The organism is Acinetobacter sp. B51(2017), assembly GCF_003711395.1.
Taxonomy (GTDB): Bacteria; Pseudomonadota; Gammaproteobacteria; order Pseudomonadales; family Moraxellaceae; genus Acinetobacter.
This window is the reverse complement of sequence record NZ_PJRJ01000001.1, coordinates 1-56,030: the sequence shown is the minus strand read 5'-3', so window position 1 is coordinate 56,030 and position 56,030 is coordinate 1. Positions and strand designations below refer to the sequence as shown.

The 56,030-nt window shown below is 40.8% G+C and carries 65 protein-coding genes (1 of these 65 running past the window's edge); 56 read left to right on the top strand and 9 right to left on the bottom strand.

Going from position 1 to position 56,030, the window contains the following annotated elements; all coding sequences use genetic code 11:
* The 37 genes from CYK47_RS00315 to lysC form a co-directional block, all read left to right on the top strand.
* Positions 1-207: the final stretch of a hypothetical protein gene (locus tag CYK47_RS00315; RefSeq protein ID WP_122897783.1), read on the top strand. Its footprint begins 288 nt before the window's first position; 207 of the gene's 495 nt are visible here — the last part of the coding sequence; its start codon lies off the left edge, out of view; its stop codon occupies positions 205-207.
* A gap of 183 nt (positions 208-390) precedes the next feature.
* A complete protein-coding gene (locus tag CYK47_RS00310) occupies positions 391-1,143 on the top strand; it encodes a hypothetical protein (RefSeq protein ID WP_122897781.1) in 753 nt (250 codons plus the stop codon).
* Between the two features lie 192 nt (positions 1,144-1,335).
* Positions 1,336-1,938 carry a hypothetical protein gene (locus CYK47_RS00305; RefSeq protein ID WP_122897779.1) on the top strand — a complete coding sequence of 201 codons (603 nt, stop codon included), beginning with the start codon at positions 1,336-1,338 and terminating at the stop codon, positions 1,936-1,938.
* A gap of 80 nt (positions 1,939-2,018) precedes the next feature.
* Complete coding sequence (locus tag CYK47_RS00300; protein WP_122897777.1) at positions 2,019-2,666, top strand: putative metallopeptidase; 648 nt, start codon at positions 2,019-2,021, stop codon at positions 2,664-2,666.
* 48 nt (positions 2,667-2,714) lie between these two features.
* The gene (locus CYK47_RS00295) at positions 2,715-3,167 is read left to right on the top strand and encodes a DUF2280 domain-containing protein (protein WP_122898134.1); all 453 of its coding nucleotides are present in this window, start codon (positions 2,715-2,717) and stop codon (positions 3,165-3,167) included.
* Positions 3,133-4,491, top strand: coding sequence for a PBSX family phage terminase large subunit (locus CYK47_RS00290; RefSeq protein ID WP_122897775.1), 1,359 nt, complete (start codon positions 3,133-3,135; stop codon positions 4,489-4,491). Before CYK47_RS00295 ends, CYK47_RS00290 begins: the two co-directional genes overlap by 35 nt.
* 10 nt (positions 4,492-4,501) lie before the next feature.
* Positions 4,502-5,773 carry a DUF1073 domain-containing protein gene (locus CYK47_RS00285; protein WP_252150234.1) on the top strand — a complete coding sequence of 424 codons (1,272 nt, stop codon included), beginning with the start codon at positions 4,502-4,504 and terminating at the stop codon, positions 5,771-5,773.
* Complete coding sequence (locus tag CYK47_RS00280; protein ID WP_122897771.1) at positions 5,754-6,638, top strand: phage head morphogenesis protein; 885 nt, start codon at positions 5,754-5,756, stop codon at positions 6,636-6,638. Before CYK47_RS00285 ends, CYK47_RS00280 begins: the two co-directional genes overlap by 20 nt.
* Positions 6,639-6,778: 140 nt before the next feature.
* Positions 6,779-7,951 (top strand): DUF2213 domain-containing protein, encoded by a 1,173-nt coding sequence (locus CYK47_RS00275; RefSeq protein WP_122897769.1) that lies wholly within the window; start codon positions 6,779-6,781, stop codon positions 7,949-7,951.
* A gap of 11 nt (positions 7,952-7,962) precedes the next feature.
* Positions 7,963-8,433: a structural cement protein Gp24 gene (locus CYK47_RS00270; protein ID WP_122897767.1), complete on the top strand. Its 471-nt coding sequence runs from the start codon at positions 7,963-7,965 to the stop codon at positions 8,431-8,433.
* Positions 8,434-8,439: 6 nt separating this feature from the next.
* Positions 8,440-9,402 (top strand): DUF2184 domain-containing protein, encoded by a 963-nt coding sequence (locus CYK47_RS00265; protein ID WP_122897765.1) that lies wholly within the window; start codon positions 8,440-8,442, stop codon positions 9,400-9,402.
* 11 nt (positions 9,403-9,413) lie between these two features.
* The gene (locus tag CYK47_RS00260; RefSeq protein WP_122897763.1) at positions 9,414-9,776 is read left to right on the top strand and encodes a hypothetical protein; all 363 of its coding nucleotides are present in this window, start codon (positions 9,414-9,416) and stop codon (positions 9,774-9,776) included.
* Between the two features lie 15 nt (positions 9,777-9,791).
* Positions 9,792-10,274, top strand: coding sequence for a hypothetical protein (locus tag CYK47_RS00255; protein ID WP_122897761.1), 483 nt, complete (start codon positions 9,792-9,794; stop codon positions 10,272-10,274).
* 2 nt (positions 10,275-10,276) lie between these two features.
* Positions 10,277-10,675: a gp436 family protein gene (locus CYK47_RS00250; protein WP_122897759.1), complete on the top strand. Its 399-nt coding sequence runs from the start codon at positions 10,277-10,279 to the stop codon at positions 10,673-10,675.
* Entirely contained in the window at positions 10,672-11,121 is a 450-nt protein-coding gene (locus tag CYK47_RS00245; protein ID WP_122897757.1) for a phage tail terminator protein, read from the top strand. Before CYK47_RS00250 ends, CYK47_RS00245 begins: the two co-directional genes overlap by 4 nt.
* Positions 11,121-11,288: a hypothetical protein gene (locus CYK47_RS15400; RefSeq protein WP_164709119.1), complete on the top strand. Its 168-nt coding sequence runs from the start codon at positions 11,121-11,123 to the stop codon at positions 11,286-11,288. The genes CYK47_RS00245 and CYK47_RS15400 overlap by 1 nt, the downstream gene beginning before the upstream one ends.
* Entirely contained in the window at positions 11,281-12,021 is a 741-nt protein-coding gene (locus CYK47_RS00240; RefSeq protein WP_122897755.1) for a phage tail tube protein, read from the top strand. The genes CYK47_RS15400 and CYK47_RS00240 overlap by 8 nt, the downstream gene beginning before the upstream one ends.
* A 229-nt stretch (positions 12,022-12,250) precedes the next feature.
* Positions 12,251-12,796: a Rha family transcriptional regulator gene (locus CYK47_RS00235; RefSeq protein WP_122897753.1), complete on the top strand. Its 546-nt coding sequence runs from the start codon at positions 12,251-12,253 to the stop codon at positions 12,794-12,796.
* Between the two features lie 80 nt (positions 12,797-12,876).
* A complete protein-coding gene (locus CYK47_RS00230; protein ID WP_122897751.1) occupies positions 12,877-13,701 on the top strand; it encodes a hypothetical protein in 825 nt (274 codons plus the stop codon).
* 80 nt (positions 13,702-13,781) lie between these two features.
* Positions 13,782-14,363, top strand: coding sequence for a hypothetical protein (locus tag CYK47_RS00225; RefSeq protein WP_122897749.1), 582 nt, complete (start codon positions 13,782-13,784; stop codon positions 14,361-14,363).
* Between the two features lie 594 nt (positions 14,364-14,957).
* Positions 14,958-15,245, top strand: coding sequence for a hypothetical protein (locus CYK47_RS00220; RefSeq protein ID WP_122897747.1), 288 nt, complete (start codon positions 14,958-14,960; stop codon positions 15,243-15,245).
* A gap of 2 nt (positions 15,246-15,247) precedes the next feature.
* Entirely contained in the window at positions 15,248-15,739 is a 492-nt protein-coding gene (locus CYK47_RS00215) for a hypothetical protein (RefSeq protein WP_122897745.1), read from the top strand.
* A 120-nt stretch (positions 15,740-15,859) separates the two neighbouring features.
* Positions 15,860-16,408: a Rha family transcriptional regulator gene (locus tag CYK47_RS00210; protein WP_122897743.1), complete on the top strand. Its 549-nt coding sequence runs from the start codon at positions 15,860-15,862 to the stop codon at positions 16,406-16,408.
* A gap of 117 nt (positions 16,409-16,525) precedes the next feature.
* Entirely contained in the window at positions 16,526-16,912 is a 387-nt protein-coding gene (locus CYK47_RS00205) for a DUF4124 domain-containing protein (RefSeq protein ID WP_122897741.1), read from the top strand.
* Positions 16,913-16,971: 59 nt separating this feature from the next.
* Positions 16,972-19,965 (top strand): tape measure protein, encoded by a 2,994-nt coding sequence (locus tag CYK47_RS00200; protein ID WP_122897739.1) that lies wholly within the window; start codon positions 16,972-16,974, stop codon positions 19,963-19,965.
* Entirely contained in the window at positions 19,962-20,375 is a 414-nt protein-coding gene (locus CYK47_RS00195; protein ID WP_122897737.1) for a hypothetical protein, read from the top strand. The genes CYK47_RS00200 and CYK47_RS00195 overlap by 4 nt, the downstream gene beginning before the upstream one ends.
* Positions 20,365-22,332, top strand: a complete 1,968-nt coding sequence (locus tag CYK47_RS00190; protein WP_122897735.1) for a hypothetical protein — start codon at positions 20,365-20,367, stop codon at positions 22,330-22,332. The genes CYK47_RS00195 and CYK47_RS00190 overlap by 11 nt, the downstream gene beginning before the upstream one ends.
* Before the next feature lie 11 nt (positions 22,333-22,343).
* Complete coding sequence (locus CYK47_RS00185) at positions 22,344-23,960, top strand: hypothetical protein (protein WP_122897733.1); 1,617 nt, start codon at positions 22,344-22,346, stop codon at positions 23,958-23,960.
* Between the two features lie 43 nt (positions 23,961-24,003).
* Positions 24,004-25,293 (top strand): hypothetical protein, encoded by a 1,290-nt coding sequence (locus CYK47_RS00180; RefSeq protein ID WP_122897731.1) that lies wholly within the window; start codon positions 24,004-24,006, stop codon positions 25,291-25,293.
* Positions 25,290-25,586 carry a hypothetical protein gene (locus tag CYK47_RS00175; protein ID WP_122897729.1) on the top strand — a complete coding sequence of 99 codons (297 nt, stop codon included), beginning with the start codon at positions 25,290-25,292 and terminating at the stop codon, positions 25,584-25,586. The genes CYK47_RS00180 and CYK47_RS00175 overlap by 4 nt, the downstream gene beginning before the upstream one ends.
* On the top strand, positions 25,583-25,984 hold the full coding sequence (locus CYK47_RS00170) for a hypothetical protein (protein WP_122897727.1): 402 nt from the start codon (positions 25,583-25,585) through the stop codon (positions 25,982-25,984). Before CYK47_RS00175 ends, CYK47_RS00170 begins: the two co-directional genes overlap by 4 nt.
* A 15-nt stretch (positions 25,985-25,999) precedes the next feature.
* Positions 26,000-27,979, top strand: coding sequence for a hypothetical protein (locus tag CYK47_RS00165; protein WP_122897725.1), 1,980 nt, complete (start codon positions 26,000-26,002; stop codon positions 27,977-27,979).
* Positions 27,972-28,208, top strand: coding sequence for a hypothetical protein (locus CYK47_RS00160; RefSeq protein WP_122897723.1), 237 nt, complete (start codon positions 27,972-27,974; stop codon positions 28,206-28,208). Before CYK47_RS00165 ends, CYK47_RS00160 begins: the two co-directional genes overlap by 8 nt.
* 87 nt (positions 28,209-28,295) lie before the next feature.
* A complete protein-coding gene (locus CYK47_RS00155) occupies positions 28,296-28,688 on the top strand; it encodes a hypothetical protein (RefSeq protein WP_122897721.1) in 393 nt (130 codons plus the stop codon).
* Positions 28,685-29,272: an N-acetylmuramidase family protein gene (locus tag CYK47_RS00150; RefSeq protein WP_122897719.1), complete on the top strand. Its 588-nt coding sequence runs from the start codon at positions 28,685-28,687 to the stop codon at positions 29,270-29,272. The genes CYK47_RS00155 and CYK47_RS00150 overlap by 4 nt, the downstream gene beginning before the upstream one ends.
* A complete protein-coding gene (locus CYK47_RS00145) occupies positions 29,272-29,643 on the top strand; it encodes a hypothetical protein (RefSeq protein ID WP_122898132.1) in 372 nt (123 codons plus the stop codon). Before CYK47_RS00150 ends, CYK47_RS00145 begins: the two co-directional genes overlap by 1 nt.
* Positions 29,588-29,791 (top strand): Rz1-like lysis system protein LysC, encoded by a 204-nt coding sequence (lysC, locus tag CYK47_RS15880; protein WP_502697041.1) that lies wholly within the window; start codon positions 29,588-29,590, stop codon positions 29,789-29,791. Before CYK47_RS00145 ends, lysC begins: the two co-directional genes overlap by 56 nt.
* Here lysC and CYK47_RS00140 read toward each other — a convergent pair.
* Positions 29,784-30,437 carry a hypothetical protein gene (locus CYK47_RS00140; protein WP_164709118.1) on the bottom strand — a complete coding sequence of 218 codons (654 nt, stop codon included), beginning with the start codon at positions 30,435-30,437 and terminating at the stop codon, positions 29,784-29,786. The two genes, lysC and CYK47_RS00140, sit on opposite strands and share 8 nt — an antisense overlap.
* Before the next feature lie 270 nt (positions 30,438-30,707).
* Here CYK47_RS00140 and CYK47_RS00135 point away from each other — a divergent pair, with 270 nt between their 5' ends.
* Positions 30,708-31,715 carry an NAD-dependent epimerase/dehydratase family protein gene (locus tag CYK47_RS00135; RefSeq protein ID WP_122897716.1) on the top strand — a complete coding sequence of 336 codons (1,008 nt, stop codon included), beginning with the start codon at positions 30,708-30,710 and terminating at the stop codon, positions 31,713-31,715.
* Between the two features lie 109 nt (positions 31,716-31,824).
* The gene (fumC, locus tag CYK47_RS00130) at positions 31,825-33,219 is read left to right on the top strand and encodes a class II fumarate hydratase (protein ID WP_122897714.1); all 1,395 of its coding nucleotides are present in this window, start codon (positions 31,825-31,827) and stop codon (positions 33,217-33,219) included.
* Between the two features lie 73 nt (positions 33,220-33,292).
* Here the strand turns inward: fumC and CYK47_RS00125 are convergent, their stop codons facing one another.
* A complete protein-coding gene (locus tag CYK47_RS00125) occupies positions 33,293-33,985 on the bottom strand; it encodes a hypothetical protein (protein WP_122897712.1) in 693 nt (230 codons plus the stop codon).
* Positions 33,986-34,217: 232 nt separating this feature from the next.
* Here CYK47_RS00125 and CYK47_RS00120 point away from each other — a divergent pair, with 232 nt between their 5' ends.
* Positions 34,218-34,709, top strand: a complete 492-nt coding sequence (locus CYK47_RS00120; RefSeq protein ID WP_122897710.1) for a hypothetical protein — start codon at positions 34,218-34,220, stop codon at positions 34,707-34,709.
* A gap of 150 nt (positions 34,710-34,859) precedes the next feature.
* Positions 34,860-35,465: a nitroreductase family protein gene (locus CYK47_RS00115; RefSeq protein ID WP_122897708.1), complete on the top strand. Its 606-nt coding sequence runs from the start codon at positions 34,860-34,862 to the stop codon at positions 35,463-35,465.
* 33 nt (positions 35,466-35,498) lie between these two features.
* On the opposite strand, the gene CYK47_RS00110 is transcribed toward CYK47_RS00115, so the two are convergent.
* On the bottom strand, positions 35,499-37,283 hold the full coding sequence (locus CYK47_RS00110) for an acyl-CoA dehydrogenase family protein (protein WP_122897706.1): 1,785 nt from the start codon (positions 37,281-37,283) through the stop codon (positions 35,499-35,501).
* Between the two features lie 99 nt (positions 37,284-37,382).
* Here CYK47_RS00110 and CYK47_RS00105 point away from each other — a divergent pair, with 99 nt between their 5' ends.
* Positions 37,383-38,375 carry a GlxA family transcriptional regulator gene (locus tag CYK47_RS00105; RefSeq protein ID WP_252150233.1) on the top strand — a complete coding sequence of 331 codons (993 nt, stop codon included), beginning with the start codon at positions 37,383-37,385 and terminating at the stop codon, positions 38,373-38,375.
* Here CYK47_RS00105 and CYK47_RS00100 read toward each other — a convergent pair.
* Entirely contained in the window at positions 38,359-39,546 is a 1,188-nt protein-coding gene (locus CYK47_RS00100; protein WP_122897704.1) for an MFS transporter, read from the bottom strand. The genes CYK47_RS00105 and CYK47_RS00100 overlap by 17 nt on opposite strands.
* Positions 39,539-39,982, bottom strand: a complete 444-nt coding sequence (locus CYK47_RS00095; protein WP_122897702.1) for a MarR family winged helix-turn-helix transcriptional regulator — start codon at positions 39,980-39,982, stop codon at positions 39,539-39,541. Before CYK47_RS00095 ends, CYK47_RS00100 begins: the two co-directional genes overlap by 8 nt.
* A gap of 194 nt (positions 39,983-40,176) precedes the next feature.
* Here CYK47_RS00095 and CYK47_RS00090 point away from each other — a divergent pair, with 194 nt between their 5' ends.
* From CYK47_RS00090 to CYK47_RS00070, 5 genes are all read left to right on the top strand, one after another.
* The gene (locus CYK47_RS00090) at positions 40,177-40,626 is read left to right on the top strand and encodes a DUF2946 domain-containing protein (protein ID WP_122897700.1); all 450 of its coding nucleotides are present in this window, start codon (positions 40,177-40,179) and stop codon (positions 40,624-40,626) included.
* Between the two features lie 113 nt (positions 40,627-40,739).
* Complete coding sequence (locus CYK47_RS00085; RefSeq protein ID WP_122897698.1) at positions 40,740-42,161, top strand: cytochrome ubiquinol oxidase subunit I; 1,422 nt, start codon at positions 40,740-40,742, stop codon at positions 42,159-42,161.
* The gene (gene cydB / locus CYK47_RS00080) at positions 42,158-43,165 is read left to right on the top strand and encodes a cytochrome d ubiquinol oxidase subunit II (RefSeq protein WP_122897696.1); all 1,008 of its coding nucleotides are present in this window, start codon (positions 42,158-42,160) and stop codon (positions 43,163-43,165) included. Before CYK47_RS00085 ends, cydB begins: the two co-directional genes overlap by 4 nt.
* A gap of 9 nt (positions 43,166-43,174) precedes the next feature.
* Positions 43,175-43,282, top strand: a complete 108-nt coding sequence (locus tag CYK47_RS00075) for a DUF2474 domain-containing protein (protein WP_122897694.1) — start codon at positions 43,175-43,177, stop codon at positions 43,280-43,282.
* Between the two features lie 118 nt (positions 43,283-43,400).
* On the top strand, positions 43,401-44,201 hold the full coding sequence (locus CYK47_RS00070; RefSeq protein WP_122897692.1) for a TenA family protein: 801 nt from the start codon (positions 43,401-43,403) through the stop codon (positions 44,199-44,201).
* A 35-nt stretch (positions 44,202-44,236) separates the two neighbouring features.
* Here the strand turns inward: CYK47_RS00070 and CYK47_RS00065 are convergent, their stop codons facing one another.
* A complete protein-coding gene (locus CYK47_RS00065) occupies positions 44,237-45,139 on the bottom strand; it encodes a LysR family transcriptional regulator (protein WP_122897690.1) in 903 nt (300 codons plus the stop codon).
* A gap of 82 nt (positions 45,140-45,221) precedes the next feature.
* On the opposite strand from CYK47_RS00065, the gene CYK47_RS00060 reads away from it, so the two are divergent.
* From CYK47_RS00060 to CYK47_RS00025, 8 genes are all read left to right on the top strand, one after another.
* Positions 45,222-46,454 carry an acyl-CoA dehydrogenase family protein gene (locus CYK47_RS00060; protein ID WP_122897689.1) on the top strand — a complete coding sequence of 411 codons (1,233 nt, stop codon included), beginning with the start codon at positions 45,222-45,224 and terminating at the stop codon, positions 46,452-46,454.
* A 44-nt stretch (positions 46,455-46,498) separates the two neighbouring features.
* Complete coding sequence (locus CYK47_RS00055) at positions 46,499-47,620, top strand: phosphotransferase family protein (RefSeq protein ID WP_122897687.1); 1,122 nt, start codon at positions 46,499-46,501, stop codon at positions 47,618-47,620.
* Positions 47,617-48,315, top strand: a complete 699-nt coding sequence (locus CYK47_RS00050; RefSeq protein ID WP_122897685.1) for a histidine phosphatase family protein — start codon at positions 47,617-47,619, stop codon at positions 48,313-48,315. The genes CYK47_RS00055 and CYK47_RS00050 overlap by 4 nt, the downstream gene beginning before the upstream one ends.
* 4 nt (positions 48,316-48,319) lie before the next feature.
* Positions 48,320-49,066 (top strand): SDR family oxidoreductase, encoded by a 747-nt coding sequence (locus CYK47_RS00045; protein WP_122897683.1) that lies wholly within the window; start codon positions 48,320-48,322, stop codon positions 49,064-49,066.
* Between the two features lie 297 nt (positions 49,067-49,363).
* Positions 49,364-50,416 (top strand): fatty acid desaturase, encoded by a 1,053-nt coding sequence (locus CYK47_RS00040; protein WP_122897681.1) that lies wholly within the window; start codon positions 49,364-49,366, stop codon positions 50,414-50,416.
* A gap of 110 nt (positions 50,417-50,526) precedes the next feature.
* Complete coding sequence (locus tag CYK47_RS00035; protein WP_122897679.1) at positions 50,527-51,237, top strand: SGNH/GDSL hydrolase family protein; 711 nt, start codon at positions 50,527-50,529, stop codon at positions 51,235-51,237.
* 53 nt (positions 51,238-51,290) lie between these two features.
* Positions 51,291-51,740, top strand: coding sequence for a hypothetical protein (locus CYK47_RS00030; protein ID WP_122897678.1), 450 nt, complete (start codon positions 51,291-51,293; stop codon positions 51,738-51,740).
* Position 51,741: 1 nt separating this feature from the next.
* Complete coding sequence (locus CYK47_RS00025; protein WP_122897676.1) at positions 51,742-52,326, top strand: uracil-DNA glycosylase family protein; 585 nt, start codon at positions 51,742-51,744, stop codon at positions 52,324-52,326.
* A gap of 17 nt (positions 52,327-52,343) precedes the next feature.
* On the opposite strand, the gene CYK47_RS00020 is transcribed toward CYK47_RS00025, so the two are convergent.
* Together CYK47_RS00020 and CYK47_RS00015 are read right to left on the bottom strand one after the other, a co-directional pair.
* On the bottom strand, positions 52,344-52,781 hold the full coding sequence (locus tag CYK47_RS00020; protein ID WP_122897674.1) for a hypothetical protein: 438 nt from the start codon (positions 52,779-52,781) through the stop codon (positions 52,344-52,346).
* 134 nt (positions 52,782-52,915) lie between these two features.
* Complete coding sequence (locus tag CYK47_RS00015; RefSeq protein ID WP_502697040.1) at positions 52,916-54,469, bottom strand: phospholipase D family protein; 1,554 nt, start codon at positions 54,467-54,469, stop codon at positions 52,916-52,918.
* A 125-nt stretch (positions 54,470-54,594) separates the two neighbouring features.
* Between CYK47_RS00015 and CYK47_RS00010 the strand changes: the two genes are divergently transcribed.
* Positions 54,595-55,704, top strand: coding sequence for an S-(hydroxymethyl)glutathione dehydrogenase/class III alcohol dehydrogenase (locus CYK47_RS00010; protein ID WP_122897670.1), 1,110 nt, complete (start codon positions 54,595-54,597; stop codon positions 55,702-55,704).
* 132 nt (positions 55,705-55,836) lie between these two features.
* On the opposite strand, the gene CYK47_RS00005 is transcribed toward CYK47_RS00010, so the two are convergent.
* Positions 55,837-56,030, bottom strand: a 194-nt coding sequence (locus CYK47_RS00005) for a transposase domain-containing protein (protein WP_164709117.1), incomplete at its 5' end; no start/stop codon positions are given.

The following is a 56,030-nucleotide window of genomic DNA, read 5'->3' as shown; positions in this document are numbered from 1 at the left end:
GCTCGCGCCGTGCAGAAGCTCATTTTAGATGTACAGGGCCAATCGGAAATTTTGGACGATTGGATGGATGCGGTGATTAGTCGATATTTTTATGGCAATTCATGGTCTCAGATGGTGACTGAGAATCGCAGCCAAAATGATGCACGTTCAGATGTGAAGTGTGGTTTGGCTGCATTGCATAGTCGATATGGGTTTATTAGTTTTTGAACTTTGGCACCTTAGGGTGCTTTCTTTCTATATGCGTTAAGGTAAATAATCGCATTATTTAAAGATTACGAATTGCTATAATTATTTAAATGCACTAATTTTAAATTGTATAAAAAATATACTCATTGTATTGATACTTTTAAGAATTCAAACGTATAACAATTTTGCATAAATGGAATCATTATGAATAAATTATTTATCGTAATAAGTGCTGTCGTTTTTATATTAACTGGGTGTGCAACATCAAGTGTAGGCATTCCCAGTTCTAGTGGATCGTATCCAGGCATCAATAAAAATGACGTGTTTACTCGTCAATTTACCTATGATGAAGCAGACTTGATACCTATAGTGGGGAGTACAAGGCCTTCTGCCGTAATTCTGCTTAATAAAGGAGTGAACGCAGCCAAGTCTAACCAAGCTCTGTGTAGAGGTTTTACTAGTTTAGCCACGGCAGAAGACCTTGAAGCATCTGGTACTGCCGTAACGCAACAGGTTGTAACAAAGCTACCAGTCAAGCTGCCGATTAGCCAAAACACAAATGATTGTAACCTGATCTTGAGTAGTTATGATTATGATCTTGCAAAGAAAAAATTGGTTGAGCTTAACCCTTCACTGGCTTCGTCTTCGGGCCCTTTTGTCGCTGTGATTAATCCAAATTCATCAAAAATTGATCAGTTAATTGATCTTCGAGGGGTGAGTGAGGAAAAGTTAGAGGCTTTTGGTAAGGATTGGTATTCTATTTTTACCCAGGTAGCTGTAACAGCCAAAGCAGAAGAGCAAAAAACTGGTAAACGTACTACTTTAGATTTTATGCTGTCTCTAAAAAAATTCTTCCAATCAACTGTGTGTGTTACAGATCCAAACTTAATTTACATATTTAATGAAAATGCAGGAAAGATTGCAGATGCTATTGTATGTAAAAGTCAAAAGACTTAATTGACCTTGTACAAGGGATATGGCATATTTCAGCTATAGTGCACGAAGTATGTAAGTTGCACAGTAAGAAGCTCACCAAACGGTGGGCTTTTTTGATAGAGTGTAAAATTTTTGGAAACACTCAATTTATTTAGAAAATAAAAAAGACTATATGTTAGATTTCCTTTTCTTTAAAAAAATAAGGAAATTGAAATGTTTCAGAAATTGAAATCTATTCTCAGTAAGCATAATGAAAGTGATTATTTGATAGCATTCAATAAAGCTATAAATACAACAAAGATGAATAAACTGGGTAGTTTTCATAAGCTTAAAGTGACAGATGCACGTCTTATAAATAATGAAACTGTAGAAAAATTTTATCAAAATCCTGTAGTTTCTCAGATTGATCCAAGAGAACTTTTTTCAATGTGTTTCCATACACATATTCAATTGCAGGGAATTGTTAATAAAATTTTTAAAACGGAAAGTATTTTAACTTTAGGGTATGTAGAGTTTGATAATGGGAAAAGATTTCATTATCAAAGCTTGAATGATGTTTTGGATAGAATTAATGAAAGAAAAGTTTTAAAAGAAGTAAATATGCATTGTTGGTTGACTTTACCAACATCTGAAATTATTGACCTTACGCTTCCAACAACTCAAGCTATAATTGAAGGTAACAATCAGAAAGTGGGTTCAATAATAATGAAATATGCTGACGAATTAAAAGGGATGAAATACGTACCTCAAATTTTGGGGGATAAATATCTACATTTGGCAGGTATTTATGATAAAAACATCCCTAGGGCTATGTAAAATTTAATATCACTATTTATTAATAACACTTAATCTAGCCACCCTCGGGTGGTTTTTTTACGTCCACTCATAGGTTACAGATGAACAATGCACTTGGTTTCGTTGTATCTCGACGCCCATATCCACCACAAGAAATGTTTGAATTGGATGGACCTGATTTTGTGCCTTGTCCTGAATTATGGGATTGGATTAAACAGACCTTTCTAGATTCTGATAGCCCGCTATTTAACGAAGATCATAAACATTTAATGGATTATCAATATCCAAAAATCGCCGTGATGTGGGCTGCAGGTGGCTTTGAACAAAAAGGCCGTATGGTGATTGGGCAGGCTGAAAAAGTCATGATCAATGTCGGTGGATGGAAGAAGCGCAGACAGGAAGTTCAATACCAGCAGTGGTTTGGCACTCAGCCTGAATATCTCATCACCTTGGATGCCTATTACTGCTCACAAGCCAATGATGCTGATTTCTGTGCGTTGATTGAGCATGAGCTGTACCACATCGCTCAAGAGAAAGATGAATGGGGTACACCAAAGTTCAGTCAATCTACAGGCTTACCCAAACTCAAAATTCATGGGCATGATGTGGAAGAATTTATTGGTGTTGTCCGTCGTTATGGTGCGAGTGAGGATGTGAAAAAGATGGTTGAAGCTGCAAATCAACGTCCTGAAGTAGCCAAGTCTGATATCTATCATGCTTGCGGAACTTGTTATTTAAGAGTGGTTTAAATATTTTTTTGCCATTCTTCCTTGTTGTACCTTGTGGGAATGGTAGAAATGGCACGTATTAATAAAAAGGTGAAAATCTTCATCGTCAAAATGCTTGCTGAGTTTGAAACCACAACCGACACGGCGAAAGCAGTCAAAGATATTTTTAATGTGGATGTGAGTCAGCAGCAATGTGAATGTTATGACCCGACTAAGAAGATGGGCCATGATTTAAGCCAAGAACTTAAAGACCTATTTTATAAATACCGCCGTGCTGCCAATGATGAAATCGAAGCGATCCCAATCGCCAATAAACGCTATCGACTGCAGAAGCTACAAAGCTTAGTTGATAAATTTGGTGATAACCCAGTCTTTACACCTAAATTTCTTGAGCAGGCGGCTAAGGAGGTTGGGAATCAATATACGAATAAAATTGAAAGCTCAATTAAAAATGAGGTCTCATATCCATCTGGTCTAGGGCATTTCTATGGGCGATCTAGCAACACTGAATCCAATTCTTGAAGATTTTTGGCTTGAGCCAGCACGCAATAAAGTCCTGTATGGTGGGCGATTTAGCTCTAAGTCTTGGGATGCGGCAGGATTCTCCATTTTCCTTGCTGACAATTATAAACTTCGTATTTTATGTGCCCGTCAATTTCAAAATAAGATCGAAGAATCTGTCTACTCATTGCTGAAAGTGCAGATTGAAAGGTTTGGCTTAAAAGACCGCTTTCGTATCTTAAATAATAAGATTGAAAACATTCACACAGGCTCAGAGTTCTTGTTTTATGGTCTGTGGCGAAATATTGATGAGATTAAATCTTTAGAGGGTGTTGATATTTGTTGGCTTGAGGAAGCACACAACGTCACTAAAGAACAATGGGAAATCTTAGAGCCAACGATCCGAAAGGAGTTCTCTCAGTTTTGGATTATTTTCAACCCAAAATTAACTACTGATTTTGTCTATCGACGCTTCGTGACCAACCCACCACCCAATACCGTGGTGCGTAAGATTAACTATCCTGATAATCCTTTTCTATCCAACACGGCGCTTGCAGTTGCGGCAGCAGCTAAGGAAGAGGATGAGGAAAACTACAATCATATTTATCTTGGGCAGCCACGCGAAGATGACGATGATGTCATTATCAAGCGTTCGTGGGTGATGGCTGCGATTGATGCACATAAACGATTGGGTTTTGAGCCTCAAGGTGAAAGAAAGGTGGGGTTTGATGTTGCTGACGATGGTAATGATAAGTGTGCCAATGTCGAAGCGTATGGGTCGGTTATCTTAGATGCAGAGGAATGGAAAGCAGGTGAGGATGAGATCCTACTGAGCTGCACCAAGACTTATGACCGTGCTATGCAAAGCCAAGCTCATATCGTTTACGACTCGATTGGTGTGGGGGCCACGGCAGGCGCAAAGTTTGCTGAGTTGAACGAGGTTCGAAACTTGTTTTTGAGATATACAAAATTCAATGCAGCACACGCCGTGTGGCAACCCAAGTCTATGTACAACCGTACACAAGTCACCAACCAAGATATGTTTGCCAACCTCAAAGCACAGTGTTGGTGGTTATTGGCAGACCGCTTTAGAAACACGTACAACGCCATCAAACGTAATCAAAAATTTGAAGTTAGCGAGTTGATTAGTTTGTCATCTGATTGCCCTCATTTAGAGAAAATTATTGATGAGCTTGTAGCACCCAAACAGCAAAGAACCCCCGATGGTAAGTTCAAGGTGGAAAGTAAGGATGATATGCGAAAGCGTGGTGTGCCTAGTCCTAACTTGGCAGATGCTCTCGTTATGAGCCAAGCCCCATCTGTAGGTTATTCACTTTTAGATTAGGAGACTCAAATTGACAGAGCAAACTCAGGTTGATGTGAACGATGGCGCTTATGTCAATTTTGTATCAAATTTAAATACGGATCGTGACAAAGCAAGCCATGGTACTTTTCAAAAAATCACAGTAGATGATCAACAGATCGATGCAGTGTATCAGGATTGGTTAGCGAAGAAGATTATTAATCGACCTGTGCAAGATATGCTGCGTGCCGGGTGGTATTTCAATGGCATTGATGAAGATAAAAGTTTACAGCTGCAAGCCGAAATAGAGCGTCTTAAGTTGGTTGAGCGCCTGTATCAGGCTTTGATCTTGATGCGTAAATATGGCAAGTCTTATTTGCTGCTTGGTGTGGCCGATGGTCAATCATTGGATCAACCACTAGATCGCAATGCTTTGCGCCGTGGTCAACTGCAATTCATTACAGTGCTTAAGCATAACCAAATCAAACCATTAACCCAAGAATACTTACCGCTTGAGATGACAGCAGGTGAACCTTTTCAAGCCGTTTACTTTGAATATAAACAGGGGAATTACACACGCATTAAAGTACATGCCTCTCGCTTAATTAAGTTGGCCAATGGTGACGAAGAAGAATCAGCACTACTGCCGATCTACTACACGCTACGCAACTTTGCATCTACCAATGCAGGTGCAGCAAGCTTAGTGCATGAAGCCAAGATTGATGTGATTAAATTCCCTGGTCTGATGGATGCGATTAAAACTCGGGCTAAAGATGTGCTTGATCGCTTTGGTGCTGCAGCACTGATGAAAAGCATTAACGGTATGTTGGTCATTGATGCGCAAGAAGACTATCAATCAAAGTCGTATAGCTTTGGCGGGTTGCCCGATCTGATGCGTGAATTTGCACAGCAGACTGCAGGTGCGGCAGATATGCCTTATACGATTTTATTTGGGCAAACCACATCAGGCCTAAACAACTCAGGTGAGTTTGATTTACGTGCTTACTATGATCGTGTGAATACAGAGCAGCATTGGTTACTTAAGCCACTTTTAAACACTTTAATGACGTTGTTATATCGCAATCTTTATGGTGAATCACCGAAGAACATAGGGATTTTATTTAACTCCTTGTGGCAGATGGATGTGAAAACACGTTCTGAGGTGGAAAAGAACAATACTGAGCGTGATATCAAATATCTTGAGCTTGGTATAGTGACCGAGGCACAAGTCGCTAAACAGCTTCGTGAAGATCGGGTTTATGACTTTATTGATGATGATCATATTGAAGCTTTGGGATTAATTAATGAAAATCCACCTAATTAGTCCATTGCTACAAAGGGCTGCACAGAAAAAGAAAGGTCGTAAAGCTAAACCTAAGCCAATTAATCAGTCTAAAAAGATTGAGATTGATTACTTAGGGCAACTTTTACAGATCATTAGGCAATGCCAAGATGGTATTAGTAGTGACTTGATCCCAATTATTAAACAGCAGCGAGTTGGTGATAGTGTGAATATCCAAGTGTCAGACGGCATTTTGGATATTTTTTTAACTGCGATGACGGCATTGCGCTCAAAAATGGATGGTGTGGTTGATGCTGTAGCTTTAAATTTGGCACGGCGTATTGTTGAGCAAAATAAAACAGCAACTGATAAGCAATTGGCGTTAATTATCTTTAATGCTACTGGTATTGATCTATCGAGTCTCATGTCTAATGAGGATTTGATTGATGTGGTAAACGAGGCAATTGCTGCAAATGTAGCGTTGATTAAGTCACTGCCTAAGCAACACTTGGAGCAAGTTGAGCAGATTGTCTTAAATGGTATTCAGGCAGGGCAACGTGCAGAAAGTATGGTTCAGGATATTCAGGCACTTGGTACCAAGAATAAACGCCGTGCAGCTTTAATTGCACGTGATCAAGTGGGAAAGATGACAAGTCGTCTTACCCAAGTGCGTCAAGAGAAGATGGGTATTACGCATTATTATTGGTCCACAAGCCAAGATGAGCGTGTACGTGTTGAGCATATACGCCGTAATGGGAAATTATTTGCTTGGAATCAACCACCAAGTGATGGTCATCCAGGTATTCCGATTCGCTGTCGATGTGTAGCAATTCCATACACGGCGCACTTGTTTAATCCTGATGCGCCCACACCTGAAGAAATTATGGCAACACAGGAGGCTGTTTAATGTGTTGTAAAAAAATGCTGTTGTTGCTCATGTGGTAAGGGTTCAGGTTATCAACCGGAAGCTGAGCCTAAATATATTGCACCACCACCACCGATAAAAATTGGTCCACTAAAGAAACCTTAGTTAATTGGCATGATTTTATGAATCGAAAATTATTACACACCAAAATCGGTGACTTTGCGCCCTCCCAATCTTCACGAACCCTCACTCCTGAGGGTTTTTTATTGTGTGTTGGGGCAAAGCTCGCTAAAGCACCACAGGTACGCCAATACTACCCTGAAGAATTTGGCGGCATTGAGGGCTTTAAAAATGGCGCATCGTTTGGTGTTTATACATCAGCAGATGAGTTGTTTAGTAAGGCCACACTTAAAAGTGCTGAGGGTAAGGATGCAACCAATAATCATCCACCGGGTAACCAAGTCAATGCTGCAACATGGCGTGGCTACAGCATTGGTGAGCTGTCTAATGTGCGTGAAGAAGATGGTTACTTGGTGGGTGACTTACTCATTAAAGATAAAGAAGCAATCGAGCTAATTCAAACCAATGAAAAAATTGAATTATCGCTTGGTTATGCTGCTGATTTGGTACTTGAAACAGGTGTTGCACCTGATGGCACACCTTATCACGCCTTATTTAAAAACATTCAAGTCAACCATGTTGCGCTTGTTCACTATGGTCGATGCGGTGGTGATTGCCGTGTTGGCGATCAACATCCAAACCCGGAGAAAACAATGAAAATCATCGTAGATGGTATTCCTTTTGATGTGGCTGATGAGGCCTTGGCTGCTGCAATTAAAAAACAACAGGATCAGCTTGAGAATCTGCAGGCTGCCAAACTCAAAATTGGCGATCAAGAATTTTCAATTGCTTCTGAATTGACCACAGTTCAGGCGGTGGCTGACAAGCTTGTGGTTGATCATAAAGAACTTGCTGAAAAAGTACCTGAACTTGAAAAAAATCAGGTCACACCTGAAAAGCTTGAAGCGTTAGCAGCAGATCGTGCCGCCGTGATTCAGGATGCGAAAAAGATCGATGCCAACATCAAAACGGATGGTTGTTCATGTGAGCAAATCAAACGTGATGTTGTGCAAGCTAAAGCAGGTGATGCCTTGGTGTCTGCTGTACTTGGTGGTGTTGCCATTGGTGATGCTGCACCACAAGCGATTGATTCGGCATTCCGTGCCTTGGTTGCCACGGCGGGTGCATATAACCCTGCAAATAATATGTTTCAACCTAAAAGCACCACAGTAGGTGATAAGGATCCAAACGAAAAGAAAGCACCGTCTAAACAAGACGCTTACAAGACACTTTAAGGGGAACATATATGGTTCAACAAATCACAGCTCGACCAGGGCAAAAAGGCGACCTTATTGGTCCTGAGGATATTCTTCAGTTACACGCCACAGGTGCATCACTATTTAATGATGGGGATGTTGTGGTGCGCACCACAGATGGAAAAGGTTTTGCTGCCGTAGCAGGAGCAACACCTACTAAGTTTGGCGTGATTGTGCGCTACAACTTAGGAAAATCAGGTGTAAATCCAAATGGATCAGAAGCCTATAAGGCAGGTGATATTGCACCTATCATGATGATTGGCAAGATTTGGGTTAAGCCATCATCACCTGTAACCGACATTACTGCAAAGGTGTATGTCAAAACAGCAAATGGTACGACTGCTGCACCGCTTGGCTCATTGTCTAGCAGTGCCACAGATGGTACAGAGTTACCAAATGCATCATGGGAAACTGTGACCAATGCAGAAGGTTTAGCAATTCTTCGTCTTCGTGGGGCATAAGACATTATGAATAAATTACAAGCACGCTTAACACCAATTGCAGCATTCGTTCAGGCCAAAGTAGGTGATGCATTCAATTTAGGTAACTTGGTGCAGCTCTTCAGTAAAGCTGAAGAAATTAACGAAATGACACCACAGCTTGCAGAAGCATCAGACTACGCCAAATACATTCCCGTAGCTCCAACCAACAGCGTGATTGGTGGGGGTGAAATCCTATCTCGTAAACGTGGTATTGGTGAAGGTAAAGATCATTCGGGCACAGGCGGTGATATTCCCCTTGCTGAAGTTGAATATGACACCGTGAATTTAAAAGTGGTGGGTGCAACCATTGGTTATACCTATTCAATTTTTGAAATTGAAACTGCTTTAGCTGCAGGTATTTCACTTGATGGCGACAAAGTTCAAGCTGCTCGTTTAGCTGCGGAAAAACATCTGTCTCGCATTGCATGGGAGGGTAATGCAGCCAAAAACTTAAAAGGCTTTTACAACCAAACAGGCGTTGATATTGTGACTGCTCAAGCAGATTGGGCTACAGGTACAATTGAAGAGGTTTTGGGTGACTTTAATACGGCGCTTAATGGTGCATTAACCGACTCTGAATTTGATGCAAGCATTACACCGGATACTTTCTTGTTACCATCAAATAAATACACCACCTTAGCAACACGTGTGGTGCCTGATTCAGGTGGTAAAACATTCCTTAAATACATTGAAGAAAACAACATCTTAGCTTCTCAAGGTAAAACTTTAACCATTCGTGGCTTGGGTCGTGGTAACGGAAAAGGTGCAGGTGGTACGGATCGTGCGGTTATTTATCGCCGTGACCCATCATGCATTCAGTTTAAATGTGATGAAGTTGAATTTTTGGCAGCACAACCTGTGGGCGTGGATATCAAAATCCCTGGTCACTACAAATACCAAGGTGTTTGGTTGAAGCGTGTGGATTCATTCCGCTATATGGATATTTAAGGGAGTTCATCATGCCTAAGTACACATTAAGCGGCGAACAAGCCGCTATTATTTTGCCTGTAAACGGTGCAAATGGTATGCGTAAGCGTTTGGTGAATGGTGAAACCATTGAAGTGTCTGATGCTGAGCATGCAAAGCTGTCTGCACATCGTGTAGTGAAAGCATTTATTGATTCAGGTGTAATTACGGTTGATGGAGCTAAATCTCTTAAACCCGATAAAACTCCTGAAGAGTTAAAGGCAGAAGTTGAAGCAAAAGAGCAGGCTAAAAAAATTAAAACACTACAGACCGCACTTACCAAAAAAGGGATTGAGTTTGATAAGGATGCCACCTTAGAACAACTCGAAGCCTTGGTGGCGCAATCAGAAGCATAACCTTAGGCCACAAACATGATTAAAACCTCATTAACAACCACACTTACAGGTGATGATGATCAGCTAGATCGCTTTATTCGTAATGCGGAGAAGGTGGGTGGTCATGTTGAGGTGGGTTGGCTTGGAAGTAAAACTCATATTGGCGGTGGTGGTGGTAAGCGAAGCATCACCATGGCTGATTTGGCGGCTATTCATGTCTATGGTACTGAGCACATTCCGAAGCGTGACCCAATTACACCGGTAATTGAAGAAAACCAAAGTAAGTATCGTGGCTATATTGCCAATAGTGTTGTCTCAATTCTTGAGGGAAGCATGGAAATTGAATCCATGTGGCAATTGATTGGGATGGAAGCGCAAGCAGACATTCAGCAGTACATGGTGAATGGTAAGTTCGCACCACTCAATCCAAAAACCATTAAGCGAAAAGGCAGCAGTAAACCACTGATAGATACGGGTCAATTACGCCAAGGTGTGACCTATGTTGTTGTAAAGGATTAACGATGAGTTATATCACGCGAGAGGATCTGATTGAGTCATTTGGTCAGATTGAAATTGATCGTCTTGAATTCAATATCACAAAAAGTGAAAGTGCTGAAGACAAGGCTAAAGCATCACAAACGGCTGCACAGTCTGCATCGAATAAGGTGGATAGCTATTTGGGTGTGCGCTATGACTTACCACTACCAAGCACACCTGACGTTTTAAAGACCTGTGTATGCGATGTGGCACGTTATCTGATGTACAAAGATAAGCCCACCGAAGAAGTTGAAAATCGCTATAAGGAAGCCTTGAGTTACTTAAAAGACTTGGGTGCAGGTCGAGCAAAATTAGTGTTTCCAAGTGTGCCTGTAGCTGATCAAGGACAGCCATATTTGGGGTCGGGGATATTTGTCATATGAGTATGATTCAGCAGTATTTTGGGCTTGAGCCTATTCTTGTGGATGTCCTCAAAGCCAAGTTTGGTGAGCTACCCATCTATACGCCATTTAGCATTGAAGAAATGCTAGAGAATAGTAATGATGAAGTTTCTTTAAACGTGATCTATTTCGATGATCGTATCGGTGATGATGCAGTACAAGGGCGTAATTCGGTTGTTCATCAGCAATGGTTGATTGTTTTGTGCATACGTGATGCCTCATCACAACTACAACAAACCAATGCAATTAGAACAAAAGCACAGCCTTACATTGAAACCTTATTGAGCACGATGCAAGGTTTTGATCCTAAGTTGGTCGGAGCACGGCGCTTTAAGCGTGTAAATAGTCCTGTACGTGCAGGTGGAAAGAGCAGTTTTTGTTATCTGCCATTTATGTTTGAAATTCCATTATTCATTGGGAAAAAATAATGAATCAACAATACAAAGCATTAAAAGACGTTGGGCGTTGGAAAAAAGGCCAAATGATTGGCACCTTACCAGCTGCTCAAATTAATCAATTGCTCACCGATGGGGTGATTGAAGCGGTTGAGCAAACCAAACCAAAGACAACCAAAGAGGTAAAAATTGATGTCTAAACCTGATTTAATCTCACTGCAAGGTGAATGGTTTGCAGCAAAAATCGTAGGCGGTGTGGCAGGTGCACTTTTACCCATGGGGGATACGCCTGAAACAGCATTATCGATCACTTCTGAAACCACAGATCACTACACATCTAAAGATGGTACGCGTGCCAAAGATTTTGTGTTACGCAAAGCTGTAGGTGTAAGTGGCAATATGACAGTAGAAGAACTGCTGAAGCAAAACCGTGACATTGTGTTTAGCGGTGTCACTTCAATTGTTGAAGCGGGTACTGTCGCTGATATTTCGCTTGGTACGGTCACAACCGGTGCAATTGTGGATTTAGGCCATCGCAATTTAAGTGACGTGGTCTTTAAGAGTGGTGATACGCCGATTGATAAATCTACCTATCAGCTTGATCCAATCTTTGGTACCGTGATTTTTAATACAGCGCCAAGCGGTGCAGTGACTTGGTCAGCAACCACAGGTCAAGTGGAACGCACATCGATTGCCACGCAGCTTGGTAATGAATATGCCTTAAAGTTTAAAGGTATTGATACGGTATCAGGTGATCATATCTCGGTGGACTTATGGCGTGTACAGTTCTCGCCTGAGACTGAATTTGCATTAATCAATGAAGATTTCGGTAGCTTTAACCTAGAGTTTGAATGCTTGGCTGATGCGCTCAAAGGTCAAGACCCAACATTAGGCCCATTTGGTATCGTAGAACGCTTCAAAGCAACACGTTAAACAATATAGGCACAAAGAATCACGGCGCATTGCGTCTTTTTTTGTGCCTGTTTTTAGATGGTTTCGAATTGTATTAACTAGTTTTTACAACTCAAAGTCATTTACCAATCTATTGACAGAAATCTATATTTTTAAAGCGAAGCCGGCCTAACAAGTCGGCTTTTTTAATGCCTGTTTGTTTGTATTTGCATTCTGCATCCAGGCTCAAACCACTCAAAAGGAGTTATTTATGAATGCTAAATTTAATCCAGTAATTAAATTGGTTGAGGTTCAAAAAGGTGAGCCAACCACTACCACTTTGCAAATAGCACTAGGTCTAGGTATTCAGCATGCCAGTGTGATCAAGATTGTCCGAACATACCTGCAAGACATTCAAGAATTTGGGCGAGTAAAATTTGAAAGTTCTTATGATTATGGTGGCTTGGTGAATTCTGGATTTGAAATCCGAAATTCAAACCAGGGTCGTCACACTCGATATGCGGTATTAAGTGAGCAGCAATCATATTTTTTAATGACGTTAATGCGCAACAGTCCTAAGGTTATTAACTTCAAAAAAGCCCTGGTTAAAGCCTTCTTTGAAGCTCGAACGTTACTACAAACAGATTATTTTTCCCTGATCCAGCAGCGTGAAGCACTTAACGCAAAATTAGAATGCGAGAAAGATATTGCTAGCGCATGCGGTAAAGGACTGTCTGATTGGAAGAAACAGCGAGACACTTTGCAAACAGCAATAGCCAATGTGGATCGGCAGATTCAGCCTTGCTTATTTGATTGAATAACAGTGCCACTTTCGGGTGGCTTTTTGATGCTATTGACGATATATATTAAAGGTCATTAAAAACACCAAGGTTAAGAATGAGTGGTATATCTGCATTTATTCAATCAAATTCAACGTTAATCACTAGCTTGCTGGGTATATTGGGAGCTTTGAGTGGTGTAGTTATCACGAACTATTACAATTCAAAGAATAGTGACAAAAAAATCAATTTTGATTTACTTGATAAGGATCGTGAGAGAAAATTCAATCTTAGAAAAGAAATCTATTTAGATGCTGTTGATTCTATAGTTGAATTTGAAGCAATGTTGGGAGCTATTGCAACAGCACCCTCGCTTGATGAGTTTAATGAGTTTCACCGTGAACAAACAAAAAAGTTAAAAAAATTAGAGCTAATAAGTGATATGGATATATCAATTAAAGTCGCTGATTTAAGTGCTCATTTTAGGTATTTAATTAATTTTATTTTAACTGAAAAAACTCCAATCCTTAATAAGGAAAGGGAGTTAAATGAACTTGTTCAAAGAATCAAAGCTATTGATCAAAAAGTAGAGTGGTTTGAAAAGGGAGGGGCTAAATACTATAATGATAAAGCTGAAGCGGAAGCTAAATTAGAATATTTGAAAAATACAGAATCAAGAGAAATACTTAGCAGAGATGCAGCAGAAAAGTTAAAACAATTATTTCTCGATCAAGAAAAATTAGCAGTTAATCTCTTGGACTATTTTGACAGTATTTCAGAATTGATTGGAATAATTTACAAAGGTTTTAGATCGGATTTTGGTTTAGATCTATTCGATGCAGATCGTCATGATCTAAGCGATCAAATTAAATTAAGACAAAGAATTAATAAAAACTATGAAGATGCATTAGGGGAGATGAGAAAAAAAGTTTCCTCATTATAAAAGCGCTATTAGCAGGATTTAATAAAAAAAGCACCTCCGGGTGCTTTTTTAATGCCTAAAATTTACATCGAGACCCCACCATGAATGATTTTTTCCTTGCCCTTAGTTGTTCAATCTATGTTGATTTATTTGGCATAAAAGCCTTAGAAATTCGACAAATTACAGTCGAAAAATTAGAAGATTGGCTGATTGTGGCACAACCGATTAAAGAATTCTTAAAAGATAAAGATTATTCAGATGCGGTTTTAGAGCAGTTATTTTTAGAGCATGGGCCTTATGTAATTGCGATGTGTGCCTTGGTGACGCATTTAAATCAAGATGAACTCATTAAGCTTGCCAAAGATCAGCCTGAGTTTATTCGCTTAATGCGCCATCTTTTAACTGTTAATCAGGCCTACTTTAAAGAAAAGACATCCAAGAAAAAGAATGCAGATCCACAAGACACCACTTGGTTTGATTCATTTCAAGCTTTGATTCGTCGTGGCCATACACATTCAGAGATTTTAAAGCTGTCGTACGGTGCATTTTTAGCGTACCTAAAAGCAGCAAATAAAGCCTACCGTAGTGAGTTGGTAAGCTGTTTAAATGTGTCGAGATTGGCACACCATGGTGATGCTAAAGCTATAAAAACCTTTGTAAATGATTTAAGAGCACATAATTAAAGAGCACCCTAGGGTGCTTTTTTAACACCTAAAGAAAAACCCCAAGACGGCAATCTTGGGGTTTTTTGTTTCCAAACCTAACAAAAGGATCAGAAAAATATTCATGTCCGATAAAGATAGCAAATTTTCATTCAAGTTTCTAGGAGCAATTATGGAAGCAAGAAACCTAAAACCTGACAATTTTGTAAAGATTTTTTGGCACTTAGCGTTTATTTCAGTATTTATTATGCTGGTAACTCTTTTTATTCAAGTGGTGAAATTTAAACTAGGGATGCAGTGATGGAAAAATATGGTTTATGGCAGACGACCTTTGCATTCCTAATATTGTTCGCCGTGCCAATTCTGTTTTGGAAATTACCAGAGTAATTATTGCAATCAAAACTTAAACAGGTTGTTGAAAATGACAGTAGATATTTGGCTATGAGATAAATATTTAATGGAGTTACAAAAAATGCAAGCATGGCGATTTATAGCAATTTTACTAACCATCATTATTTGTACCTATATCTGGAAAATGTAAACCAATCATCAGAAGTCAGGTTTTTTATTTTCTATCTCACTGTTAATATGGTTAAAAATTAACAGGGGGTCATCATGAAATACTCAATTTTACTAGCTTTGGCTTTACTTATAAGCACACCAGTTATAGCAGCAACCGAAACCACATCGGTTCGAACGTCTACGGATGTGATTTCAATTGGTGATTCGCAAAGTTCGATGATTTCTAAACTTGGGCGCCCAAGCTCAAGTTATGAATATAAGGCTCGAAATAATAAAGGTTATTTATTCTTTGCTACGGACTACAGTTATTCAATCAACAATCTGAAATATACGATTAGTGTGGCCAATGGTCATATTTTTAGAATTTCTTGGGAGCGTTGAGGGTGAAGTATTTAATTATTATTGCTGTACTACTCATTGGTGGTGCTTTTTATTGGATGAACCAAAGCAATAAGCAAGATGCTGAGTATTTAAAGCAGCAGGAGATTGCGCATCAGCAAAAGTTGGAGCAAGAGAAAGCGGAAGCTATTCAAGCCAAAAAAGATGCTGCTGAGCAAAAAGCTCAAAATGAACTTGCTCGAATAAAGGAAAATCAAGCCAAACAAGAGGCCACACAAGCCAAACAAAAAGCGCAAATTGAAGTTGCTGCACAAAAAGTTAAAGAGGGGTTGATTGATCCTGATTCAGCAAAATTTAGAAATCAACAAGGTAATTGTGGTGAGGTAAACGCAAAAAATAGAATGGGGGGATACACTGGTTTCTCTCGTTACGTTTACTTCCCTGAGGATAAAACAGTGATTATTGAGTCCGATGCTAAGGATGCGATTTTCACACCACAAATCATGGATGGCCTATGGTCATCTAAATGTGGTTAATTATGTGTAATTAAACTTATTTGATACAAGCAAAGCACCCATTTGGGTGCTTTTTTATTGCCTGCTTATTATTCCAACTGCATTCGATAAGCAGATTTATCACAACTCAAGGAGTTAATCATGAATGCAAAAGCTGAAATTTTAAAAATCGTCAATGTTGAGCAAGGTGTACCAAAAACAACAACACTGCCAATTGCTTTAGGTTTGGGGGTGCAACATAAGTCGGTGATCCAATTAGTTAGAAGTTACAAATCGGACTTTGCTGAGTTTGGCTTGGTCACATTTGAAATGGCAAATTCCGCATTTGAAATGGCGAATTCACAACATCGCCAATCTTCACGTGGTCGACATACTGAATATGCAGCACTTAATGAGCAGCAAGCTACATTACTTCTTACTTATATGCGAAATAGCCCAAAGGTACGAGAGTTTAAGAAAGCCTTGGTGAAAGCATTCTTTGAGGCACGCACCTTACTGCAAACTGATTATTTTAGTTTGATTCAAAAGCGTGAAGCACTGAGTGCTAAGTTTGACTGTGAAAAACAGATGGCGAGTGTATGTGGTAAAGGTTTAGCGGTTTGGAAAAAGCAGCGAGATACTTTGCAGACAGCGATTGCTGACGTAGATCGTCAGATTCAGCCATGTCTTTTTGATGAATCATTGTCATAAGGTTTATTTAAATTAAATCTAGTGCCACCAATTGGTGGCTTTTTTATTAAATGAATAAATTTCTTATTGAATTTCCATTTGTTAATATGATTGAAAATTAATAGAGGGTTATGAATAATGAAATCCCTAATTTTAGCTATGTTGTTGGTGGGTGGGTCGGCACAGGCAGCCATCTATGAATGTAATATCAATGGTTCAAAAACTTTTCAATCCAAGCCATGCCCAGGTAGCAAAGAATTAAGGCAACAGGTTGAGCAATCAAAAGCACAACAAGTACGCAGTGAACAAGCCAAAGCCAACTACGAGACACAAGAGGCAAAGCGCTTAAAACCAAAGATTGGTATGACGATGCGCGAGGTTGAGCAATCAACATGGGGTTATCCAACTAAAACCAACAAAACCACTACCACAAATAATGTGTTTGAGCAGTGGGTATACCGAGATAGTCGCAGTACACGCTATCTGCACTTTACAAACGGCAAACTAACAAGCATTAGTGAATAATTCTTAAGACATTCAATGCAACCCACCAATTTGGTGGGTTTTTTATTAGGAAAAAGAATATGGCGGGCAAAGATTTAAAGTTCAAATTGGTGCTAGAAGCTGACAGCAAGACCTTTATCGCCAATATTAAACAGTCTGAAAGTGCAGCAAAGCAAGCTTTAAGCTCAATTAAAGCTGGCACGGTTTCTTTTTCCACTGAATCTAATAAAGCAGCAAAATCATCATCTGAATTTGGCAACCAAGCCAAGGTTACGGCCAATCATGTTAGTGTGCTTGAGCAAAGCGTTAGCGAAACCAATAATGAGCTAAAAGAAACACGTAGTGCAGCAGATCAGGCGCTTGGCGGTATTAATGGCTTAAAAACAGGCTACACGGCGCTTGCAGGTGTATTGGCTTCAATCGGTGTGGGTTTGGGTGTGGGTGAGCTTGTTAAAGCTGCCGACTCATATACTAATTTAAGCGCTCAGATTGTAATTGCCACACAAAAAGGTGGTGACTTTGAATCTGCCATGGCAGGTGTGCATCGTGTAGCACTGGCAACAAATAGCACCTTAGATGCCACAGCAGCACTATTTACACGTATGAACGCCGTGGGTAAAGAAGTTGGTTACTCACAAGAGCAAGCCTTAAAACTCACTCAAACCATCACACAGGCCATTCAAGTGGGTGGTGGTTCTGCTGAAGCTGCCGATGCAGCTGTTACGCAGTTCATCCAAGCCATGCAAGGCGGTGTACTGCGTGGTGAAGAATTTAACTCAATCATGGAGGGCGGTATTGGTCTTGCTGATGCTTTAGCGCGTGGTTTAGGTGTCACCACTGGCGAACTGCGTAAGATGGCTGAAAATGGTGAGTTATCGTCTGAGCGTGTCGTTAAAGCTTTAAGTAGCCAAGCTGAATCAGTCCAAGAACTTTATAATAAATTCCCGACCACCATCGACAATGCTCTACAACGGATCGTAACACAGTGGCAAATACTCATTGGTGAGATGGACCAAGCTAATGGTGCATCAGCAACGGTGGCACAGTGGCTCGTCACACTTGCTGACAATATGCATGTGGTGGAAACACTGCTCAAAGATATTGGCGAGGGCTTTGTCTGGGTTGGGGATCAGCTTAAAAAGGTTGATGTTGCAACGATTGAAGCACTTAAAACCGCTTTATCTACTGCCTATGGTGCGCTTAAGAACTTAGGCTCAATTGTAGGTGCAACATTTAGCGCAACTGTGGATGTGCTGAATACAGCATTGAGTAGTGTTCTGTTTTTTGGCAATGGTGTGGATGAAGCAAGCGCGAAAAGCAATGGCTTCACTAAATTTATTGAAACACTCAATATTGCACTTGGTTTTTTAAGTGATGGATTTTCAGCAATTGAAATTGGTGTAAATCTACTTGTTGGAGCATTTTATTCTGCATCATCAGCCTTTGTGAATCTTGCATCTACCTTTACATGGGGTGATGTAAAAGACGCAGCTTTGGCAAACATGGCACAAATGCAAGCCAAGGCCGAGGAATACTACAATAGAGCCCAGAAAGGCGCGCTTGAGTTTGAATCGCGTGGTGTTGCTGCGTACCAAAATATAGCTAAAACCCAAGAACAAAAACAAGCTGAAAGTCTGGAAAGCGCAAAAGCTAATTACGAAGCATTAATTCAAGAAAAAGCCACTGAAGCTGCAGCGGTTAAAAAACTTGAACAAGACAAACTTGCCGCCGTGCAAGCGTATGCCGAGGCTGCCATTGCTGCCAATAAAGGTGTGATGGATGGTGTGGTGCAAGCGGATCTGCTGACCAAAGGGTATATCGTCACACTAGACAGTGCAGGCAAAGTTGCTGTAGAGGTTTGGGAAAGTGCTGCGGATGCACTTGCTGATGTGAACAACCAGGCCACACAAGCACGTAAAGCTGCCACGGCGCTTGAGTTGGATTTATATGAACTCACCAATGGTATCACTGAAAAGTTTGCCCAAAGCACAAAGCAACTTGATACCTTTGTAAATGGCCTAAATGCTCTGGGCATCAAGGGGCAGCGTGTTGGTGAGGTTGTATATGAAGCTTGGTCGAAGTGGTTAGAAACTGCTGACACTGAAGAAAAGCTCAATGTTGCGATTGATAAGCTGCAAGAATTTGGACAAACAGGCAAGCTTTCAGCTGAAATGGTTGAAGCAGGCATGCAGTCGGTTAGAAGCATTATTCAACAATTGCCCGCTGACCTTGATCCTGTTGAACAAGCGTTTGAACGCCTTGGCATTAAAACTAAAGAACAGCTTCGACTTGCTGCACAAATTGCCTTAGTAGACTTTGAAACTGTACGTGCCAGTGGTCAAGCCACCCAAGAACAATTGCAACAAGCGTACGAAAAAACGATTCAACTCGCTTATGCATCTGGTGATGCACAAAGTATAGCTGCTGCAAACTCTAGAGCCGCCTCACTTGGTCTTAAGGTTCAAGTAGATGAAACAGGCAAAACCTCAGTCACATCCATGAATGAGGTTGAAAAGGCGGTAAATCGTGTTGGTCGTTCGTTTGGTGGTTTACAGGGTCATGCGCGTGATGCTGGCAAAGTGATGCGTGAAGAAGCTAAATCATCTACACAAGCATGGAGTGATATGTTGAATGCGATGTCAGGCGCTATGCATGCTACACCAACGGGTTCACGTTCAAAAATGGCTTACGATGAGTCAGCAATTGTTGAGCAACTTAAAGCTCAAAACTATGACGAAAAGCGTGCCAAGCAGCTTGCCAAAGAGATTTATCAAAGCTCTATCTCTGCCAACGGTTCACGTTATAAAAACGTCAGTGGCTCTAATAGTTGGGCGTTTAGTGGGGGCGGTGGCGGCATGTCTAACGTCGATTATGTAGATCAACAGATTGCACGTTATGCGCAGTATGCTGGTAATCAAACTGTATCAACAGGTGCAATAGGAAATACCGAGCCTAAAACCACCATTCGTATTGAAGCCAATGGTCGTTCTGTGGATGTGCAAGCCAATGCAGGTGATCGCGATGTATTAACCGAGCTTTTGGGCACATTAGGCAAACTGAGTAAAACAACATGAAGTTAATTCGCAAATCAACACAAGAAACCGTCTCATTAGAAGACGGTTTCTTGTGGTCTGATGAATTTGATTGGCAGTCTAAACAGCAGACCGTGAAGTATGCCATTGATGGCACGCCACATATTCAAGAGGGTAAAAAATTGGGCGCTCGTCCAATCACTTTAGTGCCTGCTGATACAGGTATGGGGTGGGCAAAACTCAGCGCCGTGCGTGTGCTATGTGAATGGGCCACATTAGCTGAAGAATTTGAGCTGCAATTTGATCTACCACACGATAAACGCACATTTACTGTCGTGTTTAACCACACATCAGCACCGATTGAAACATCGTACATCAAAGGCATTCCACCTGTATCACTCGATGATTTTTTAAATTTAACGCTGCGTTTTTGGAGCAAACATGCCAATTGAAACAAAAGATTTGGTTATTTACCACGCTGAACGTGACACTGATAACGCGGATGGTGGCGGTAAGTATAATGGTCAAGTGGTGCGGGATGGATTGTCGAATAATCTATTTAATGATGTGTCTGAGCTTGATCGCACAACAGGCGATGTATCCATGCGCAAAGTCTATTCTGCGGTTGCTACCGAAGACACAGACACGCTGATGGGTGCCACGGTTTTTGTCTCTCAATTACCCAAAGACCCCAATGTTTCTGCGCTCTTATTTAGCACCGAAAGCTTTACTGATGAACGCCAAGCTGCGCAAAACCGAGTTGAAAACTATTTAGCCAAAGGTGGGCAGATTGCAGGTACACCACTTGATACGCATTGGCAAGGCATGTCTTTGCTACAAGTCGCCATGTTTCAGAATGAGGTGGAGTCTAGTGTAGGGGACACCATTGTATTGATCTCAAATGAGGGTCGGGCTTTAGAGTTTGAGCAATATCTTCGTATCACCAAGGTTGAAACACGTATTGCAATCATGATAGTGGATGGTAAAGAAGTGCAATATAAGATTGCAACTTATACGCTTAATGATGCATTAGAGCGTGATTTTGTGGGGTTGTCTGCAAAGCAATGGTATGGTGGTGAAAAATCAACAACAATCATTCGTGATACCTTAGTTGCGGATACAGGACAATATTATTCATCTGTGCCTTTGGCATCAGCCGCACAAGTGGGCGAACACACTGTAAATGTTGATGATATCTTTGCGCAGCTAATTCCATCAACTCAGGCTGAAACTCCTATTCTTGATGTCAATGCAGCAGGTGAAAATACAGTCTTGGTGGCAGGGCATGAGGATGCCATTACACTGAATTACAGCGACATCAATGTTAGTGTGAATCAAAACCTCTACCTTGGCATCGCCGTGATGCCATCTAGCGTATCGTTTACCTTGCAAAGCCAACAGATCATTGACCAGGCAGGCGTTTTGAAAAACAGTCAAGGTATGCAAATTGGCACGATTGACTATCAACGTGGCCTGATTCAGTGGTTATCAAGCGCACCTACAGGTACAGCCACGCTTAATATCACGCTCAAACCTGCCGCAACGCAAAATCAATACAGCCAAACTGATGCGATTTTGGTGACGCAGAACAACCAAGCATCTAATTGGACAGGCATGTTGGTGCCAATTCCTGCACCAGGTACGCTGTCGATCTCATACATGAGCCAAGGTAAATTTTATGAGTTAAAAGATGATGGATCGGGGCAGATCAAAGGTTTAAGCCCATCGTTTGGTTCAGGCACGATCAATTATGAAACAGGCTCATGGTTGCTGACCACAGGTGCACTCGCTGATATAGATAGCTCAATTTTATTGGCTTGGGGTACACCAATTATCACCTTTGTGCGCTCCAACTTAAATGTGAAGCAAGCCGCTTTTGAGTTTGATTTAGGGCGAGAGGGAATTTTACCCAGTGTAACCATTCAATGGTTGCTTGAGGGAGTCTCCAAAACTGCCACATCCAATGCACAGGGGAAATTTACAGGTGATGCCACAGGTGAAATTAACTATGCATCAGGCGTGGGTAAGATCACTCCCAATAAATTGCCACAAAAAGGTACAGTATTTTCTGTGGTTTACAACTACGGAGAATCATTGCACCAAAGCAAGCCTGCTGTGACACCTGATAGTAGCCAAAAAATCACTTTTACCATCGGCACAGGGGCAAGCATTCAGCCCAATAGTATGGCTTTAGATATTCCTGTCGTGAGTGCGGATGGATTACTCAATGGCGTGGTCACACTCAAAGATGTACCTGTAAGTTCTACGCTCGGTCATCTTGTAAATGAGTATGAGCAGGTGCAAGGCACAATTAATTACAGCACAGGCTTGGTTGAAGTCACACCAATCGGCACAGGCTACCGGTTGAAACCTACCTTTACGATTAGCAGTGCAATGGTTGCAGCATAAGAGGAAAATCTATGTCGTTTTATTCTCCACAGTATTCGAGTGTTTTGAATGAACGTGTTGAACTTAAAGCATTTCGTGCAGCTGATATTGCAGTAACCTATCGAGATACATCAGGCGCTAATTCAGCCACACATACGGTTGTTGCTAATCAACTCAAAGTAGACCTATCATCAGGCTATGATGAACAGATTATTGCGGGCTCAGCACGCTTTAAAGTTGGGGATGACACGTATTTGGATCGCTCAGGCACACTCTATCGTGATGTTAATCCAACAAATAACAGCGGCATTCAGTCAGGCATTATCCAATACGGCACAGGCGTAGTTGAATTAGACAGTTGGACACCGGGTGCAGACAACAGCATTATTCTTGAATCACTCACCACGACCACTGACTTACTACCGATCAACAAAGTCAGTTTTAGAACGCCAATTATCCCGATTCGCCCACAGTCTTTAACAGTCAGTGTGGCAACATTAGACCATGGGCAACTTACACTGAGCGCCAATGAAAATGGGGTGATTGAAACAAGCCATGCGCATGGTCAGGTGAATTGGGATAATGGCTTGGTCACAATTTACTTTTACTTGAAAACCCAAGTGACACCAGATAACCAGACTGAGTTAGAAGCGAATGATTGGTACGATCCATTGCTGAAGTATCAAGAAAATGGATTGACTTATATCAATGTGCCTGTGTGGGTAGATGCATCGACCGTGCGCTATAACGCCGTTGCTTATACTTATTTACCGATTGATTCTGATTTACTAGGCTTATCTGCGACGCGTTTACCAATCGATGGTCGAGTGCCGATTTTCCGAATCGGCAGTATTGGTATTGTGAGCGCTTCTAAATCTAAAACCTTAGAGAGTGCGATTGCAGGGACTACACATTCGCTTGATGACCAACGGATTGCATGGTGTGAGCTTGAAGATGCCAATGGTATGAAAGTCGATTATGACTTGTATAGCGTGGATTATGACTATGGCCGAGTGACTCTTGGTGGTGACTTTGTGTTGGCTAACTTAGCGGAGCCTTTGGTGGTCAAGTATCGCTATCAAGATATGGGTTTGATTCGTGACGTACAGATTAATGGCCAAGTCACTTTTACCAAGCCTTTGACGCATAATTATGATGCAGAAAATACCATTGTTGGTTCAGCACTGGTCATCAATGATATGCAAGCACGCTATACACGCAAATTTACACAGCAGTCTTGGACAAATCAGTGGGAAGATGCACCAACAGGCGCGTTGATTAGTGCTAACTATAACGATGCTTTATATCCTTTTGAAGTCACTAATAAAGGTTCAATCCAAGAACGTTGGTATTTGCAGTTTACAGGTGCGCAGACATTTAAATGCGTAGGTGAATATTCAGGTGAGATTGCTACGGGCACCACCCTTGAGGATTTTGCACCGATTAATCCAGTCACAGGTGTGCCGTATTTTGTGATTAAAAAAGAGGGATGGGGTGCAGGTTGGAGCAACGGCAATATTCTGCGCTTTAATACGATTGCAGCAATGTATCCAATCTGGGTGATTCGCACTGTGAAGCCAAGTGAACCGACAGAGATTTCCGACAGCTTTCAGATTATGTTACGTGGCGACATTGACCGCGTTGTTTAATGAATATGACCGCCGTATGCGGTCTTTTTTATGAGTAATTCGCATGATAACGGATGTAAAGGTACAGTTTTTTAGCCATCTAAATGGCTTGAATTTGGGTAACAATTGGGGGGATTTGATTCGCCTTTTAGATGCAGCCTTGGTGAATGGCCTATCATTACCAAGCATTTCAACAGCATCCATTGATGATCAGGGCGATGTTCATCTTACTTTTAATGCTGATCATAAGGCACTGCTGTTTCAAGTGGTGGAGCTTACAGGTTTTTTACCTGAATCACTCAATCAAAAGTACCGTATTAAAGGTGTACCCAATAACACGCAGCTAATTTTAAAGCCTGCAAACGTATTACCGGACACACCAATCTTAAATAATGGTGCAGCAAAACTTGCATCATTGGGTTATGAGATCATTTTTCGTGATGTCAACGATGTAAAACGTGTGTATCGCGCTAAAAATCCAACCGCACAACATCCGTTTATTCGTGTAGATGAAACCATTAGTGGTTTAAATGGCAACTATAGTGATACTTATGCTAAGTATGCCATGGTTGGCCTGCTTGAGCACATGACGCATATTGATGATTATGCCAATCCTAATGTACTACAGTTGCCGTTTGATCCAAGCGACCCTGCGAAAAATTGGAAAATTACAGGCACGGGAACCGCCGTGGTACGTGGTTGGAGTCACTGGTATTATGCGAGAAATGGCGACTCTTTCGCATTAAAAGAAAATGCAGCCACACCACTAAATGGAGCTCGCTACTTTACAATTATTGGTGATCAGGATGCTTTCTATTTCCTTAACTCACTTACTGCAGACACAAATGGTTATGATCGGAAAATCATCTATGGTTTAGGGTTGTTTAAATCAAGCATTAACAATAGTGTTGTGCCAAATTGGTTCTTAGCAACCACATTACATCAATTTAGTGCTAATCAGAGCTTTGACTTATCTGCCAACTCACCATTTAATGGAAGCTTGCCATTTAGCCTTAGCGCCAATCATTGTGATTTTTTTACAACACGATATACACCTGCTGAAAAAATAAATAATCACATTTTAGCTAAACCAATTCTACCTGACTACCAAAGCGGATTTTCAAACAAATTTCCGCAAAACAGTGGTTTTTCTGCACTACAAATCCCGTTCTATGATGAACTTGGTTTTTTGCGCGGAACACTCAAGCATATTTGTTATAGTGGCAAGTCAATTGTAAGTAATAAAACCACACCGCAGAATGCTGATTTTAGTATGGCTGTTCTTGATTCAGTGTTGACTGGTTCTGCTGGCCGAAAAGGTTGTTTTGCATTTTACTTGGGGGAATTAGAATGATTTGCTCTTATGAAGCTAAAAAATCAGGAAGTCTTATTCAAGATATAAGCAAACCAAATCTAGTGTTAGCTAAAATCAAGGGCACTACATCAAAATTAGGTGAGCGTTACAATGGTGCATTAGTGACACTATACAATAAAGTGAATTTACAGCCGCTTGCGGTGACGCGCTCAGATCAAAACGGTGATTATCAATTTCTTGGTTTAAATACTGACTTAAAAACTTTTATTGTGGCATTTGATCCACAACAAGAATATAACGCCGTGATTTCAGATAATGTGGTGCCAAAATGATCATTATTCCATCTCAAGCAGCACAAGTTTTAGCGCTACAAGCATATGCTGCTTTTTTAGATTCGGGAAGTAGTGCTGCTTATTTTATGTATTACTCAGGCAATAAGCCTACCTCGATTGATGTGGTTGCAGATTCCGCAAATGCACTCTGTACACTCACTTTACCTAAGCCGTGCTTAAAGCAAGTTTTAAGTGATGGTATTGAGTTGCACGAAACCAATTCAGCCTTAGCTACACAAGCAGGTGTGGTGACATTTGCGCGTTTATACAATGGTAATCATGAGCCATTTGCTGATTTTGATGTGGGTTTGATTGGTACACATATCACTTTAAATAACACTAATATTGCGTTGGGTTCTAGTCAAAAACTCGAGAGCATTATTCTCAATCCGCTTTAATAAAAAAGGTGGTTTATGTCTTACACACCACCTGAGGCGCACAGCGTCAATCTAAATTTTGATACACCCCTCAGCCCTATTGATAGTCACAATTTAGTCTTAAATTTTGGTGAATTAGGTGTAAAGCCTAACGTATTAAAAGCACCAATCAGCACAGCTTTTAAAGCAACAATATCTGGCACCAATACACAAAGCAAAGTCAATTGGGGGCAGTTGCATACATCTATCAAAACGGGATTTTTGACGCAGATTAGTGGCACGAATTATGAGCAAGTTGATAATCGTGGTGTATTGCGTGCACGCTTTGATTTAAGTTTTTTATCAAACATTACTGCAACCAATGACATTAATCATTTGGTGGGTGTGTCGCTTGGATTAAGTCATTGCTATCAAAAAGCAAAAGCATGTTTAAGTGAGATTAATCTACCATGGTCTAAGCCGATCTTAAGAGCCTCAAATGAGGCTCTTTTTTATGATCCAAGTTTAAGCTTAAGCCAACAAGTTGCTATTGATTTTGAAAATGGGTTGACGCTAAGCCGTGCTGTGCAAGCCATTCATGAGCAAAGTATAGGTTTAAGTAGCTCTATATATTTAGATTGGCAAACGCCCGAAACGCGCTTTATTCATCAGTGTTATGTACATGATGAGGGTTTAAGGCTCATACATCAACGACAGACTGCTTGGCAAGAAATGTTGCGCAGACGCAAAACATTAAGCTATGCGCATGAAGTTGCTGAGCAGCTAACCCATTGCTTTAGCTTTGCTTATGATTTAGGTCTTGAGGTTATCACCAAGACTCAAATCAATTGGGATCAAACCAAAGCGATTCACTATCGCAAGCATAAGATTAAACCTTGGCCAACGCCCGAAAAACCAAAGTACGTCGGTGGCACAGATTTAAATTTTACCTGTTTATGTGCAACAGATAGCCTTAATTTGGTCTTAAATTTTGGTGCAGAGGATTGCATCCCTGCATTAGCGAAAAAACAATGGTGGTACGTTTTGAATCATTTACACGCAGAGCGTCTCGATACAGGCGAGAAGATTATTGTCTTAGGTGGTTCGTACAGTTGCAGCCGTGACACATGGTGCTGGTCACATTCGATCACTGTGGCACATACTGAAAAAGCCAAACTACAACCGACTGACAATCAACCTGTGATTTTAAAATTAATGATCAATAGCTTTGAGCATCATGTATTGCTTGAGACAGATCGAGAAACAATTAAGTTTGCAGATCGCACTTATACTTATAGTGGTCGCAGCGTCACCGCTTTAAATTCAAGTGATTACGCCGCTAAACGCTCATTTATCCAAGACAATGACCGAACTAGTGTGCAGCTTGTACAAGCCGAGCTTGACCGTGCTTTAGCAAATACGCAATTAGATTGGCAACTCATTGATGATGTGGGGTGGCCTGTATCGGCACAAAGCTTAAGTTATACAGAACTTGCACCGATGGATGCGATTAAACAGGTGGTTGAGTCGGGCGGTGGCTTTATTTATAGCCAAAAATCAGGCAATCAGCTTTCGATCTTGCCGAAGTATAAAAAGGGCCATTGGGATGTATTAAACGCTGCTGATTACGATATTTTAATCAGTGAAAGCGCCGTGCTTGAGCAGACCATTGAAAAGAATCCTGAATATTTAGCCGACTATAACGCTGTGACTTTGGTTAATAGCCGAAGTGGTGATGATTGGAAAATTAAGCAGCGCAATTCCGCAGGTGATATTCCATTTGAAACCACTGTTGGCCCCATGTTTGATGTGATGTCAGCGCAAAGCAACGGCAAAATGCAGCTCATTCAAGCCAATGTGCAAGAGATTCATACTTTTTCAGGCTTGCCGATCACCAATGAACTTGGGGAAATGTTACCCGGTAAAACCATTGCATTTGGTGGTCAATGGTGGGGTGTGATTGACTCAGTATCGGGAAGTTATTCACACAGCGAAGCAACTGAAACGATCAAAGTGGAGCGTATTCATCGTGACTAATCCATTGTTTGAGCTTAGAAAATTACTTAATCCAACGCACGCTGAATACATCGGCGTAATTACATCAAAAAATCATCCTGAGTATCGTGTGCAGATTGATGGCGGCACAGGTCCGGTATTGTGCACAAGCGGTACACAGTATAACCTCGGCCAACGTGTCTTTATTTCCAATCAAACGATTTTAAGACCTGCACCAATTACAGGTATGCATTCAGAAATTGAAGTTTAATCGAGGTTGAATTCAACTTTTAATAAACAACACCAAAATTTCACCCTCCTAGTGAGGGTTTTTTATTACCAAAATATAGGGGGCTGTATGGCCGAACCAGTAGTCAGTACCGCAGGTGCTACCGTGTTTTTAAAAGTTTACGGCATTTGGATTGCAGCAGTTATTTGTGCGTCTTTGATCGCATTGGTCATCATGCTTATTCGCATGCCAAAAAGCCCAACTGAGTGGGCAGTGGGGCTAATTTGTACGCTTGTATCTAGTTTTACAGGTGGGTCGTTTTTAATTGTTTATTTTGAGCTGCATGCTTGGGTGGTTGATCCGTTTGGTGTGATGGCATTGGGTGGCATTTTCTTTATGTCCGGCTTACCAGGTTGGGCAATTGTACGTTGGACTACTAACTTTATTCATCAGCGTGAAAGTAAAACAATTCTTGATGTTGTACGTGAATTAAAAGATGCGAAGGATGAATTAAAAAAATGAGCAAAAAACTAACAGCACAACAAATTGAACAACAGGCACAAAAGCTAGGTATTCAAGTCACTGCTTTACGCGCCGTGATTGAAGTTGAGTGCAAAGGCAGTGGTTTTAATGCTGATGGTACGCCAGTCATCTTGTATGAACGCCATATTTTCCATCGTCGCTTACAAGCAATCAATTGGATCACTAAGTCTAAAGAGTGGACCAAGCAACATCCTGATCTTTGTAATCCATTATCCGGCAACTATGGCAAATATTCTGAGCAGCATGCAAAACTTGAACGTGCAGCAAAACTTAATCGTGATGTGGCTTTAGAATCATGTTCTTGGGGTATTGGTCAAGTCATGGGCTTTCATTGGCAGGTGCTTGGATATGATTCGATTCAAGCCTTTGTAAATGCAATGTATGAAAGCGAAGCCAAGCAGCTTGATGCAATGTGTCGCTATATTGAGAAAAACAATTTAATTCAGCATCTTAAAAATAAAGATTGGGCTAAGTTTGCACGTGGCTATAACGGTGTGGCCTATGCTAAAAATCAGTATGACAAAAAGTTGGCAGCTGCTTATAAAAAGTGGGGTGGCAAGTGATACCAATACTCACGGTCTTATGGAAATACAAAACATGGGTCGCAATCGCGGCCCTTGTTGCTTTGTATATTGGCCAAATTGCTTACACGAATCACTTAGCAGGCAAACTTAAAAAAGCCGAAGCCACTTGTACTGCAAAGATTCAAAAAATCGAGCAAGCCAATTTGCAAGCATCCATTGAAAAACAAAATGAACTTAATCAACTGAGTGCAGACTATGAACAAGCCAAAGCTGAACGAAAAACCGAAGTCGAATATCGTACACGTACCGTCTATAAAGTTGTTGATCGGCCTGTTTATCTCAATCAATGCGCTGATGCTGACGGCATGTCAGAACTCAACTCGCTTATCAAAAGTCGAAGTGCCAGCTAACTTGATGCAGCCATGTCAGCAACTTCAAGAGGTGCAGGGCACAACCGGCAAGGATTTTATGCTCTGGGGTATAGATACAGTTGCAAAATATAATGAGTGTGCAGCTCAGAATGATGCATGGATTAAAATAGGAAAAGCCCTCAAGTGAGGGCTTTATAATATGATCGAAGCTCAAAAAAAGTAGCTCTATATCTAGCACGTAAAGACTCATTGAGTTGGATGTAAGTTGCAATATATTCTTCACTTGCAATGCCTTGATCAAATCTATACCGCTCATGACAAGTTTTAATATAAAACTCTAATACATCTATTATTGCTTCAAATTGAGGTTTGAATTTACTATCAAACTCATCTTTCGGTATAAAGAATCCAAAATTAGAAAATATAATTGCTGTTTCATTTGCTATGATCTCTAATTCATGCACATGTTTTCTAAATTCTTTATTGAGATCAAGCTTGGGATCGCTTCGGAAATATCGAAGCATAAACATACGTATATTCATAAGCTTTATATCGAGATTTTGTATAAAGTCGAAACCTTTCAGACACATTTGGGTATCTACTGACATATTATGAGCATGTCTCCAATCATTAAATAGAAGAGAGGCAATATAAGCAGCTGTTAATGTTGCAGCACCACCAAATAAGCCTGCGGTAACACCAAATGATTTATCTAATACCTCAAAAAGCTTAAGATCAGTCTGACTGTATAAGTAGTAGGCAAAGCTAAAGATAGGAATCATTAATACGGAGCAAACAATAATTGCTGTTTGTACGAGATCTTTCTGTTTCAATTGGCACCCGCTAGTTAGAAAGTGTTTGCTTGTATTTGTAAGGAATTATGAATTTTCAATTATAAACGACAACATTTACTATTCAGAACAATAACAAAGCAAATATTTCAACTCTGTAAAATGAAGCTATAATGCTCTTGCAGATTAGCCGGCTCAAGAGAAATTTTGAGTCGGTTTTTTGGTTTTCATGCCTGTGGATAAGTTCTTAATAACACCAAAACTACGCCATTTAGATGCAAGTTATTGATAATTATACGGAGTAGATAAACAATGATTTTAGTGACGGGTGGTTTAGGCTTTATAGGCTCCCACATTGCATTAAGCCTCATGGCACAAGGCCAAGAAGTGGTCATTGTGGATAATCTATCCAATGCCAACATGCAAATCTTACAACGCCTTGAATATAGTTCGGGCATGTTTGTGCCGTTTGTCAAGGTCGATATTCGAAATACACCTGCTTTAAACAAAGTCTTTGAACAATATTCAATTGAGGCTGTAGTACATTGTGCTGGTTTTAAATCATTGCATGAATCTGCGCTCAAACCTCTTGAGTATTATAATGATAATGTCAGTTGTATCATGAGTTTATTGCGTTCTATGCAACGCACTGGTGTTCGCAATTTAGTGCATTTATCGAGTCTTGCTGTTTATGGGCAATCTAGTTTAAGCTTAGATGAAGATACCCCAATTCAATATAACTACCCTAATCCCTATGTTCGATCGCAACAAATGATTGAACAGATTATTGAAGATACCTTTGTCACTGATAGCGAATGGAAAATTGCCATTTTACGTTTAGGTAATATTGCCGGTGCCTTTGGCAATGGCGTATTAGGTGAAATGGTAGCACCGTTGCCAAAAAATATTTTACCATTGGTATTACAAGTGGCTGCCGAGCAACGTGATCTTGTTGAGTTACGCCAAGACGCAGACACGCCTGATCATACGGTAGAACGTAGTTTCTTGCATGTGATGGATGCCAGTCGCGCCGTGATTGCCAGTTTAAAATGGTTATTCCAACAGCAGAACGTTTGTGAAGCTTTTAATATTGCCGGCGAAGTGATTTCCATGCAACAACTCATGGCAAAAGTGGCAGCTGTCACGCAAAAAAATATTCCGATTCAAGCCGCTGTGCCAACCGATCAGCTAGAAATTACCCAATTGGCCAGCCAATCTTCTAAGGCAAAAGATGTATTGGCGTGGGAAGCTCAATATGATGTGGATAAAATGATCGAGGATCAATGGTTGTTCTATCAAAATGTCCTGAATGGACAATAATGCAAATAATTATCATTTACTAATGGTTTGACTTTGATTAATATAGACTTTCCAGCCATAGCATGTGGATTGTGCTAGAGCCAATAATTGCAATAAATAGAGGTTAAACATGTCGACACGTATTGAACACGACACGATGGGTAATGTTGAAGTACCGAGTGAAGCAATGTGGGGTGCACAAACACAGCGTAGTCTGCAAAACTTTAAAATTGGTGCTGAGCGTTTACCTCGTCCAATGATCCGTGCGATGGGCTTAGTCAAAAAAGCAGCGGCACAAACCAATGCAGCTTTGCAACAAATTCCACAAGAATTGGCAAATTATATTGTCGATGCGGCGGAAGAAGTGATTGCAGGGCAGTGGGACAGCCAATTCCCGCTTGTGGTTTGGCAAACTGGTTCGGGCACGCAAAGTAATATGAACTGTAATGAGGTGATTGCCAATATTGCCAACCAAAAACTAGGTAATCCATTGGGTTCACAAAAGCCAGTGCATCCTAATGACCATGTGAACCGTGCGCAGTCGACCAATGACTCGTTCCCAACAGCGATTCATGTGGCAGCAAGTTTACAAATTAATGAGTTATTGATTCCTGCAGTGACAGCGCTACGCAATACCTTAGATGCTAAAGCGCAAGAATTTAATGATATTGTTAAAATTGGTCGTACCCATTTACAAGATGCAACGCCACTGACCTTAGGTCAAGAATTTAGCGGCTATGTATCGCAGCTTGATCACGGGTTAAAACGCCTAAACCAAGCACTAGAAGGCTTGTACGAATTACCACTCGGTGGCACTGCAGTAGGTACAGGTTTAAATGCACATCCTGATTATGCAGTAAAATCTGCAGCACAATTGGCAACTTTAACCGGTTTACCATTTGTGACCGCACCCAATAAATTTGAAGCTTTAGCCGGTCGTGATGCTGCGGTATTTGCTTCAGGTGCTTTAAAAACCCTTGCGGCAAGTTTAAATAAAATTGCCAATGATATTCGTTGGTTAGCGAGCGGCCCACGTTGTGGTTTTGGTGAAATTCGTATTCCTGAGAATGAACCTGGTTCAAGTATTATGCCGGGTAAAGTCAACCCAACCCAAAGTGAAGCCATGACCATGGTGGTAGCGCAAGTGTTAGGGAATGACACCACCATTAATGTGGCAGGTGCATCGGGTAACTTTGAGCTGAATGTATTTATGCCCGTGATTGCTTTTAACTTATTGCAATCAATTCAGTTATTAGGTGATGCGTGTAATAGCTTTAATGAGCACTGTGCAGTGGGGATTGAGCCAAACCGTGACAAAATTGATCATTTCTTGCATAACTCACTGATGCTTGTGACTGCATTAAACCCTGTAATTGGTTATGAAAATGCAGCCAAAGTGGCTAAAACGGCTTATAAAGAAGGCAAAACTTTAAAGCAAGTTGCGGTTGAACTTAATTTAGTGACTGAAGAGCAATTTGATGCAGTGGTAAAACCTGAAGAAATGGTTGCGCCAAACGTTAAGTAGTTCAATAAGAAGCCCTCATTTTGAGGGCTTCTTATGTTGGAAAATAGACTTCATCTAAATGATTTAACATTCTTTAATTTTGTGCTTTTAACTGCTGATATAGATTTAAGATATAAGTTGACTCTAGTTCATGAATAGTATTTTGTACTTTGGGTAGAAATTTGTTAAAGATTAAGTGACAAGATTTATCGACTGTTAAAGTTTCATCGTAAAAATTATTAATAATATTGATTAATGCATCTAACTTTTGATCGAATTTAACCGAATCTCCTGACCTAGTGAAATGATCGGGATTGTTAAGAAATTTTATTTTATGGTATGAGTCTGATAATTTGGCTAGTTGTAGACGTAGAGATTTGATGTCATTAATGATCGAAACTAGCGCTAATTTATCGGATCTAGAAAAAATACTATTTATAGTACGCTTTCGTTGACTATATCGAAAATTCTCAAAATCTAATTTGATTTTTGAACAGTATGTATCTACATGACGAAAATTTGTTATAACATCTAATATAAGGTTGTTTTGTATGTTTTTATTATGTTGATCTTTCCAATCATGAAACAAATAGGCTGCTATACATGCTGCCCAAAGCGTAGCTACTCCACCAAAAAAGCCTGCTGTCGTTGATAAAGCATCTTTGGCTGCTGCCGGTGAAGTAGAATAGGTATAAAAAATCCAAAAAGTTATCATCAAAAATAAGATAGAAATGATAACTCCCCCGACCATACTAAAGAATATAGGTTTTATTTTTGGTTCTTGCATTTTTCTCTGTAAAACAATCGCATATGGTTAGGAGGAGATTCTGCTTTAAGTAATGATGTTTTCCAATGATTAAATAGCTTTAGATTCGATAAAAAATGATTGATCAGTCAAAAACATTGAATAAGCGCGGATAATTGCTAAAATAGCTTTTGATTTTTATGGCTGTAATTTTATAAGTTGCTCTTGAAAGCTAACTATATGAAAAACAGCATCTTACTTACAGGTTCTCTCAATGCTTTCTATTTATTTAACAGATGTTCGTAAACAGGTACAATTTAAGAATTATCCGGGTGAACATCCTGTTAAATTTATTCTTAACTTTAAAAAGATCTTCCCAAGTGTCATGGAACTGATTTTACCTGTACTTCCAGATGACGAAAACCTAGAAGAAATGACATGGGAATCAACCAATAAAGATTTTGAAATCTTTAAACTTTTACTCAGCGGTTGGGGTGTGGTGGAATTACGTTTAAGCGCCATTGCTCAATTTAAAAATAAAAACTTTGCAGATCAATTGGTTAAAAAATCGCAGCAACAACGTAAACAATGGTCGCAAAAAAACCAAAAGCTCTCAAATATCGAACTCGATTATTTGTTATTGCATCATATCCATACCTTAATTGATGCAGAGCTAGTAGAGCTCGGTGAGAAATTCTACTTACCAACACTACGCGATTTGTGGAAATCGTATGTGACACAAAATGTGTTAACTGCACAAATCTAATTTAAAAAATCCTCCCATGTGGAGGATTTTTTTAGCATAAAAATTGCATTATTTTTCAGGTAAAAATACATAAGTTGAGCGTTGGTTTAGCAGGCAATTGCTACAATCAAACCGTTATTTTTAGACTTCACTACAAACGAGGCAATATACATGTCAAATCAGTTTTTAAACCTTATTGAAAAACGTCGTACGATTTACGCCATTGGTAAAAATGTAGAACATAGCCCAGCGTATTTAACTGATTTGATTCAAAATGCGATTAAACAAAGCCCATCTTCATTTAATTCACAATCATCACGCGCGGTGATTTTATTTCATGCAGAACATGAAAAATTTTGGAACTTTGTGAAAGATGCGCTAAAAGCCTATGCCAAAGATGCAGAAAGCGCTGCAAAAACTGAAGCCAAAATGGACAGTTTTGCTGCAGGGGTAGGTACAGTTTTATTTTTTGAAGATCAAGATGTCGTGGCTGGCTTACAAGCAAGTTTCCCTTCGTATGCAGAGAATTTCCCAATTTGGGCAGAGCATTCTACAGCGATTGCGCAATTTGCAACATGGACAGCACTACATAGCGCAGGCGTTGGCGCATCATTACAGCATTACAATCCGATTGTAGATGCTCAAGTACATGCAGAATGGGATGTGCCGGCAACATGGAAACTGCGTGCTCAGCTTGTCTTTGGTTCAATTGAAGGCGAACCAAAAGCAAAAGGCTACATGGATGATGCAGCACGCTTTAAAGTGTTTGGTGCATAAAGCAAAAAAGCCACTCATTCGAGTGGCTTTTTATTAGAACCAATTGGCTTGCATATCTAAACAGGTGCGATCAAGACGTTGTAAAATCTGCGCATGTTGTTCAATTTGTGGGAGTTCCCAAGTAATAAAATAACGTGCCGCTTGTAATTTGCCTTGCCAAAAATCTACATCTTCTTGCTGCTTCGAGTGCGCAAATTGTTGCTCGGCATGATTGGCCATCTCAAGCCATAACCATGCAATCACCACTTTACCCATTAAATCTAAATATAGACTGGCATTGGCAAGAGATAAATCCAGCTCACCTTGCTGTAAATGTTGCCCTAAAAAGGCGGTAGTCTGTTGTGCAGTATTAAGATGACTACGGAAGGTGTCGGCAAGATGTTGAATATCAGGATGGCGAACTTGGCTTAATGTGCTTTGTATGCGCTGCATCAGCAAGGCCAAACCACGTCCATCATGTTGCCAAAGTTTACGTGCCAATAAATCTAAAGCTTGAATACCTGTTGTGCCTTCATGGATCGGGTTGAGACGGTTATCACGGTAGCATTGTTCGACCGGATAATCCTTGGTATAGCCTGCGCCGCCTAACACTTGAATGGCTAAATCATTGGCTTTTGGGCCATATTCAGACGGGAATGATTTCACAATAGGGGTGAGTAAATCGAGCAAAATACCATGATCTTCTGAATCTAAGCCGTATCCATCATCAATAAGGCGTGCCGCAAATAAACATAAAGCAAGGCTACCTTCTACATAACTCTTTTGCGCCAAGAGCATACGTTTGACATCACTGTGCTCGATAATATGAACAGGGCGACTGTGACCATTTTTTTCACTCGGTAGACGACCTTGTGGGCGCTGTTTGGCATAACTTAATGATTCCAAATAACCACGATAACCAATCATGGCCGCACCTAAGCCAACCCCGACGCGTGCTTCATTCATCATTTTAAACATATAGCTTAAGCCACGACCGGCTTCACCGATTAAATAGCCTAAGCATTGATCTTTTTCACCAAAATTAAGAACGGTAGAGGTTGTACCACGATAGCCCATTTTATGCAGTAAACCCGCAAGCTGTACATCATTGCGTTCAGCTAAACTGCCATCGGCATGAACTAAAAATTTCGGTACGATAAATAAAGAAATACCTTTAACGCCCTGTGGCGCACCTTCAATACGCGCTAAAACCAAATGCACAATATTTTCGGTAATATCTTGATCGCCACCTGAAATAAACATTTTTTGACCTTTAATCAAATAATGCTCGCCGTGTGGCGTGGCTTTAGTGCTTAAATCACCTAAAGAAGAACCCACGTTAGGCTCAGTTAACACCATGGTTCCGGCAAAACGCCCATCTAACATAGGCTGTAAAAAACGTTGTTTTTGCTCATCATTGCCAAAAGCATGAATCACATTCGCTGCGGCAGCAGTTAAAAACGGGTAGGCGACTGAACTTGGATTGGCGGACATAAAAATAGCTTTGACTGCCATATGAATCAATTTGGGTAATTGCATGCCGCCCAAAGCTTCATCATGCTGCGCGCCAATAAAACCTGCTTGAGCAAAATTCTGCCATGCGGTTTTCACTTCCGGAATGGTTTTTACTTGCTGACCATCAAATTCTGGTTCATGTTGGTCGGCTTTGGCATTATGTGGGGCAAAATGTTGTTGGGCAATTTTATGCGCAGTATCTAATATACTGTTAAAGGCACTTTGATCGTAGGCTTGATAGCGTGAATATTGGTTTAAATTTTGTGCTTCTAATACGTTGTATAATAAAAAATTTAAATCTTTCCAATTGATAAGTTCAGACATACAGCATCCCTGTGATTAATGTTTTTTAGCAGTATAAACAGCTGCAAGCAGCAGAAAAATTGTTCATAATGACAGCAAACAAGCGAAAAATGACAAAAGATGCCGAATAATAAAATGAGTGTGGTGGTAGCAGGTTTCGATGGGGCTTTGGCTTCAGCCATGACCGGTATTGTAGATTTGCTCTCACTCGCTGGTGTGACATGGAATCGTATTCAGCACAAAAAGATTGAGCGTTTATTTGAAGTGAAAATTGCTTCGCCACATGGCAACGCGATTCAATGTATTAATGGTTTAAACATTCATGCACATTTATCCTACGCAGATGTCAAACAACCCGATGTCTTGGTGGTGCCGACCATTGGTGGCCCCATAGATCCGATTTTGCAGCAACAGCAAGCCTTGCTCGAACTCATTCGAAAAGCGGATCAACACGCCACCACCATTGCAGGCAATTGCACCGGCAGCTTTTTTTTAGCTGAAGCCGGTATTTTAGACGGAAGGACTGCCACCACCCATTGGGGTTTTGAACCTGAGTTTCGCGCGCGTTATCCAAAGGTTCATTTACATCCTGAACAAATGATTAGTCGCGATGGGCATATTTATACTGCCGGTGGTGGTTTAGCGTGGTTTGATTTAGGCTTACATTTGATTGATCGTTTTTATGGTTTTGAAATTGCCATCGAAACAGCAAAAGCTTTTGTCATTGATTATCAACGTGATAGCCAACTGTCTTATGCTTTATTGCGCGTTGCCAGACCACATCAAGATCTGCTGGTACAACAGATACAAAAATTTTTAGCCCAGCATTTATCACAAAGTATAGCTTTAGAAGATTTAGCACAGCACTTTAATCTGACCACACGCACGCTCATTCGCCGTTTTAAAGCGGCACTTGATGTGCCGCCCAATCGCTATATTCAAGCCATGCGTATGGAAGCGGCACAAAAACGTTTAGAGCAAACTGAACACAGTATTGATCAGATTATGCTAGCGGTCGGTTATCAAGATTCTAGTTCCTTTAGGCGTTTATTTCGTAAACATACCGGACTTACGCCGCTAGAATACCGGCGCCGTTTTAGCCGATCGGCTTAACATGACGTGCATGTAATACATAATATAAGACAATGGCTGCTAAACTGGCAATCGCGCTATATAAGTACAATTGACTATAAGCGATATGATTTAAGGCCAAACCTAAAAAATAAGGCCCAAAACCTAAGCCAGCATCTAAGAAAATAAAGAAAGTTGAGGTGGCAAATCCCATACGCGCCAAATGAGTGCTTTTAATAGCAATGGTTTGACAGACTGATTGAATGTTACCGTAACCTAAGCCTAGTAAAGCAGCACTGATTAATAAGCCACGACCGCTTTCGACCTGACTTAAAATCAATAGACCTAAAGCCATGCTGATAAAAGCAGGGTACATAATCACATTTTCACCACGACGATCCATTAACGGTCCTGTAAACGGACGGGAAATTAAAATCGCGACCGCATACATCAAGAAAAACACCGATGCAGTTTCAACCAAGTTAATTTCTTTGGCGTAAAAGTTAATGTAGGACAACACGCCTGAATAGCAGGTAGAAACCAATAAAATCACTACACCAATCGGAATGGCCTTTTTTTCCATGACTTTAGAAATGAAGTCGTTTGGTTCATCGTTGCTTATGGTGGAGTTTTTAGCCGCTGTAATGGCATCTGGGACTTGTAAAAAGCAGCCAACTAATAAGCACAATAAGGCAAAGCCACTCGATAGCGCAAAGATCGCCTGATAACCCAAATGCAGCATCATCCAAATCGCTAAAAATGGCCCGATGGCGGTACCTAAAGTACTACTCATGCTGTAATAGCCAATGCCTTCACCTCTACGGCTAGGCGGTAAAATTTGCGCGATGATGGTGCCTAACACGGTTGAGGCAATCCCCATCATAAAACCATGCATAAAGCGCACCACCAATAGGCCGCTGACACCCATAGGCACAAAATACAGCAGTGATAATAAGAAGAAGCCAATTAAGCCAATAAGCATCGTGGTTTTACGACCAAAATGTAGTAACACTTGCCCAACTATTAAACGCCCAACCAAGGTGCCGACAATAAATAAACCGGAAATTAAACCGGCTGCGGCAGTTGAAGCGCCCAATTCTGCAACGGTATAGCCAACAATGACAATAACTAACAGGTAAAACACCATCACTAAAAAAAAGTTAATGGCGCTGACCAAAATAAAATTACGCGTCCATAATGGTGCTTCAGACATGGATAGCTCCTTGTTCAGAGAGTTCTAAACGCGCAATCAGGGTATGCAGAGTAGTTAGGCTATGTTGTAACTGACTTGCATCAATACCCTCTAATAACTGTTGCTCAAGACGATCAATCTCTTGAGCACAGTGGGCAAATAGCATTTGACCTTGCTGATTTAACATGAGTTTTTTTTCACGTTTGTCAGGGCTGTCTAATACTTGTAATAGCATCAGCTGATTGAGGATCTGTATGCGTTTGGCAATCGCAGGTTTAGACACATTTAAATAGTGTGCAATTTCAATACTGGTGCAGCTGTGCTTGAGTTGGAGCACATACATGACTTGCCATAATGAATAATTAAGTTGATAAGGGAGAAGGAGATGATTGATCTGCTCGCTAAGCAGACGGGCACTGCGTACAAGAGCAGTACGAAATTTAAGTACATTGGGCATAGATAGTTAACTAGGGTAACTAAAACTGTGACTTTACGCTTATGTCATAAACTGATCAATAAAAAAACAAAAAAAATAGTAAAAAGGCTTTTAAAATATGTTTTTATAATCTATATTGGTTGTATGTAAACTTTTGTATATTTTATACATCAAAGGTTTAGCAAAATTTCTGTCCTTTTTTTTAGGATCTAGTGATGCTAAGACGTGGTGGTTTACTGTTGGCTTTTGCTACAGTACTTTTACAGTTAGCGGTGCACTTACAACCGCTATTACCGGAGCAATACCATATTGCACCGGCATGCCACTCATTGACCCATCATTTACTCACCCGTGCTTTAGATGACCATAGCCATGAGCATAATTCTAACCATGCCGAGCAAACCCTGCTTGAGGCTTGGAATTTAAAGCAACTTCTTACAGCACATCATCAGCATGTGCATGATCCATATCATCATCATTGCCAATACTGTACCGTGTATGGCGATATCGTGTTGCCTTTAGATTTGCATGTCAAAGCCGTACTCGATCGCATTCAAGTGCGTTATTTGGCTTTTGTGGAAAATAGCAGTCATGTCTATTTTGCACTGCAATGTCTTTTTTTAATGCCACAAGGTCGGGCGCCGCCTATTGCTCTGTCACTTTAAATTCTTGTTCTTAAATTTGACTGAGTAATTGTTATGTTATGTTGTATTTTTGCCCAAATGATGTGGGCAGGGCGAGGCTTTGGCCAAAATCAATCCAACGTGGAGGTGGTCGTATGAATTTAGGTCTCACCGCATTAGAGTTGGCGCGGATTCAGTTTGCATTTACTGTGTCCTTTCATATTATTTTTCCAGCAATTTCGATTGGTTTAGCCAGCTTTTTAGCTGTGCTGGAATATCGTTGGTTAAAAACCCGCGATCCTGTCTATCAAGATTTATTTAAATTTTGGGTTAAAATTTTTGCAGTTGCCTTTGGGATGGGCGTGGTGTCTGGGGTGGTGATGAGCTACCAGTTTGGTACGAACTGGAGTGAATTTTCCCGCGTTGCAGGCAGTGTGACAGGTCCCTTACTGACCTATGAAGTGTTAAGTGCATTCTTTTTAGAAGCAGGCTTCTTAGGTATTATGCTATTTGGTTGGGGGCGTGTTGGACCAAGAGCACATTTCTTTGCCACTTTAATGGTCGCGATAGGGACCTGTATTTCAATGTTTTGGATTCTATCTTCAAACAGCTGGATGCAAACGCCGCAGGGTTTTAGCATTCAAAATGGTTTGATTGTGCCAGAAGATTGGTTTGCTATTGTGTTTAACCCATCATTCCCATATCGCTTTTTGCATATGGCCGCGGCTGCATTTTTAGTTTCTGCCTTATTGGTCGCTGCCACTGCCGCATGGCATTTACTCAAAGGTCGCCGTGACCGCTTAGTCAAAACCTCTTTTTCCATGGCGCTATGGATGATTTTAGGTTTGGCGCCTTTACAAGCCGTGATTGGTGACTTTCATGGTTTAAATACCCTTGAACATCAGCCTGCCAAACTTGCTGCAATTGAAGGTCATTGGGAAACCAACCATGATCATGGTATGCCACTGTATTTATTTGGTATTCCAGATATGGAAGCGGAAGAGACTAAATACGCGATTGGTATTCCCAACTTAGGTAGCTTGATCATGACGCATACCTTAGATGGTAAAGTCACAGGCTTAAAAGAATTTGCACCAGAAGATCGTCCAAATTCATTGGTGGTATTTTGGAGCTTCCGCATCATGGTTGGTTTAGGTGTCTTGATGATTATCTTGGCATTTTGGGGGCTATGGTCACGTCGCAAACAATGTTTATACGAAAATAAAAACTTACAACGCTTTGCTTTAATCATGGGTCCATCTGGTTTTATTGCTGTACTGGCAGGTTGGTTTACCACAGAAGTCGGTCGTCAACCTTGGGTGGTCTATGGTGTGATGCGTACCAAAGATGCTTTATCTGCAGTATCGGCTGAACAAGTGGGCTTTACCTTAATTGTGTTTGTGGTGGTGTACTGCGTGGTGTTTGGCATCGGGATTTACTACATGCTACGCCTCATGCATAAAGGCCCTGAATTTATTCACTCGCAACCTGCCAATGAAGAAGATGTGATTTTAGCTTCAAAACGTCCATTGAGTAGTGTGAAAGAAGGCCTTGATCAACAGGAGGATCAGTCATGATTGATTTATCATTAATTTGGGTGGTCATTATTGCACTGGGCGTCTTTATTTATGTGGTGCTTGATGGGTTTGATTTAGGCATTGGCATTTTATTTCCATTTATTCATGACCAACAAGAACGTGATGTCATGATGAATACCGTCGCACCGGTTTGGGATGGTAATGAAACATGGATGGTGTTGGGCGGGGCGGCTTTGTTTGCAGCCTTTCCTGTGGTGTATGCTACTGTTTTATCGGCATTGTATTTACCGATTATTTTTATGGTTATTGCGCTCATTTTCCGTGGTGTAGCGTTTGAGTTTCGTTTTAAAGCCACACGTTCTAAACATTGGTGGGATCGTGCTTTCATTTGGGGCTCAATTGTGGCGAGTTTCTGTCAAGGTGTGATTTTAGGTGCGTATATTCAAGGGATTCCAACCAATACACTGGGTGTCTATACTGGTCAAGGTTGGGATTGGTTAACACCATTTTCGTTGTTTACTGGTGTGGGTGTAGTGGTGCTCTATGCTGCTTTAGGTTGTGGTTGGCTCATTTTTAAAACCGCAGATCAACTACAAAAAGCAATGTATGAGCTTATGCCAAAATTACTCATGGCACTGTTCATTATTTTTGCAGCGGTCAGTATTTATACCCCAATAGCACATCCGAGTATTGCAGCACGTTGGTTTAATCCAGATTTAATCATGTATTTAAGCCCAGTACCGTTGTTGGTGGTGATCTTTACCTTTTTAGCGATTCGTGCTTGCCGGCATGGTGATGAATTAAAACCCTTTATTTATACCTTGGCTTTGGTGTTTTTAGCCTATAGCGGTTTTATTATCAGCTTATGGCCATATATCATTCCACCAAGCCTCACTATTTGGCAGGCAGCAGCGCCACAAAGCAGTCAATTGTTTGCCTTAATTGGTGCGTTAATTTTAATCCCTATTATTTTGATGTACACCATTGTCTCTTATTGGGTATTCCGTGACAAAGTTCGCGTTGGAGATTCAGGTTATCACTAGGAGTTAAAGATGAAACTTTCACAAACACAATGGTTTATTGTTTTGTGGGTGGCAGGCTTTGCAGCCTTGGCTTTGATTGCAGGTTTTTTTCGCTTATTGGTACAATGGGCCTATTAAGTGAAATGTGTTCTAAAATGGCGCGTTTAACGCGCCATTTTTATGACGAACAGTACAGAAAAGCAGCAGTATATTTGCTAGAATAGTCCGCTTTATTGGCGATCAAGTGGATTGTACTGTGTCTTTAGAATTGCAAAACCTCTTCCATGCATATGCGATTTCGGAACAAAAGCTCACGGCGATTTTGACCTATTTAGACTATGCTGATGTGGTTGAGCTAGATCAAGCTTTAGAGCAGGCCCTCCAACAACGTCCACAACATGCCAGCAAGCTGTATCTGTTACAGCAAAGCCAGCAAAACCCCTCTATTTCTTATGCAGTTGCACCCCTATTAAGCAGTGTTTTAGATTATCCAAGCCATTATCTGGCTCAAGCCGAAGATTGGTTGATTGATTTTTATCAACATTATTTCCGTATTGATGCCTTAGCCTCAGCCAAAGCCCAGTCTTTAACTGATATGCAACTGTGCTTAGATTTGGTCGAAAATGATTTAAACAGCATGGAATTTTACCTTGCCAGTCTATTACAAGCCTTACTTGATCCACAGACCAAACGTATGGTGACCTTAGGATCTACTCAACTCATTAGTGAGTTAAAACAACAACTCATGGTCTATTATGGGGTTGAAATCTTAGAAATTTATCAGCCATTTAGTCGGATTGAGCTCACTGAACTGGACATGAAAAAGTTATTTTGGAAACGTAAAGACGGTCATTTAGCGCAAGTCAGTCAGTCGATTGCTTATGATAACTCGCGTATGGTGGCTCAGTTATGTCAGTTATCCCGTACTGATGCAGAACGTTTTATTGAAGACTTAATGTATGGCGAACATGTCTTTGAAAAAGTGTCTGTATTAGGTGAATTTAGTGACACCATTTATAAGCATGAATGTGAAAAAATGCATAAGCTAATTGCTTAAAACAGTATTTAAACAGGCAACTTCGGTTGCCTGTTTTAGTGTGCAAAGATTTGCTGCATCTGCGCCACAATAAACTGTTGACGGGCCTGATTGGTGCTGCTGTGATACAGACCAATACTAATTTTAGCAAGCGTAATGGGTAAGGGGTGTAAATACACATGCGCAGGCAATTCAATGCCAGTTAAGGTATTTTTAGGTAGCGTCAACATGGTGTGTGCTGCGACAGCCACAATTTGCAACGCACTGCGATAATGTTGACAACGCAAAATGACCTGACGATAAATCTGTTGTGCTTGTAACAACACATCTTCTACTAAAATGCCACTGCGCCGTGATGAAACGCCAATATGTGCTGCGTTTAAATAGGTGCTTAATTCTAGATGAGGCTGCTGAGTACATACCACCAGTTCATCCTCAAACAAGGGGCTAAAATTCAGCCCTTGATAAAGATTAGGTCCAAAATCAATAGCAAAATCAATTTGCTGGCGCTCGAGCTCTTTAATCAGCTGTTTACGTTGTAATTTAAAACTTTCGATATGAATATGCGGATGCAGCTGACTAAAGTGTTGATAAATTTTAGCTAATACAAAGGTTTCAATTTCATCGTGAATCGCACAGCGTAAATGGCGCAACTGTGCTGACTGAAAGAGCTGTTGGATATGTAAAGCGTGTAAGGTCTGTACGCTGCTCAAAATATTGGGGTAGAGCAAACTGGCCAAGGGGGTAGGCTGCATTTTTTGCCCCACACGTACAAATAATGGATCTTGCAATTGTTGACGTAGGCGCTGTAGAGCATGGCTGGCAGCAGACTGGCTCATACATAAGTGGTGTGCTGCCTGTGAAATACTTTGATATTGATAAACTGCAATAAATAAAGGATATAAATTTAGGTCAAGCCGTGACAGTTGTTTTAGATCGAGGTTATGAATTTTATGCATAGTTGTGTATAAAATTAAATCATTTTGTGCATAGTAAATTTTGTTTTAGACTGCTGTAAAGTATAAAAATGATACAAAGCCTATGTTTAACTTATCTGATCATGCACAAAAAATTTTACAACAGCTGCAAAACTTTATTGATCAAGAGATTAGCCCTATTGAACATGCATTTTGGCAACAGGTTCATCATGAAAATCGAGGTGGAGATTGGCAGACATGGCGCTGGCCTGCACAGTTGGAAACCTTAAAACAAAAAGCTCAAGCTCAGGGTTTATGGAATCTCTTTTTGCCCGATGCTGAATTAGGCCGCGGTTTGTCGGTACAAGAATATGCACATATGGCAGAAAAAATGGGGCAAAGCTTATTGGCACCCACGGTATTTAACTGTAATGCACCTGATACGGGCAATATGGAAGTGCTATGGCGCTATGGTTCTAAGGTACAAAAACAACAGTGGTTAGAGCCTCTATTGGCAGGTCAAATTCGTTCAGTATTTTGTATGACTGAACCTGAGGTGGCATCCAGCGATGCCACCAATATGCAAGCCACAGCTATTGTTGAAGGCGATGAAATTGTGCTCAATGGGCGCAAATGGTGGTCATCAGGTTTAGGTGATCCAAATGCCAAAATTATTATTTTTATGGCCCATACACCAGATCCAAGCAAAGACCGTCATCATCAACATTCTATGGTATTGGTACCTGTAGATCGACAAGGCATCACGATCGAACGCATGTTACCCGTATTTGGTGATTATGATGCACCACATGGGCATGGTGAGGTCAGTTTTAACAATGTGCGTGTACCGCTCGATCATGTCATTGGTGGTATGGGTGAAGGTTTTGCTATCGCCCAAGGGCGCTTAGGTCCAGGTCGTATTCATCATTGTATGCGTTGTATTGGAGCAGCGGAAAAAGCCTTAAGTCTCATGATTGAACGTGGCATGCAACGTACAGCATTTGGCGAAAAGATTTTACATTTGGGTGGAAATTTAGAGCGTGTGGCTGAAGCAAGGATAGCCATTGATCAAGCACGTTTACTCACCTTATATGCCGCTTATAAAATGGATACGGTGGGCAATCGTCAAGCCATGACCGAAATTTCTGCTATTAAGGTGGTGGCACCGCAGGTGTTACAGCAGGTGGTAGATATGGCGATACAAATATATGGGGGAATGGGCATGTCACAAGATACGCCATTGACCGCATTTTTTGCGCAAGCACGCGCATTACGCTTAGCCGACGGCCCCGATGAAGTGCATAAAGCCATGATTGCCAAACTCGAACTAAAAAAGCATATTGCTCGCTCGCATTAAACCCTATACTCAGGCAAACAAAAGCAATAATAAAGGAGAATGCGATGGGTGTGATGGACGTTGCTGGACAAGTTCGATCGGGTGAGACACTAGATCATCAGGCAGTGAGCCAATGGTTAAGCAGCCAAGGTATTCAACTCGAAGGGGAACCTGAATTGAGCCAATATTCAGGCGGAGCTTCCAATTGGACCTATCGACTTAAATATCTCAATCAAGACTTAATTTTACGCCGACCACCCCAAGGCACCAAAGCCAAATCTGCGCATGACATGGCGCGTGAATATCATGTACAACTGCATTTGGCAGCATTTTATCCGCAAGTGCCCAAAATGGTGGCGCTATGCCAAGATCATACGGTGATCGGCTGCGATTTTTATGTCATGCAGCGTATAGAAGGGATTATTCCACGGAAAAACTTACCCAAAGCATTGGACTTCTCTGAACAGCAAGTACATGAATTGTGTGTAAATATGCTTGATCAATTGATTGCTTTGCATCAAGTCCCTTATCAAGAAACGCCGCTTGCCCAATTAGGTCAGGGGGAGGGCTACTGTAAACGCCAAGTGTTGGGTTGGGATACACGCTTTGAAAAAGCCAAAACGCTGAATGTGCCGTCATTTAAATGGGTCAGACGTTGGCTGAAACAGCATATTCCGCAGCAGTCGGCTATTTGTTTAATTCATAATGATTGGCGTTTTGATAATTTAATTTTAGACCCTAAGCAACCGACAAAAATTATTGGAGTGTTGGATTGGGAAATGGCCACTTTAGGTGATCCATTTATGGATTTGGGCGCAGCCTTAGCCTATTGGATTGAAGCCAAAGACAATCCCATCCTCAAAGCCAGCAGACGTCAGCCCACACACTTAAAAGGCATGTTCAGTCGTCAACAAGTATTGGATTACTATTGTCAAAAAACAGGCTTAGTGCCAGAAAATTGGACTTTTTATGAGGTGTTTGGCATCTTTCGTTTAGCAGTGATTGCTCAACAAATTTATTATCGCTATTACCATAAGCAAACGCGTAACCCCGCATTTAAAGATTTTTGGTTGATTATTCATGCCTTGCATGTACGGGCTTTAAGAAAAATTGCCGATTATGAATTGACCCAACATCCAAAAACCACACATTATTATCAAAAAATCAAAGGATATGCTGGCTTATGACCACCATTTATTTAGTCCGCCATGGTCAAGCATCATTTGGGGCTGCAAGTTATGATCAATTGTCAGACTTAGGGATGCAACAAGCGCGCGTTTTGGGGGCATATTTGCCGCACATTTTGCAAGAAACACCGTATGTGGTGGCTGGAAATATGCAGCGTCATCAGCAAACCGCGCAACTGGCACTGGCTGAATCATTTAGCCATGCACCTATTCATACACTCGCGGCATGGAATGAGTTTAATCATCAACAAGTATTTAGCCATTATGATGCGCGCTTTGCACAGCCTGAGTTTCTAAAAGCACAGGTGGCCAAAGCTGCCAGCCCGCGTGCCTATTTAGCCCAAATTTTTAACCAAGCCATTGCCCGTTGGACCAATGGTGATTTTCATCATGAATATGATGAAAGTTGGCCTGCCTTTAAACAGCGAGTAGAACAGGCATTCGCTGATTTATGTCAGCATTTAGCACAAACACAGCCACGTTACGCCGTGGTGTTTAGCTCAGGCGGTGTGATTGCCGTGTTGGCAGGAAAAATTTTAGGCTTATCACCTGAAAAAACCTTTGCCTTAAATTGGGCCATTAGCAACTGTAGTTTTACCACCCTTAGATTGGTGGGCGATGAGCCACAACTGTTAAGCCTAAACGAGCACCATTATTTAAAAGCACATAACAATAACTTACTCACTTGGATTTAGCAGCATGAACAATAAAATCATATTAATTACGGGTGCCAGTTCTGGCATTGGTGCAGGCATGGCGCGTGAATTTGCCCAAAAAGGTTATCATTTGGCGCTATGTGCACGTCGTTTAGAGCGCTTAGAAGCTTTAAAACATGAACTAGAACAACAATATGGCATTCACGTCAGCGTTAAAGTACTGGATGTAACCGATTATCAAGAGGTGTTTCAAGTCTTTAGAGAATTTCAGCAACAGCTTGGGCAAATTGATCGTATCATTGTCAATGCAGGCATTGGTGCGGGGCGGAGGATTGGTCAAGGTCATTTTGAGATTAATCGTGCCACGGTAGAAACCAACTTTATTTCCGCTTTAGCACAATGTGAGGCTGCGGTAGAAATTTTCCGTGCTCAAAATGCTGGCCATTTGGTGGTTATTTCTTCTATGAGTGCGGTACGGGGTATGCCAAAACATTTAACCGCTTATGCCGCCAGTAAAGCTGGCATTGCCCATTTGGCTGAAGGTATTCGCGCTGAACTGATCAACACCCCTATTCGAGTCAGCACTATTTTCCCAGGCTATATTCGTACCGAAATTAATGCAGGGGCTAAAAAACTTCCTTTTGAAATAGATGAACAGACAGGTTCACGTTTACTGGCCAATGAAATTGAAAAAGCCCCAATCAAAGCCTATGTGCCCAAATGGCCGTGGCAACCGCTGGGTTTAGCCATGAAAATCTTGCCCTTAAAATGGGTTAATCAATTCAGTTAAGTCATGATTTTATCTGATAGATCGGCAAGCGGTGCTTTTAAAAGTGCCTATATCAGGGTGGGTGAACAACATGCAGAGATAAGTTTTAAATGTTGTTCACATGAAAATGCACATGAATAGAATGATTCTTATTTTTATTGAATTTGCTAAAAATTATACAATTTGCCAATTCTAACAATAAAAAAGTGTAAAATTGATTAAATTTTAAGCAAACTCACTATAAAAACCCGATTAGCCGATTCTTTTTTTGCAAATTTCCTTTAATGTACAACTGTTCATAAATTAAAGGTTTTGCATATGTCAATTTCCTCAGAAATGACAGATCAGCAGCGGATTCAAAAGGTCCGAACTGTGGTCACTCAGGCAGGAGAGGAGCTACGTCAACGTCATCCCATCTTAAAACATCAAAACTTTATTGGTGCGAGTATTTTGGTCTTTGCGTTAACGGGTATGCTCGGCTGTGCTGCATTATATGCGCTGGGTGTGTTACCTGCTTGGCTGTGTATTCCCTTGATTGCGATTTTTGCTTCCTTCACCCATGAATTAGAGCATGATCTCATTCATTTTATGTATTTTAAAAAGAAACCGTGGGCACATCATTTAATGATGAGCTTGGTGTGGTTAGCGCGCCCAAATACCATTAGTCCATGGACACGTCGTCGTATGCATTTGCATCATCACAAGTTTTCAGGTACCGAACACGACCTTGAAGAACGTGGTATTGGTAACGGCATGCCGTGGGGTATCCGTCGTATTTTGATCACCAGTGACCAGTTGATGACAGTATATTTGCGCCCATTGCAAATGTTTAAAATGCTTAAGCTTTTTGTGTCAAAACAACCTGAAAATGAACGTCGTAAAACTGTGATTTCACAGTTAATTGGCTTTATTCCATTGGGTTTAATGTACTATGGTTTATGGTATTGCTTTGTGATTTTCCATGTGGTGGATCATATGGCAATTTGGTGGGGCTCTGCCATTGAATGGTCAAGCAATACTTTAGCTGCCATGAAAGTGATTAACTTTTTAGCTGTGGTGTGGGTGATTCCAAACTTTATCCGCTCGTTTAGCTTACAATTTATTAGCTCAAATATGCATTACTATGGGGATATTGACCCGCGTGATGTGATTAAACAAACCCAAGTATTAACGCCGTGGTGGTTATTACCGTTCCAAATTTTCTGCTGTAACTTTGGTTCGACCCATGCCATTCACCATTTTGTAGTCAAAGAACCTTTTTATATTCGTCAAATGACCTCAAAAAAGGCGCATCAGGTGATGCGTGAAGTCGGGGTACGTTTTAACGACTATGGCACATTTAAACGGGTCAATCGTTGGAATAAAGCTTAACAAGCGCAGTATTCAAGTCGGACATCAGTCCGACTTTTTTATGTGACAATGATTGCTTTAAGGCGGGATTTTTTTTAATCTGAATAAAAATAGCAACCCTTTAAAATAACATGAATTTAAAACTGGCCAGCATCGCTTTATTGCCTTTGTTAGTCTTGCAAGGACAGCGCGTCAAACGCAATACCCTCCGTTTAGCTGAACCTGAAGGTGCGCGGCAAGGATGTATTGGGCAAGGTCGCCCTTTGTCGATCTTAATTGTGGGTGATTCTGCCGTAGCAGGGGTTGGCGTAGAGCAACAAGATCAAGCCTTGTTGGGGCAATTATTAGCTTGCTTACAAGATCATTATCAAGTGACTTATCAACTGCATGCCAAAACAGGGCGTACCACAGCACAGTTAATTCGAGCTGTACAAGCTTTATCCATTCAAAAAGTAGATGTGGTGATCACTTCAGTTGGGGTAAATGATGTCACGCGTTTAATGCCAGTAAGTTTGTGGATGCAACAGCAAAAACGTTTATATGCTGTTATTCAAAATAAGTTTAACCCTCAGTTGATTTTAGCTGCCAGTGTGCCACCTATGCATTTGTTTCCTGCACTACCGCAACCTATGGCATGGCTATTGGGTGAATATGCCAAACAGATGAATCAACAATTACAGGCCTATGTGCATAGTCAAAGTCAAATGTTGTATTTGGATGATGATCTTGAACAATATCAGGCCATGAATCTTACGATGGCGAAAGATGGTTTTCATCCTAGCCAAGAAATTTATGCATTCTGGGCAAGGGCGATGGCAGAAAAAATCCAAACGCAATTTTAAACATAGCATTCGCAAAAAAAATAATAAGCCATCATAAGAATAATGAGGACACTATGCATAAAGTGATTTATGCGACATTGGTCATGTTGCTTGCTGCCAATACACTGGCAGCAGAAACTGACAGGCATTTGGCGCAAGACTTAGTGCTGCTGTTTGGGAAAAATTATAGTTCAGCAGGACAGAGTTTAGCATTTTTACAAAAATATGCCTTTGATTATAAAAATGAGCAGATGAATTGGGGGCAAAATGGCAATGCGATCCGTTATCTAGACAGTGCAACGCCCATTTATGTATTTAATCAGGGGCAGAGTATAGTGGGGATTGCTGGGCAACTGCCTACACAATGGTTGCAACAACTGCAACAATTACCCACAGTGCGCTGCCAAAGCCAGCCTTTTCAACAGTTAAGCTATATTTGTCGGCATCAATCTGCCACAAATGGTACTTTAGAGCATTTCCAATATCGAATACGTGGGCTAACTGCGCCACCTAAAGTGAGTTAATATGCAGGTCGAAACCCATCCATTGCCGCCTTTTTTACCCAAACATGCCACGGTGTTGTTATTAGGTTCTTTTCCACCGCAGCCACATCGCTGGAAAATGCAGTTTTATTATCCAAATTATCAAAATGATATGTGGCGAATTTTTGGTTTAATCTTTTTTAATCAAGCCGAGCACTTTTTAAATCTAGAACACAAAACCTTTAAAGAAGCAGAAATTCGTGCCTTCTTACAGCACATGGGTATCGCGATTTATGATACTGCCTATCAAGTTGTGAGGCTGAATGACAATGCTGCGGATAAATTTTTACAGATTCATACGCCTACAGATATACATGCTTTATTACAACAGATTCCATACTGCCAGCATATTATTACCACAGGCGATAAAGCCACAGATACTTTGCTAGCAGCGATGCCACAGGGCACTGCCAAACCTAAAATTGGTCAAGCCAGTCAAGTACAATGGCATGACCGATCACTCAATCTCTATCGTTTGCCGTCTTCCTCAAGAGCTTATCCCTTAGCTCTAAGCAAGAAAGCTACAGCTTATGCAGCTGTATTTCAAGATATCGGTTTAATAAAATAGCCTAAGTAAAAAACCGATCAAACATCGTATTCAACATAATCCCATAAGTTTAAGCGTGCTTTAATATCACGGCGTAAATTGGGCAACATCGGCAATAGGGTACCATCAAGCCATAAACTTAAAGCTTCGGCAGAAATGACTTGTTGTGCGTCATCTACCACTTGCGCACCAGTGACCAGCAAACGGCTGGCACCAAAATCTTTTCTTTCAATGCCTTTAAATAATACTTGTAATTGATGTCCTGTATCTTGAATCACCCAATCTAATTCAATTTGAATCGACTGATCGGATTGCAACACCACTTGCCCCAATAAATTTGGGCTTTCATCAATACAATCATGTTCTACACGGACTTTAGCCAAATACCAATCTTGCCCCCCTAATTCAGCCAAGGTCATATTAGGGGTAAGTAGATCATTAAAGTTAAATTGACGGTTTAAATCAAAAAATTGCATGGGAGAGAATGGGATAATTTTAAAGCCGCATCTTAAAACAAATGAGAAGAGTAGTAAATTTTTTAAGCAATTTAAGTCGAAATAACAATAAGTTAATATATTTTTTCGATAACAAGTATGTAATGACAAAGACATTACATCATCCATTCAATCGGTAGATATGAGACCAGATGCATACTCAAACGCTGAAAGCGAGTGGTTTCTGGATCATGTTGATGTTGAATGATTTTCCCATTTGATTTTTGCTCCAACCAAATTAATTGCCCCTGTGGATTGAGCTTTAGTTGATAAGCAATCTGCGGTAAATACCGATCTAAACTTTGGCTGATATTGTGTTGTAAGCTGTCTGACTCCACCACCAGTCCCACTTCACTATTGAGATTGGCCGAACGCGGGTCAAAATTAAATGAGCCAATAAAGACCATGCCATCTATGTCAAAAAATTTAGCATGTAAACTAGAGGTATTTTTGCCTTTGGCTGGAATAATACTGCCTGTGATTTTTTCATACCAAGTCCGTTCTGGGCGTTCTAAATAAGGCTTAAACTCATATAACTCGACACCGTTTTTTAGTAAATCCGTACGATACTTTTGATAAAATGCATGTACCAAAGCCACATCATTGGCCACCAAGGAATTGGTTAAAATCCTTACTTTAATATTTTGTTTAGGTAACTGACTTAAATAGTCGCTACCGATTTGGGTAGGCACAAAATAAGCCGAAACTAATTCTAAATGGTGTTGAGGCTGACCCATCAATTGCAGCATTTGCTGGTAAATCAGCTGTTCTTTGTTAGCTTGACCGCGTATTTTATTAGGGTGGTCACCCACAAAATGTGCTTTGGCCCATTGGATAGGACGGTCTTGGAGTTTCATGCCAATTTCGTCATTGGCGGCTTGTATACGGGCTTGGGCCTGTTGTGTCTCTGGTCGAGCCTCTTGATACTTGCGGCGTAAATCATCTAGTGCATGTGCAGAAGCTGCACCTAATAATTGTTGGCTTGAATAACTGAACTGATCATTCCAAAAATCTAAAAACAGTTGATTCGCATCTTGAACCGCGTTGCCATAAAATAAAATGTCTAGATCACTAAATTGAAAATGCTCACTGGCATCAAAATATTCACGGCTAATATTGCGTCCACCTGTGACTGCAATTGCACCATCTGCAATAATAAGTTTGTTATGCATACGATGGTTGATATGTTTGAGACGAAAAGCATAATCTAAAACACGAAAATGCCGAAATTGATAAGGATTGAAAATTTTTATTTCAAAATTATCATGTTGAGTTAAGGCTTTTAGCTGCTCATCCAATTGCGTACCATTTTGGTCGTCAATTAACAGCCGAACTTTAACCCCACGATCGGCGGCTTTTAGCAATTCTGCCAGCATCATGCGCCCGATTTCATCATCATTCCAAATATAATATTGTAGATCTAAATGCTGTTTAGCTTGGCGAATGAGATGTAAACGTGAAGCAATACTTAAAAATGCATCATCTAAAGGTAAATAAGCAGTTAAGCCTTGTGCCAAACGTGCCTCTGTATGCTGATCTTGCAGCCAATGGCTAAGCTGAGGGCTAATTGGCTGTGCAGGTTGAGCTGAGTTAGCCGCTAAATTACAGCCTGTACACAAGCTAAGTGTTAATAATAGAGCACCTGTTTTATGTATTTTCATATTTTTCATTAGGATAAGGTGACTTTATGAGTGATCAATATAATGATTTGATGTTAACGCTTGAAACGCTGAATAAAAAGCGGTTACTGTTAGTAAACTGTTAAAGCATATCAATATTTAAGGGAAGACATATCATGAAATCACATGCTGCTGTTGCCTTTGGTCCGGGTCAACCGCTACAGATTGTAGAAATTGATGTTGCACCACCTAAAGCAGGTGAAGTTTTAGTTAAAATTACCCACACAGGCGTATGTCATACCGACGCTTTTACTTTATCGGGTGATGATCCTGAAGGGATTTTTCCAGTTGTACTGGGTCATGAAGGTGCAGGGATTGTCGTAGCAGTGGGTGAAGGGGTGACGTCGGTACAACCGGGCGATCATGTGATTCCACTCTATACCGCAGAATGTGGTGAATGCTTATTCTGTCAATCTGGCAAAACCAACTTATGTACCTCTGTACGTGCCACGCAAGGTAAAGGGGTTATGCCAGATGGGACAACCCGTTTTTCTTATAATGGTGAGCCAATTTATCACTATATGGGCTGCTCAACCTTCTCTGAATATACTGTGGTGGCTGAAGTCTCTTTGGCAAAAATTAACCCAGAAGCCAATCCTGAACATGTATGTTTACTCGGCTGTGGCGTAACCACAGGTCTAGGCGCTGTTAAAAATACCGCTAAAGTGCAAGAAGGCGATACAGTTGCTGTGTTTGGCTTAGGTGGAATTGGTTTAGCAGTGGTGCAAGGCGCGAAAAAAGCCAAAGCAGGTCGTATTATTGCAGTCGACACTAATCCAGATAAATTTAAATTGGCTGAAGAGTTTGGTGCCACTGATTTTGTTAATCCAAAAGATTATGACAAACCTGTGCAAGACGTGATTGTGGAAATGACGGGTTGGGGCGTGGATCATTCTTTTGAATGTATTGGTAACGTGAATGTGATGCGCTCAGCACTTGAATGCGCGCATCGTGGTTGGGGTCAGTCGGTGATTATTGGTGTTGCGGGTGCGGGCCAAGAAATTTCAACTCGTCCATTCCAATTGGTGACTGGCCGTACTTGGAAAGGCACAGCTTTTGGTGGTGTTAAAGGTCGCTCACAATTACCAGGTATGGTGGAAGAAGCGATGTCAGGTGAAATTCAACTAGAACCTTTTGTCACGCACACCATGGGTCTAGACAAAATCAATGAAGCGTTTGATTTAATGCATGAAGGTAAGTCGATTCGTTCGGTGGTGCATTTTTAAAGTCAAGCTTGCATAAAAAAACGGGCATAATGCCCGTTTTTTTATGCGCTGATGCTGGATGAGGTTGTGAGCACTTGACTTAAACTCTGTGCCACATAACTGTAAGCATCCGCTGAACCCCATACCTATTTTTTAATTTTGGTCGGGTTGCCACCGGTGTGGCAGTAATTCTTCAATTTGGGTCACTTTGTGTGTCGGTAGCCTTTTCAGCACATCACTTAAATAGGCATACGGATCCAAGCCATTGAGCTTTGCTGACTGGATTAAAGTCATGATATTGGCAGCTCGTTGGCCACTGCGCAGCGAGCCAGCAAACAGCCAGTTCT

What these genes read in the sequence shown, in the direction of transcription:
- CYK47_RS00295 (WP_122898134.1), top strand. Translation starts at nt 2,715, where the DNA reads ATGGCACGTATTAATAAAAAGGTGAAAATCTTCATCGTCAAAATGCTT.
- CYK47_RS00185 (WP_122897733.1), top strand. Translation starts at nt 22,344, where the DNA reads ATGTCGTTTTATTCTCCACAGTATTCGAGTGTTTTGAATGAACGTGTT.
- CYK47_RS00020 (WP_122897674.1), bottom strand. Translation starts at nt 52,781, where the DNA reads ATGCAATTTTTTGATTTAAACCGTCAATTTAACTTTAATGATCTACTT.
- CYK47_RS00155 (WP_122897721.1), top strand. Translation starts at nt 28,296, where the DNA reads ATGGCCGAACCAGTAGTCAGTACCGCAGGTGCTACCGTGTTTTTAAAA.
- CYK47_RS00300 (WP_122897777.1), top strand. Translation starts at nt 2,019, where the DNA reads ATGAACAATGCACTTGGTTTCGTTGTATCTCGACGCCCATATCCACCA.
- CYK47_RS00135 (WP_122897716.1), top strand. Translation starts at nt 30,708, where the DNA reads ATGATTTTAGTGACGGGTGGTTTAGGCTTTATAGGCTCCCACATTGCA.
- CYK47_RS00220 (WP_122897747.1), top strand. Translation starts at nt 14,958, where the DNA reads ATGAAATACTCAATTTTACTAGCTTTGGCTTTACTTATAAGCACACCA.
- CYK47_RS00010 (WP_122897670.1), top strand. Translation starts at nt 54,595, where the DNA reads ATGAAATCACATGCTGCTGTTGCCTTTGGTCCGGGTCAACCGCTACAG.
- CYK47_RS00270 (WP_122897767.1), top strand. Translation starts at nt 7,963, where the DNA reads ATGGTTCAACAAATCACAGCTCGACCAGGGCAAAAAGGCGACCTTATT.
- CYK47_RS00225 (WP_122897749.1), top strand. Translation starts at nt 13,782, where the DNA reads ATGAATGATTTTTTCCTTGCCCTTAGTTGTTCAATCTATGTTGATTTA.
- cydB (WP_122897696.1), top strand. Translation starts at nt 42,158, where the DNA reads ATGATTGATTTATCATTAATTTGGGTGGTCATTATTGCACTGGGCGTC.
- CYK47_RS00065 (WP_122897690.1), bottom strand. Translation starts at nt 45,139, where the DNA reads ATGCATAAAATTCATAACCTCGATCTAAAACAACTGTCACGGCTTGAC.
- CYK47_RS00265 (WP_122897765.1), top strand. Translation starts at nt 8,440, where the DNA reads ATGAATAAATTACAAGCACGCTTAACACCAATTGCAGCATTCGTTCAG.
- CYK47_RS00100 (WP_122897704.1), bottom strand. Translation starts at nt 39,546, where the DNA reads ATGTCTGAAGCACCATTATGGACGCGTAATTTTATTTTGGTCAGCGCC.
- CYK47_RS00205 (WP_122897741.1), top strand. Translation starts at nt 16,526, where the DNA reads ATGAAATCCCTAATTTTAGCTATGTTGTTGGTGGGTGGGTCGGCACAG.
- CYK47_RS00120 (WP_122897710.1), top strand. Translation starts at nt 34,218, where the DNA reads ATGCTTTCTATTTATTTAACAGATGTTCGTAAACAGGTACAATTTAAG.
- CYK47_RS00125 (WP_122897712.1), bottom strand. Translation starts at nt 33,985, where the DNA reads ATGCAAGAACCAAAAATAAAACCTATATTCTTTAGTATGGTCGGGGGA.
- CYK47_RS00195 (WP_122897737.1), top strand. Translation starts at nt 19,962, where the DNA reads ATGAAGTTAATTCGCAAATCAACACAAGAAACCGTCTCATTAGAAGAC.
- CYK47_RS00030 (WP_122897678.1), top strand. Translation starts at nt 51,291, where the DNA reads ATGCATAAAGTGATTTATGCGACATTGGTCATGTTGCTTGCTGCCAAT.
- CYK47_RS00230 (WP_122897751.1), top strand. Translation starts at nt 12,877, where the DNA reads ATGAGTGGTATATCTGCATTTATTCAATCAAATTCAACGTTAATCACT.
- CYK47_RS00310 (WP_122897781.1), top strand. Translation starts at nt 391, where the DNA reads ATGAATAAATTATTTATCGTAATAAGTGCTGTCGTTTTTATATTAACT.
- CYK47_RS00165 (WP_122897725.1), top strand. Translation starts at nt 26,000, where the DNA reads ATGTCTTACACACCACCTGAGGCGCACAGCGTCAATCTAAATTTTGAT.
- CYK47_RS00110 (WP_122897706.1), bottom strand. Translation starts at nt 37,283, where the DNA reads ATGTCTGAACTTATCAATTGGAAAGATTTAAATTTTTTATTATACAAC.
- CYK47_RS00075 (WP_122897694.1), top strand. Translation starts at nt 43,175, where the DNA reads ATGAAACTTTCACAAACACAATGGTTTATTGTTTTGTGGGTGGCAGGC.
- CYK47_RS00200 (WP_122897739.1), top strand. Translation starts at nt 16,972, where the DNA reads ATGGCGGGCAAAGATTTAAAGTTCAAATTGGTGCTAGAAGCTGACAGC.
- CYK47_RS00275 (WP_122897769.1), top strand. Translation starts at nt 6,779, where the DNA reads ATGAATCGAAAATTATTACACACCAAAATCGGTGACTTTGCGCCCTCC.
- CYK47_RS15400 (WP_164709119.1), top strand. Translation starts at nt 11,121, where the DNA reads ATGAATCAACAATACAAAGCATTAAAAGACGTTGGGCGTTGGAAAAAA.
- CYK47_RS00085 (WP_122897698.1), top strand. Translation starts at nt 40,740, where the DNA reads ATGAATTTAGGTCTCACCGCATTAGAGTTGGCGCGGATTCAGTTTGCA.
- CYK47_RS00240 (WP_122897755.1), top strand. Translation starts at nt 11,281, where the DNA reads ATGTCTAAACCTGATTTAATCTCACTGCAAGGTGAATGGTTTGCAGCA.
- CYK47_RS00305 (WP_122897779.1), top strand. Translation starts at nt 1,336, where the DNA reads ATGTTTCAGAAATTGAAATCTATTCTCAGTAAGCATAATGAAAGTGAT.
- CYK47_RS00190 (WP_122897735.1), top strand. Translation starts at nt 20,365, where the DNA reads ATGCCAATTGAAACAAAAGATTTGGTTATTTACCACGCTGAACGTGAC.
- fumC (WP_122897714.1), top strand. Translation starts at nt 31,825, where the DNA reads ATGTCGACACGTATTGAACACGACACGATGGGTAATGTTGAAGTACCG.
- CYK47_RS00090 (WP_122897700.1), top strand. Translation starts at nt 40,177, where the DNA reads ATGCTAAGACGTGGTGGTTTACTGTTGGCTTTTGCTACAGTACTTTTA.
- CYK47_RS00280 (WP_122897771.1), top strand. Translation starts at nt 5,754, where the DNA reads ATGAAAATCCACCTAATTAGTCCATTGCTACAAAGGGCTGCACAGAAA.
- CYK47_RS00245 (WP_122897757.1), top strand. Translation starts at nt 10,672, where the DNA reads ATGAGTATGATTCAGCAGTATTTTGGGCTTGAGCCTATTCTTGTGGAT.
- CYK47_RS00250 (WP_122897759.1), top strand. Translation starts at nt 10,277, where the DNA reads ATGAGTTATATCACGCGAGAGGATCTGATTGAGTCATTTGGTCAGATT.
- CYK47_RS00290 (WP_122897775.1), top strand. Translation starts at nt 3,133, where the DNA reads ATGGGCGATCTAGCAACACTGAATCCAATTCTTGAAGATTTTTGGCTT.
- CYK47_RS00045 (WP_122897683.1), top strand. Translation starts at nt 48,320, where the DNA reads ATGAACAATAAAATCATATTAATTACGGGTGCCAGTTCTGGCATTGGT.
- CYK47_RS00055 (WP_122897687.1), top strand. Translation starts at nt 46,499, where the DNA reads ATGGGTGTGATGGACGTTGCTGGACAAGTTCGATCGGGTGAGACACTA.
- CYK47_RS00105 (WP_252150233.1), top strand. Translation starts at nt 37,383, where the DNA reads ATGCCGAATAATAAAATGAGTGTGGTGGTAGCAGGTTTCGATGGGGCT.
- CYK47_RS00175 (WP_122897729.1), top strand. Translation starts at nt 25,290, where the DNA reads ATGATTTGCTCTTATGAAGCTAAAAAATCAGGAAGTCTTATTCAAGAT.
- CYK47_RS00050 (WP_122897685.1), top strand. Translation starts at nt 47,617, where the DNA reads ATGACCACCATTTATTTAGTCCGCCATGGTCAAGCATCATTTGGGGCT.
- CYK47_RS00170 (WP_122897727.1), top strand. Translation starts at nt 25,583, where the DNA reads ATGATCATTATTCCATCTCAAGCAGCACAAGTTTTAGCGCTACAAGCA.
- CYK47_RS00255 (WP_122897761.1), top strand. Translation starts at nt 9,792, where the DNA reads ATGATTAAAACCTCATTAACAACCACACTTACAGGTGATGATGATCAG.
- CYK47_RS00015 (WP_502697040.1), bottom strand. Translation starts at nt 54,469, where the DNA reads ATGAAAAATATGAAAATACATAAAACAGGTGCTCTATTATTAACACTT.
- CYK47_RS00260 (WP_122897763.1), top strand. Translation starts at nt 9,414, where the DNA reads ATGCCTAAGTACACATTAAGCGGCGAACAAGCCGCTATTATTTTGCCT.
- CYK47_RS00040 (WP_122897681.1), top strand. Translation starts at nt 49,364, where the DNA reads ATGTCAATTTCCTCAGAAATGACAGATCAGCAGCGGATTCAAAAGGTC.
- CYK47_RS00180 (WP_122897731.1), top strand. Translation starts at nt 24,004, where the DNA reads ATGATAACGGATGTAAAGGTACAGTTTTTTAGCCATCTAAATGGCTTG.
- CYK47_RS00115 (WP_122897708.1), top strand. Translation starts at nt 34,860, where the DNA reads ATGTCAAATCAGTTTTTAAACCTTATTGAAAAACGTCGTACGATTTAC.
- CYK47_RS00235 (WP_122897753.1), top strand. Translation starts at nt 12,251, where the DNA reads ATGAATGCTAAATTTAATCCAGTAATTAAATTGGTTGAGGTTCAAAAA.
- CYK47_RS00060 (WP_122897689.1), top strand. Translation starts at nt 45,222, where the DNA reads ATGTTTAACTTATCTGATCATGCACAAAAAATTTTACAACAGCTGCAA.
- CYK47_RS00025 (WP_122897676.1), top strand. Translation starts at nt 51,742, where the DNA reads ATGCAGGTCGAAACCCATCCATTGCCGCCTTTTTTACCCAAACATGCC.
- CYK47_RS00150 (WP_122897719.1), top strand. Translation starts at nt 28,685, where the DNA reads ATGAGCAAAAAACTAACAGCACAACAAATTGAACAACAGGCACAAAAG.
- CYK47_RS00095 (WP_122897702.1), bottom strand. Translation starts at nt 39,982, where the DNA reads ATGCCCAATGTACTTAAATTTCGTACTGCTCTTGTACGCAGTGCCCGT.
- CYK47_RS00210 (WP_122897743.1), top strand. Translation starts at nt 15,860, where the DNA reads ATGAATGCAAAAGCTGAAATTTTAAAAATCGTCAATGTTGAGCAAGGT.
- CYK47_RS00035 (WP_122897679.1), top strand. Translation starts at nt 50,527, where the DNA reads ATGAATTTAAAACTGGCCAGCATCGCTTTATTGCCTTTGTTAGTCTTG.
- lysC (WP_502697041.1), top strand. Translation starts at nt 29,588, where the DNA reads ATGCTGACGGCATGTCAGAACTCAACTCGCTTATCAAAAGTCGAAGTG.